A 55,783-nucleotide genomic window follows, 5' to 3' on the forward strand; every position below is an offset into this window, starting at 1 on the left:
CGCGCGGGCCGGTCTACGTCAGCCTGCCGCGCGAGACGCTCTGCCAGCCCTGCCCGACCGACGGCCTGTCCGATCCACCGCGCCTGGCGCCCGCCCGCGCCTTTCCAGACCCCGATGCGGTCGCCGAGGCTGCGCGGATCCTCATGGAGGCGGAGCGCCCGCTGATCATCGCCCAGCGCGGCGCCGGTTCCGCCGAAGGCTTCGCCGCCCTCGCGCGGATCGCCGAGGCGTTCGCGATCCCCGTCTGTCAGTACTGGGCGATCCAACTCGCGATCGCCACCGATCACGAAATGGCGGCGGGCGCCGATCCCGCGTCCTTCCTGGCCGAGGCGGACGCGATCCTCGTCATCGACTCGCTCGCGCCCTGGTCGCCCGAGATCCATGAGCTGAAGCCCGGCTGCCGGGTGATACAGCTCGGTGAGGACCCGCTCTACGCCCGCTTTCCCGTCCGCCATTTCCGCTCCGACGTTACCCTCGCCTGCGACACCGCGACTGGCATCCTGGCTCTCGCCGAGGTGATGGACCCGTATGCCAGAGCCCCGGCGGAGCGCTGCGAGAGCCGGCACAAGGCCGTCGCGCCGCAGATCGCCCGGCTGCGCGATGATACGCTGTCCCGCGCCGCCGCCGGCAACGGCAAGCCGCCGACCAAGGAGTTCGTCAGCCTCTGCCTGTCGAACGCCATCGCCGGCCGCTCGGCCAGGGTCCTGTCGGAACTCGGCTGCCCGCTCGGACCGCTGACGCTGACCGAGCCCGGCAGCTGGTTCCAGGAGCCGCATTCCGGCGGACTCGGCTGGTGCTTTCCCGCGGCGCTCGGCATGGCGCTCGCCGATCCGGAGCGGCTCACGGTCGCGACCATGGGCGACGGCTCCTACATCTTCGCCAATCCCGCCGCCTGCCATCAGATCGCCGAGGCGCTGGAACTGCCTGTCCTCGTCGTCGTCGTGAACAATGCCGAGTGGGGTGCGGTACGGCACTCCGTCCTCGGTATCTATCCGGAGGGCTATGCGGCGAAGACCAACACGATGCCCCTCACCTCGCTGTCGCCGACGCCGGATTTCACCCGGATCGCCGAGGCGAGCCGCGCCTGGACGGCGCTCGTCACCGACGGCGCCGAACTGGAAGAGACGCTGAAGCGCGCGGTCCGGATCGTCGAAAGCGAGCGGCGCCAAGCCCTCGTCGAGGTGCGGGTCCGGCCATAAGGCATTAGCGCCCGCCAAGCCGACCCCGGATGCCGGTCACCCTTTTCGGGGCGATCACAGGCGAACGGAGCGCGCTCCCGATCTGTCTCAGTCGCCGGTGAAGCGATAGGCGACCGCGCTGTTCTCCAGCGGCAGGATCAGGATGTCGTCCTCCAGCGCGAGGAAGCCGGCCGCGGTGGGCAGACGCATCCGGCCGGTGACGGCGCCGCTCGCGGGGTCCAGTTCGAAGAGGTAGTCGCTCTCGCAACTCCCGCCGCTCACGACGTAGATCCGGCCGTCGCGCAGGACGGCATTAGTGTCGGACACGCCGAACGGGCTGACCCAGAGGACGCTCGAATAGTCCTCGCTGACCTTGAGGAGGAGACCGGCGCGCCTGGGCCGGTCGGCGCAGCGCCTCTGTGTGTCGATCGTGAGATAGATGCCGGACGCGTCGCGCAGCGCCGCGAGGACCGCGACTCCGGCGCCGGTTTCGCCGGGATCGAAGCCCTGCTCGGCCGGCGAGAGGACGATCGAGAACTGCCTCTCAACGTCGAGTTCGGCCGAGACCACCGCATTGGCGATTTCGATCGCACCGCCCGTAAAGATCGCCTCGCGGGACACCAGGAAACGGCCGTCCGAGCCAAGGCTCGAGACGTAGAAATACGGCTCGTCATGCGCTGAGAGCGCCACGCCCGCATCCGCCAGCGCCCGGGTCAACCGCTCGGCGAAATCCTCCGGCAGGAAGCGGCAGCGATCGATCCAGTCGGCCCGGCAGCTTTCGCCGCCCGGCGGCGGAGAAAGCTCCGGAACGGCCGCGAGCAAATCGGCAAGATCCTCGCCGCGTGCCAAGGCGCTGATCCGGATGTCCGGCTGCGGGCCCGGGCGCGGCGCCGGACGCGGCGGAGCGAGGACGGCCACATCGGAGAGACCGGCGGATTCGCCGGCCTGCGGCTCCCGCAACGCAGACCGTACAAATTCCGCAAAGCTTGGCCTGTTGGCCTCCCGGGGCGCGGGCCCGCCCACAAGCGGCCCCGTGGCCGAGTCGGCGGCGGCACGCTGCCCGCCAAGGACAGATGCCGCGGCAAGCCAGATCAGAGCGATGCGCAGAAGGCTTCTCATACCCCGTTCCTCGGACCGACCGTCTCTACCGGAGCCATCGCTACGGCGGCGCTGCACCGCCCTTACTGGGAACGCTATCGCGTGCGACGTGTCCGCCGCAAGTCGGCGGGACCGCATTTCTGCCCCAAGGTCAGATGAGGCGGAGCGCAGGACCTGCGCTTCACCGACGGGACGCAAACAGTCTGCACCGCAGGGCGTCGCCGGGCCCTCTTCGCTTGAATTTCGCAGAGATCGGAGAGAATGTCCGGGACGCGGCTGAACACGGAGGACCCGATGGCGACATCGAACCTGACCAAGGCGTTCGGCGCCCTGGCGATTGCGGTGTTCGGCGTCGCCCCGGCCGCGGCCGACGCGAAACTCCTGCAGCCGTCCCGGATCGTCGACTGGACGGGCGCGGCGGGAGCTTTCTCGGGCGCGGCCCTTGAGACGGCGCTTACTACGGAAACGATGAAGGATCCCGCGGCGGAGGCACCGGATTTCCGCCACGATACGATCCGGGTCTGGGCGACGAACCGCGCCTGGTATGTTCTGCCGCTCGACCCCGTGGGCAAGCTGCCGGAGATCGCCTGCCCGTCCGCGAACGGCTGTCCTGACGTCGACGGGGCCAAGCCCTGACGCGTGCAGGCCCTGGCTTCTGCAGGTAAGCCGGGCCGCCCACTTCCACATAAAACGGCAAGAGCCGGGCCCGGATGTCGGGGCCCGGCTCTCATTCTGTCGCGTTCCGGCTTAGCGGAAGAGCGAGAGCAGGGTCTGCGAGGAGGAGTTGGCGATCGAGAGCGCCTGGACGCCGAGCTGCTGCTGGGTCTGGAGCGCCTTCAGCCGGGTCGATTCCTCGGTCATGTCGGCATCGACCAGCGTGCCGACGCCCTTGTCGATCGTATCCATCAGGTTGGAGACGAAGGTCGTCTGCAGGTCGAGACGGTTCTGGATCGCGCCGAGCGTCGAGGCGCCCGCCGTGACCTTGGAGATCGCGGTGTCGACCGCCGCGATGTACTTCTTGATGTCGGCCTGGGTTACCGAGGCACCGGTGATGTCGATGGTCGACACCGCGATGCCGGCATCGGCATCGGTGTTGGACACCGTGATGGTGGTGCCGGTACCGGTCGCGGTCGTCGACAGCGACAGGGCGCCGGCCGTCGAGGCGGTGGCCGTGGCGGCAACGCCGGCGGCGGTCAGCGCTGCGTTCATGACCGAGGCCATGGCGGTGGCACCGGCGATCGTGCCGTCGGTGACGCCGAGCGTCGAATTCACCAGAGCCTGGTCGATGGTCACGACCTTGGCGGTGGTGCCGGTGCCGATGGCGACGTCGAAGCTGATCGTGTCGTTGACGTCGAGCGTCAGCCCGGTGGTGGAGCTGCCCATGCTCACGGTCGCCGCGGTCGCGGTAGCCGCCGTGTTGGTCCCGTCCGTGACGCCGTTGGCGCTGGTGTTGCCGCCCACGCCGCCGTTGAGGATGCCCGTGCCGTTGTTGTTGGCGTCGTAGAGTGTCAGCTTGGAGGTGTCGACGTTGATCGAACCGAGAGACAGAGCGCCGGACGCGTCTCGGGCGAAGTTCGCCACCATCGTCTTGCTGGCGTTGTAGCCGGAAGCGCTGGAGTCGACCGACAGCCAGTTCTGGCCGGAGAAGGAAGCGGAGTCGGCGATGCTCTTCAGCTGTTCCTGCAGCTGGCTGATCTCGTCCTGCACCTTGGTGCGGTCGACACCTTCCTGCGTTGCGGTGGTCAGCTTCGCCTTGATCTCGTTGAGCACGTCCTTGGCCGAGTCGAGACCGGTATAGGCGGTGTCGACCGTCGCGGCGCCGATGCCGAGCGAGTCCTTGACCGCAGACATGGACATGTTGTCGGAGCGCATGGTGGTCGAGATCGACCAGTAGGCGGCGTTGTCCTTGGCGTCGGCGACGCGGTAGCCAGTGGAGATCGCGTTCTGCGTGTCTTCCAGCGAGTTGTTGGTCATGCTGAGGGTCTGCAGCGCAGTCATCGCCGCAGTATTGGTCATCAAGCTGCTCATGATTCGTCCCGTACTAAAAACAAACAGGGATGGGACAGTCCGGATCGGCCGGGATAACGAAGCGGCTTCATGCCTGTGATCGCGTCAGTTGTTGTCGATCACTTCGTTATGCCCTTAATATTGTCGGTCACTTCCTTCCGGGTTCTTAACCGAACAAATTTCCGAATGAGCAATCATGTTCATGGTAAATGAGGTGGTAACTTCAGTCATGCTTACAAAGCCGTAAATGCAGCGAACCGCCCGGTAAAGGCGGCTGGCTCGGGTCACGAGATTGGCCGTCGGCTCAAACGAAAGGAGCCGCTCCCTTCGGAACGGCTCCCCCCGGTTTCGCCTGAAGACGGTCGCCGGCCGGTCGGCCGGATCAGCCCTTGAACAACTGCAGGACCGCCTCGCTCGAGGAATTGGCGATCGAGAGCGCCTGAACGCCGAGCTGCTGCTGCGTCTGGAGCGCCTTCAGCTTAGTCGATTCCTCGGTCATGTCCGCGTCGACCAGCGTGCCGATGCCCCCGGAGATCGTGTCCATCAGATTGGAGACGAAGGTCGTCTGCATGTCGATGCGGTTCTGGATCGCACCAAGCGTCGAAGCGCCCGCCGTGACCTTGGAAATCGCATTGTCGACGGCGTTCAGCAGCCTCTTGATATCGGCCGAGGAGATCGAGGGATCGGTGATGTCGATCTCGGAGATTGCCGTGCCGGCATCGGCATCGGTGTTGGAGACCGTGATGGTGGTGCCGGTACCGGTCGCGGTCGTCGACAGCGACAGGGCGCCGGCCGTCGAGGCGGTGGCGGAGGCAGCGACGCCAGCGGCAGTCAGCGCCGCGTTCATGACCGAGGCCATGGCGGTGGCGCCGGCGATCTTGCCGTCGGTGACACCGAGCGTGGAGTTAACCAGGGCCTGATCGATCGTCAGGACCTTGGCGGTGGTGCCGGTGCCGATGGCAACGTCGAACTTGATCGTATCGTTGACGTCGAGCGTGAGCCCGGTGGTGGCGCTGCCCATGCTCACGGTCGCCGCGGTCGCAGTGGCCGCCGTATTGGTCCCGTCCGTGACGCCGTTGGCGCTGGTGTTGCCGCCCACGCCGCCGTTGAGGATCGCAGAGCTGTTGGCCGTGTTGGCGTCGAACAGCGCGAGCTTCGACGTGTCGACGGTGATCGTGCCAATCGACAGAGCTCCGGACGAGTCCCGCGACAGGTTCGAGACCACGGGCTTGTGGAAATTGTAGGTTCCGCTTGAGGTGTCGATCGACAGCCAGTTCTGGCCGGAGAAGGAGGCGGAGTCGGCGATGCTCTTCAGCTGTGCCTGCAGCTGGCTGATCTCGTCCTGGACCTTGGTGCGGTCGACGCCGTCCTGGGTGGCGGTGGTGAGCTTCGCCTTGATCTCGTTGAGGACGTCCTTGGCCGAATCGAGGGCCGTGTAGGCGGTGTCGACGGTCGCGGCGCCGATGCCGAGCGAGTCCTTGACCGCGGACATGGCCTGGTTGTCGGAACGCATCGTGGTGGCGATCGACCAGTAGGCGGCATTGTCCTTGGCGTTGGCGACACGATAGCCGGTCGAGATCCGGGTCTGGTTCTCTTCCATCATCTTGTTGGTGGCCTGCAGGGTCTGCAGGGCGGTCATGGCAGCGACGTTGGTGATGATACTCGTCATCTTAAAACCCACTCACGATCGTCGCCCTTCATGGACGCTCTTTCCAAGAGCCTTGCCTTCATGCTCGGCAGCACGTGAGAAACAATAGGTTGTTAAGGTTAATCGCCGGTAAAGACCGGCCTGTCGAAGATGCCCGCAAGCATCAGAAGAAAGACCGCACCAGCGAGCCGACCAGCATGTTCCATCCGTCGATCAGGACGAAAAACAGGATCTTGAACGGCAGCGAGATGATGGTGGGCGGCAGCATCATCATGCCCATGGACATGGTCAGCGTGGCGACGATCATGTCGATGACGAGAAAGGGCAGCACGATCAGGAATCCGATCTCGAACCCGCGCCGCAGTTCGGAGATCATGAAGGCCGGGATCAGCACCCGCAGCCCGATGTCGGCCTCGTCCGCAGCCCCCTGCTCCGGCGGCTCGACCCGGTCGCGGCTGTTGGCCGAGGCGAGGTCGCCGAACAGCGTGAGATCCTCCGGGCGAACCTGGGAGAGCATGAAGTCCTTGAACGGATCGGTGATCCGATAGAAGGCCTCCTCCTCGGTGATCTCGTTGCTGAGGAGCGGCGCCAGACCGTCGTTCCAGGCCCGGTCGAAGGTCGGGGCCATGACGAAGAAGGTCATGAACAGCGACAGCGAGATCAAGATGAGATTGGCGGGCGTCGTCTGAAGCCCGAGACCGGTGCGCAGGATCGACAGGGCGATGACGATCCGGGTGAACGAGGTCACCATCACGAGGAGGCCGGGGGCGATCGACAGGATTGTGACGACGCCGAACAGCTGCACCAGCCGCCCGGAAATCGAGGCGTCGCCCGACGGGATGAGGTCGGCGAGCGTCTTGGCGCTGCTGGACGTCTGCGCCAGCGCCGGATGCGCGAACGCAACGACAAGACCCGCGATGGCGAGGCCGGCAAGGAGCGGCCGACGCATCACTCGGCCACCATCGTGCGGATCAGATAGTCGACCACTGTCGGGGAGCGCAGCTTGGCCCGCTCGCGAAGGTCGTCGCGCAGATGCAGGAGGCCGCGCGAGCCCTCAATCTGGGCGAGCTGCACGGTCCGCAGGAAGGTCATCGTGTCCGCTTCGATCTCCGCAGCGAGCACGCCATCGTCGACGCTGCCGTCGTCCTGGATGACGATCGAGGCCTCGATCCGCAGCCACGTGCTGGGCGGCGAATAGATGTTGGTCAGGACAGGCTGCAGCGGGATGAGTCGCAGCGGCAGCTTGCTCTTCTCGGCATCGGCAATGTCGGCTTCGCCGGCCTTGGCCGCTTCCTCGGCGGGCGTGACCTCGGTCGGCTTCACCTCGATGGGCGCCGGCGGCGTCGACCCGCCGAGCATCATTCCCAAGCCGGCACCGCCACCGCCTGCCACCAGGGTGAGGACGACGACCGCGATGACCGTTGGAACGAGGCCGCCCTTCTTCTTGGCTTCGTCGTCCGGCATCGGCAGGCTGATCTCGGACATTCGAGAAACCCTTTCCGCTCATGTGCCGGCGGCGGGGCCCTCATGGCCGCGGCTGGGCCGGCGCCTGAGCGATAGCGGTTCTGGCTATCGCGAGACTTGCGCCGGCGGCCGTCGTGGAGCGCCCAGGGGCGCCCCGCGATCAGTACGGGGCGATGACGTCGTAGACCTGCTGGCCCCAGCCGGGCTGCTGGACGTCGGTGATGCGTCCACGCCCGCCATAGGAGATCCGCGCCTCAGCGATCTTGTCGTAGTCGATCGTATTGTCGGGCAGGATGTCGCGCGGACGGATGATGCCGGCGATGGACAGGACGCGGATCTCGAAATTGACCCGAACCTCCTGCTGGCCGGTGATGAACAGATTGCCGTTGGGCAGCGCCTGGGTGACCACGGCGGCGACCGAGAGATCGATGTCCTCCTTGCGGTTCACAGAGCCCTTGCCGGTCACGTCGGACTTGTCCTTGGCCTCGAGCGTGGCGCCGATGGTCGGAAGCGTCCATTCGCCGAAGGCGCCGGACACGTCGAGACCAGCGCCGATGCCGGCCTCGCGCGATCGTGCGGAGGTGTTCGCGAGCTTGGCCTGGTCGCGGATCTTAATCTTCACCGTGACGATGTCGCCGACGCTGAGCGCGCGGGGATCCTGGTAGAAATCGGCGCGCTTGTCGGTCCACAGCGAATGCGGGGTCTGCGGGCCCTCGGTCGGGAAGGCCGCCGGCTGCACCGCCACCGGCGGATACTGATAAAGCCCAGCGCCGACCGGCGAGAGCGAGGGCTCGTGCAAGGCATCACGGCTCGATGTCGAGCAACCCGCAAGTGCCGCAACGGCGATCAGGCAAAGGGCTCTCACGTTATTTTCCTGCGACTTTCTGTGGCGTCGCGCCGTCGTTCGAGGTCTTGTCGACGATCCTCTTGGCGATCGCGGCCGCGGTCTCCGGCTCCATCTGGCTGAGAATGTCGCTCGCCTGCCGCGCCTTCAGTCGCACGATGACGGCGGCCGCCGGATCGGTCCCGAGCTGCGCCAGTTGCGCGGCCGCCGAATCCGGCTTCATCTTCGAATAGATGTCGACGACGACATTGGAGGCGCTGTCGAGGAAGCGTTTACGCTCGGCCAACCAGTCCTGATAGTCCTTGCGCTTGGCCTCGAGCGCGTCGATCTGGGCGGAGACTTGGACCTCCAGCTCCTTCAGCTTCTTCTGCTGCAGCGCATAGCGGGCGTCCTGCGCCTTGTCGGCGATGTTGAGGCAGTATTTCTCCACCTCCGTCTTCGGCTCCGGCGCGACGGCCACATTGCCGTCCTGATCGAGCACGCGGATGCCCTGCGAGACCGGAGGCGCGGCATGATCCTCCTTGCCCCCGGCAGCTTTGGCGGGGCCTGCGGAGACCGCCATGGCGGCGGCCAGGCAAAGGAGCGCTGCCGCGCGGTCGATCGGGAAGATTCGCTTCTGCATCATTGCACCACCAGTTCTGCCTGCAGGGCTCCGGCCGTCTTGATCGCCTGCAGGATCGCGATGATCCCGGTCGGCTTCAGGCCAATGCGGTTCAGTCCCCTGACCACCGTCTCCAGATTGGCCCCGCCGACGAAGGCGAAGTTGCCGCCGTCCTGCTCGACCTGGACGATCGTATCCGAGGTGACCACGGTCTGCCCGTCGGACAGCGGCGCCGGCTGTGAAACCTGGGGCATCTCGCTGATCCGCACGGTGAGATTGCCGTGGGTGAGCGCGACCGTCGAGATCTGGACGTCCCGGCCGATCACCACGGTCCCGGTCCGCTCGTCGATGACGACCTTGGCCGGCTGGTCGGGCGTGACCCTCAGATCGCCGATCTCGGCGATGAACCTGGTCGAGGAGACCTTCTTCGGGCGCCTGAGATGCACGGTGCGCAGGTCTTCTTCCTGCGCCACGGCGACGCCCCAGCGCTTGACGGCATAGTCGTTGATGATGTCGACCACGCGGATCGCGGTCTTGAAATCGGGATTGAGAAGCTCGACCGCGAGGCGGCCGTCATCGTTGAACTGGCCGGGCACCTCGCGCTCGACCAGCGCGCCGTTCGGCACCCTGCCCGCGGTCGGAACGCCTTGGGTCAGCTTCTCGCTGTCGCCCTGCGTGGCAAAGCCGCTCACCGCCACGGCTCCTTGCGCGACCGCGTAGATCTCGCCGTCCGCGCCATAGAGGGGCGTCATTACGAGGGTGCCGCCCATCAGCGAGGAGGCATCGCCGAGCGAGGAGACCGTGACGTCGATCCGCGAGCCGGTGCCGATGAAGGCCGGCAGTTCCGCGGTGACCGTCACCGCCGCGACATTCTTGCCGCGCGAGGATTGCGAGCGGATATTGACGCCCATGCGGTCGAGCATCGACTGCAGAGACTGTTCGGTGAAGGGCGAGTTGCGCATGGAATCGCCGGTGCCCTGGAGGCCGATCACGAGACCGTAGCCGACGAGCTGGTTGGCGCGCACGCCCCTGACGGTCGTGATGTCCTTGATCCGCACCGTGCCGGCCGCATCCTCCGGATTGCCGCGCACCGGGCGGAAGGGCTCGCGGGGCATGTCCGGGCTATAGGCCGGATTGCCGTTGCCGAGCGCGGCGAGATCGGCCGCCTGGACCGGCGCGAGCGCGACGGTCAGGGCCAGCAAGGTCGCGAGAAAGCGCCTGATCATCCTTCGATCCTGACCGTTCCGTCATGCTCGACGATGCCGGAGACGATGACGCCGCTGTCATTGTTGCGCACGCGCACCGTCTCGCCCTCCTGGGCCGAGCGCAGCGCGGTCCCGATGCTGGTGATGACGAGACCATCGGCGGCATAGCGCATGGTCACCGGCGTTCCGGCCTTGACGACGTCCGGCATCTTCAGGTCGGTCAGGCGGATCGCCTCGCCCGGCAGGAGCGTACGCTTGGCGACATAGCCTTCGAGCATGCTCTGCGACGTGACGAAGAGTTCGATCTTGTCGTCCTTGACGATGAACGCCTTGGACTCCAGCCCGTGTTCGAGAACGCTCTGGCCGGGATAGACGACGGTGACCGGCACCGGCATGTCCATCTCGGCGGACGAGGCGGGCCCGGCCAATGCCGCGACCAGGACGGCCGCCGCCGTGGCAAGCCGCGAAGCGAGAGCAGATCGGTGCCGGAGCGAAGCGAAGCGCATGATCCTAACGCAGCCCCTTCGAGACGACGCCGGCCATGTCGTCGGCGGCGCTGATCACCTTGGAATTCATCTCATAGGCCCGCTGGGCCGCGATCAGTTCGGAGATTTCCTTCACCGGATCGACGTTGGAGTCTTCGAGATAACCCTGCTGGACGGTGGCATAGCCCTCGTCGCCGGGGACGCCGGCGACGGGCGCGCCGGACGCGACGGTCTCGCGGAACAGATTGCCGCCCTGGGCCGACAGACCGGCCTCGTTCGGGAAGGTGACGATCGAAAGCGTCCCGGCCTGCGTCGACACGCCCGCCAGATTGTAGGAGACTTGGCCGTTCTCGCTGACGGCGACGTCGGTCGCGCCCTGCGGAATGGTGACCTGCGGGTCGACCAGATAGCCGTCGAGGGTCACCATCTGGCCCTGCGCATTGGTGTTGAAGGCGCCGTCACGAGTGTACAGCGTCTCGCCGTTCGGGCCCTGCACCTGGAACCAGCCGGCGCCGTTGAGCGCCAGGTCGAGATTGTTGCCGGTCTGGTTGAGCGTGCCCTGCAGGTTGAGATTGCGGATCGCCGCGAGCCGGACACCGAGACCGAGCTCGGCACCTTCGGGAACGACGCCCTCGCCGCCGCGGTTCTGCACGCCCTGCATCCGCTCGACCTGGTAGAGCAGATCGGTGAACTCGGCCCGCGCCCGCTTGAAGCCGGTCGTGTTGATATTGGCGATGTTGTTGGCGATGACCTCGACATTGGTCTGCTGGGCGTTCATGCCCGTCGCCGCGATTGCAAGCGCTCGCATCGGTTGTCTCCTTCAAGGAAATTGGCCGGCAGCAGTCCCGCCGGACCACCGATATCCCGCCCTGTGATCAGCCTGTGGCCGGGCGGCGTCAGATGGCCATGCGAGAGAGTTCGAGATAGGCGGCGACGGCCTTGTCGCGGATGGCGACGGCGGACTGCAGCGTCCGCTCGGCCGACATTACCGCCTCGACCACGGCCTGGGTCGAGGCTTCGCCGTTGACACCCTTGATCGACGTCGCCTCGGCGGTCTTCACGGTGTTCACCGCGTCGGTCGCCATCTGCGACAGCATTGCGCCGAAGTCGTTCGCCGGAGCGACGACGCTGCTGACCGCCGGTGCAGCCGCGCCCGGCGCGGCGACGGGGGCGAGATCGAGCTTGGGTAGGGTTGAGCCGATGGCTGGAATCATCGTCAGCTCCTCAGTAGATCGATGGTCATGTTGATGAGTTCGCGGGCCTGCTTCACGACCTGCACATTGGCCTCGTAGGACCTGTTGGCGTCACGCATGTCGGCCATCTCGACGAGCATGCGCACGTTCGACTTCTTGACGTAGCCGTCGGCATTGGCCGCCGGATTGCCCGGATCGTGTTCGATGACGAAAGGCGACCTGTCGGCGGAGATCTTGCCGACCTCGACGAGATCCGCACCGGTCAGCTTGTCGATCTCGCTCTGGAAGGACACCGTCTTGCGCTGATAGGGGTCGCTGCCGGGAGTCGTTCCGGTGGTTTGGGCGTTGGCGATGTTCTCCGAGACGACCTTCATGCGCGTCGATTGCGCGGTGATGCCGCTGGAGGCGATCTTCAGGGAAGCAAGAATTGGATCGATCATGGCTTCAGCTCTTGATCGTCATCAGCACCATCCGGTGGAAGGCTTTGACGATAGAAGTATCGAGGGAGTAGGCGCGCTGGACTTCATTGGCCTTGAGCATTTCCTGCTCCAGCACGACCGGCTTCTTGGAGTTCTTGATCTCGAACGCGTTGTTGTCGCTGAGAGCCGCACCGCCCTCGCCCGACGTCAGGGACGCCAGATGCAGCGGGCTCGAACTGGCGAGCCGCGACTGGGTGTCCTTCATGGCCTCCTCGAAGGAGACGATGTCCTTGGCGGTGTAGCCGGGCGTGTCGGCATTGGCGACGTTCTCGGCGACGACGGCCTGGCGGTTGCTCAGCCAGGACGAGCGCTGGGAGGCGATCCCGAAGAGGTAGACCTGATCCATAGCTGCGACACATCTCCTTGTGCTCACCAAGCACTAGGGCGACCCGCTTGTCCGAAACTGATTGAGGGACGCTGGCTGGCAGTCGATGCGCAAGCACGGCGCAAGAATTGCCGGTAACGCGTTTGGCCCCGGCGGACCCTGGGACTGTCCCGTGACCGCCTGACGATGGGCCAGCCGCAACTGCGGCGCCGGCCTTCCAGTCGACGCACTGGCCCAAGAAAGATCGACGTCCGCAGAAAACAAAACGCGTTCCGCGGAAAGACGAGCCGGTGCGAAGATATGCCGAGAAGAGATGGGTGGGCCGGGAGCGGGCGGCAGGCGGGCCACGGCGCGTGTCAGGCCGTGACGGCCAGGGTTCGGCCTGGCCCGCGGCCGGGACGTTCAGACCCGCCGGAAGCGGGGCCGATACCGTCGCGGCGGGAGGCGTCAGCGGCTTTCAGGCCGCAGCGGCGTCAGGCCAGATGCGCGTCGGCGACCGCATCGCGCAGCCGCACGGTGGCGGCGTCCCCGGACAGTTCCGGATCGTCGAACGTCATATAGGTGATGTCGACGGCGGCGATCGAGGCGCCGAGTTCCAGGTGGAACCGGACGTCGAGCCCCATGTGCCGGAACTCCAGCCCGAGGATGACGATCGGGACGCTGCCCCAGGTCAGGCGCACGTCCCCGCTATTGGCGAAGCGCAGGACGCCCGGCTTGAAGTAAAGCTCGGCAGAAGACGTTACGATATCGGCAAGATTGCCGAAGCGTTCGAGACGCAGGAAGGCGATGTAGTCCACCACCTCCACGAGCCGAAGTTCGGCCGCGATCTCCTTGATCCCGTCGGCGAGCACCCGCTCGCGCGCCATCGTCGTGCGTTTTTTGATGTCCAGCATGGCTACGCCGTGGCGACTCCGACCTTGGAACCCGTCCGGGTGTGCAGATAATAGATGATTTCGGCGACGGCTTTAAAGAACTGTGGCGGTATCATCTGATCGATTTCGACATGATCGTACATCGACCTTGCAAGTAGCTTGTCCTCGATGACCGGCACCTCGTTGGCCTCGGCGATTTCGCGGATCTTCAGGGCGACGAGGTCGGTGCCCTTGGCGACGACCACGGGCGCCCCGCCCTCTTCGCGCACATAGCGCAGCGCGATGGCGTAGTGAGTCGGATTGGCGATCACCAGCGTCGCCTTCGGCACCTCGGCCATCATCCGCTTGCGCACGCGGTCGCGGGCGATCTGGCGCTGGCGCGCCTTGATCATGGGGTCGCCCTCCATGTTCTTGGCCTCGTCCTTGATCTCCTGCTTCGACATCATCAGGTCGCGCCGCCAGTGGAGGCGGCTCATGGCGAGGTCGGCCGCCACCAGGACGATCGTGGCGATCGACACGCCCGACAGAAGCTTCATCGCCATCTGCAGAATGAGTTCCGGCACGAGGACCGGATCGGCCTGCATGGCCTTCATCATCTCGGGAAAGCCGGAGACCAGGATCGTGCCGACCACGACGCCGATGGTGAGGAACTTGAACATCGCCTTGCCGAACTCCGTTACGCCGCGCAGGCCGAAAATTCGGCTGAAGCCGGAGGAAAGCGAAATGTTCGAATATTTTGGCCGGATCCGCTCGACATTGATCTGCGGCGGATTCTGCAGGACCGAGGCGAGCACGCCCCCGGCGAGCAGCATCGCTGTCGCCGGCAGGACGAAGCGCCCGATCTCGGTGGCGAACATCGTGAGCACATGGGTCGCATCGGCGCTCGTCTCCAGCTGCCACTGGAGCGGATTCTCCATCGTGGCCTTGAGGCTCAGGAGCAGACGCGCGGCACCCTCGTGCAGTTGGAAAACAAGGAACGCCATCGTCGCCAACAAAGAAGCCAGGATCGGAGCCTCGCGGGAGACCGGAAGGTTGCCCTTCTCGATCGTATCCTGAAGCTTCTTCTCCGTCGGCTGCTCTGTTTTGGAGGACTTGTCCTCACCCTCGGCCAATGGCGATTAACCTTCTAAGCCGTTGCAGTATCGTGAAGGCGGCCAAAAGCCGGGATCTAAGGTTTCCTCACCGTTACGATTTTGCGCCTGGGCGGCACGAGCGACGCCGGCGGCCGGGACGGCCGGGGCGCTGCCGGACATGCGGATGAGGAGCCGGGAGCCGCTCGCGGCGCCTCCCGGCATGTCGGCGGGACGGATCACTCGTCGCCTTCGTCGCGCAGGGCGAGCTTGCCGTCGCCGGCCAGCCGCAGCGCCTCGTTGGCGATCCGCCGGCGGGCGCCCTCGATCTCCGACTTCTGCACATTGGCGCTCTGGCCGAGTTCCGACTCCACCATGCGCCTGTTGCGGGCGCCGAGCGAGGAGAGCACGCACTCCTTGATGTCGTCCGGAGCGCCGCGCAGCGCCAGGATGGTGACGTCGATCGGCAGTGTGTCGAACAGCGTGAGCCGCGACTTGACCGGCAGGATCGGCAGGTCCTGGAAGGCAAAGAGCAGACGCTGCAACGCTTCTGCGTCGCTCGGACGGTTGACCCTGATCGCGTCGATGAGAGCTTCCGCCTGCTCCTTGTCCATCCGGTTGATGATCTCGGCGAGGAAGGCGTGGCTCGTCGTCTCGCTGCCGCTGTCGGACGCGCTCAGATAGGTGAGACGCAGATGGCTTTCGAAGAGCTTGCCCACCGATAGCGCGAGCGGCTTCAGCGACAGGATGCGCCGCATGACGTCGTTGCGGAAGGCGGGCGAGAACTCCCTGACGATCGTCGATGCGAGATCGGCCGAGACGCGCGAGAGGATCACCGCGACGAGATGAGGGTGCTCGCCGGAAAGCTTTGCGGCGATCGCCGCGCCTTCCATGTCGGCGAGCGCCTCCCAGATGTCGATCTGCTCGTTCGTGGCCCTCTCGTGTTCGATGGCCGCGTCAGGGAACAGCGCGCGATATTCGTCCGGATTGAGCGCGCTCTGCAGAAGTTCCGACATCTGCCGGGCCGGGCCGTCGAGACCCGGACCCTTCTTGAAGGACTCGTGAAACTCGTCGACCAGCTCGTCGATCTGCTCGGGCGCGATCGGCGGCAGGGCGGAGGCGCTGTCCTTCAGGATCCGGATCTCGTCCGACGACAGATGCTTCAGGATCCGCGCGGCGCCGGTGGAGCCCAGCGCCAGGAGCAGGATTGCCGCGCGCGCCCCGCCGCTGAGCGGCAGGCCGGAGCCGTCGTCATGATAGGCGGCGACGATCGACATCGCGGATCAGGCTGCTCTCGAGCGGCGGGACTGAAGCCGGGCACCCGGCTTCGCGATCTCGGTCAAGGTGACGCCGAAGCGCTGCTCTTCCTTGTCGATGACCACGATCTCGCCACGCGCCACGATGCGTCCGTTGACGACCACGTCCACGGGATCGCCGACCTTGGTGTCGAGCTTGACGACCGCGCCGCGTCCGAGTTTCAGGAGGTTGGCGACCGTCATCGTCGCCGAGCCCAGCACCACCTGCATGGTGACCGGAACATCCATGACGAGGTTGATGTCGACCTCGGCGGGAGCCTCTTCCTCCTCCTCTTCCTGGCCCTCGTCCTCGTCAGCCGAATCCTCGGCGTCCTCGTCTGCGCCGAAGGAGAAGCCAGCAGGCATTCCGATGCCGAGTTCTTCGTCGTCCTCTTTCTCGGTTTCGTCCAGATCCAGGTCCAGCTCGTTCATGTAACTGTCATCCCTACACTGCGGTCGATCATCGACCGGATCGGCGCGCCGCGAACGGTCACGCGCAACTACGAATTAATCGACCAGACTGGCGCGAAACCTGCCCTGCGCCGCGGGACCCTCGAAGCTCGCGGCCGCCTCGTCGCCACGCTTGCCCGAGACATGCCATTCGGCCCGGGCGATGAGCGTCTCGAGTTCCTGCGCGGCAAGCTTTGCCGCGGCGATCTGGGCGTCGAGCGAGCGCGCGGTCTGCACCCCCTCGTACTTCATGGCCACCACCGCTTCGGCGGCCCGATTCAGCGATTTCTCCGAGGCTTCGAGCGCCACGCCCAGGCCGCCCTCCGCCTCGCGCAGGAGCCGCAGCTCCCGATACATCCGGCCGCTTCTCAGTGCGGTGACGAGCAGCGCGGCGATGAGGACGAAATCAATCAGATAGGATGTCATCGAAGAACTCCTGCGCCGGATCGATCCTCTCGTCGATCTTGACGACATATTTGTCGCGCGAGCGGCCGACCTGGGCCCTGAAGAGAGGCCGGTCCTCGCACTGCACCGAGATGAGGCTGGTGAGAGCCACATCGAGCGAGACCGTACTGCCCACCCGGAAGGTACCGACCTGCGACAGCGGGATCTTCTTCTTGCACAGCACCGCCTCGAGGCGCAGATCGCTCCGCGCGAAGCTCGCTTCGATTGCCTTCGACCAAGTCTCGTCGGGATCGAGCTGCTGGGGCTCCGGCGGAACCGCGAGGTAGCGGCGATGCGGCGCGAAGAAGGCGATCGGTAGGGCGATCGAGACCGGCGTCTCGAAGTCCGCCACCACGAGCTTGAAGCGGAACAGCACGAAGCGGCCGGGGTTCTCGCCCATCGCCTCGGCGAGCTCTGCGGCGTCGGTGAATTCCTCCGCACTCAGATGCAACTCGCCAAATGGCTCGAAGATCGGCTCCGCCGCTTCCAGAATGGTCGCCAGGGCGAGCTTCATCAGCCGCTTGTCGAGCACGGTCGGGCTGCGCGAATCGGCGACAGCGGCCGACGGCTCGGCGCCGAAGAAGGCGGCGATCACCGCCTCGATCGCGGTTCTCGGCAGGAGCGCAAAACCCGGATGGGCAAAGCGCCGCGATTCGATCGGGGCGAGGAGGCCGGCCTTGACCGCCGGATCGTCCAGCTCGGGGATGTCCTCGATCTCGCATTCGGAAAATTCCATCTCGACCGCCTGCACGCAGAGCGACGACAGGCGCTCCTGCGTCGCGGCGGCCCAGTCCTCGGCCATGCGCAGCAGTCGCGGAAGGCGGCGGGGGTCGATCTCGGACGCGCTGCGAAGGCGCGCGCCGATATCTGCCGGATCGGAGGCCAGTGCGGTTTCGCTCATGATCCTACGCGCCCGCGCCGCCGCCGATCGTCTCGCTCTCGACCTGGTCGATGGACGGCCGGTCGTGGGATGAGATCGTCTTGCGTCCGTATTCGAGCGCGACCTGCGGCATCGCGCCGTTCATGTAGGCGATCAGCGTCGACTTCACGATGATGTAGACCCGGCATTGCTTGTCCCGGACATATTTGATTTTGCTCGAGATCGGACCGACGACGCCGTAGGAGAAGAACACGCCGGCGAAGGTGCCGACGAGAGCGGCGCCGATCAGGTGGCCCAGCACTTCCGGCGACTGGTCGAGCGCGCCCATGGCCTTGATGACGCCGAGCACGGCGGCGACAATGCCGAGCGCCGGCAGACCGTCGGCCATGTCCTGCATGGCCATCTTCGGCTTCAATGCGTCGTGCTTGATCGTCTCGATCTCTTCCTCCATCAGCGCCTCGATCTCGTGCGGACGCGCATTGCCGATGATGATCAGGCGGCAATAGTCGCAGATGAAGTTCAGCATCGAGATGTTCTTCAGGATGTTCGGATAGGCCTGGAAGATCGTCGACTCCTTGGGATCGTCGATATGGGCCTCGACTTCCGAGCGCGACTTCGAGCGCATCTCGCGCATCAGCGAGTGCAGCAGGCCGAGGACTTCGAGATAGTCCTTCTGCTTCGGGATCTGGTTCTTGAAGGCTTCGCCAGCAGCCTTGCCGGTGTCCTTGATCGTCTTCATCGAATTGCCGACGATGAACGTACCGATCGAGGAGCCCAGAATGATGACGTACTCGAAAGGCTGAACCAGAACCTCAAGGTGGCCGCCCATCGCGACGAAGCCGCCGAGAAGGCAACCCAACGTCACGACCAACCCAATCACAATGCCCATGCTCAACCCCAGTGAGTGTCTGTCGAAGCTGGCGTAGGCAGATGCGCTTGTGCGAGCCTTGTCCGCACACCCTGAATGTGGCGAAGACGACGCGAGGCTTGCGGAACAGGCTGAGACAAGGATTAGCGGGGATTGTCTGGGCGGCGACGGAGCTTCGCGTCCGCACGGATTCGCGATCCCGCTCCAGTCGCTCAATCGCCGCACCAGACTGCCGAAACGCGATCGCACGCTCGGCCGGTGCCATGACCGCCGGAGCCCTGCCCCATGCTGGATGCCACGACCAGTTACTCGCTGATCACCCGGGACCTGGACGCCGCCCTTAAGCGGACCGCACAGGACCCGACGGTCGAGCGGGCGACGGACAAATATCTCGAGAAGATCGGCCAGATCACCTCGGTCGACGAGTTCCTCGCCGATCCCGACGTCTACGGCTATGCGATGAAGGCGTTTGGTCTGGAAGACATGACCTACGCCAAGGCGTTCATGCGCAAGGTGCTGACCGAGGGCGTCTCGGATACCGCCTCCTTCGCCAACCAGCTGACCGATACGCGTTACAAGGAATTTGCGAGCGCCTTCAACTTCGCAGCTCTCGGCCCCGCGGCGACGCAGACCGATGCGGCGCAGACAGGCGTCGTCGACCAGTATGTCCGCCAGACGCTCGAGACGAACACCGGCGAGGACAGCGAGGGCGCCAGGCTCGCCCTCTATTTCGACCGGCAGGCCTCATCGATCACCAGCTATTACAACATCCTGGCCGACGACGCGCTTCTGAAGGTCATGCAGGTCACCTTCGGAATTCCCGCAGAGACCGCCAATATGGATATCGACAAGCAGGCCGACCTCTACGCCAAGTTCGTCGACCTCGCCGACTTCCAGGATCCTGCCAAGGTGCAGGACCTGATGACGCGGTTCACCGCCATGTACGACGCGACCGAGACCACTGCGAGCGCCAGCAACCCTTCGCTGTCGCTGTTCTCGTCGTCATCGAGCAGCATCGACGGTGACCTCCTTCTGACCCTGCAAAGCTACCGGACGGCCTTCTGACCATGGACGCATCGCTCGCCCCAGCCCTTTCGGCGCAGCTCGCCATCGAGAAACGCCTCGATACGCTTGCCAACAACCTCGCCAATTCCCGCACCGTGGGTTTTCGCGCCGAGGAGGTAAAGTTCGAGGAGTATGTCAAGCAGTCGGCCGAGTTCAACGGCGACCCGACCAGCCTCGCCTCCGCGGGCACGACCTATCTGTCGACCGACGCCGGCGAGATCACCCAGACCGGCAACCCGCTCGACCTCGCGGTGGCCGGCGACGCCTATTTCGCCTATCAGGGCGCCAACGGCCCGATCTACACGCGCGACGGCCGGATGCGGATCAACCAGGCCGGCCAGATCGAGACGCTGACCGGCAAGGCGCTGCTCGACGTCGGCGGCGCGCCGCTGCAGATCGACCCGAATGGCGGGCGGATCTACGTCGCCCGTGACGGAATGATCACGCAGAACGGCGTCCAGGTCGGTGCGGTCGGCCTGTTCGCGATTCCGGCCACGGCCAAGCTGACCCGCGCCGACACCTCCGGCATCGTGCCCGACCAGGCCGCCCAGCCGGTCATCGACTTCGCCCAGGCCGGCGTGATGCAGGGCTATGTCGAAGGCGCCAACGTCAATCCCATCCTGGAGATGACCCGGCTGATCACGCTGCAGCGCGCCTTCGAAAGCGCCGCCAATCTCGTCCAGTCCAACGAGCATAGCCTCACAGACGCCATCCAGACCCTCGGAGGCACATCTTGACCGCCCAGACCGCCAGCATCTTCGACATCTCGCCGCTCGAGGCCCCGTGCATCGCGGTGTCCGGACGCATCATCGACGTCGCGCCGCAGGCCTTCCGCGTCGCCGGCCTGTCGCCCTTCGTGCGCCTCGGCGACTGCATCGCCTGCCCCGGCGACAAGGGTGACGAGATCGGCGAGGTGGTCCGCATCGAGGCCGACAGCCTGACCGTCAAGCCATTCGGCATCCGCTCCACCCTTGGCGTCAAGTCGGCGGCCCGGCGGATCGGGCCCTTCACCGTCGCGCCGACCCCGAACTGGAAGGGCCGCGTCGTCAACGCCTTCGGCCAGCCCTATGACGGGATCGGCCCGCTGGCCCGCGGCATCGACGAGCGCGCCGCCGACAGCGCGCCGCCCCCGGCCCTGAAGCGCGGCCGCGTCGGCGAGCCGGTGCAGACCGGCATCCGGGCGATCGACATCTTCACGCCATTGATCAAGGGCCAGCGCATCGGCATCTTCGCCGGCTCCGGCGTCGGCAAGTCGACGCTGATGGGCATGCTGTCGCGGGCGCAGGGCTTCGATACCGTCGTCGTCGCCCTGGTCGGCGAGCGCGGCCGCGAGGTGCGCGAATTCCTCGAAGAGACCATGGAAGGCGGCCTCGACAAGCTGGTTACCGTCGTGGCGACCGGCGACGAGAGCCCGATGATGCGGCGGCTGGCGCCGCGCACGGCGACGGCGATCGCCGAATATTACCGCGACCAGGGCGAGAACGTCCTGCTCATCGTCGACAGCGTCACCCGTCTCGCCCATGCGGCGCGGGACGTGGCGCTCGCCGCGGGCGAGCCGCCGGTCGCACGCGGCTATCCGCCCAGCGTCTTCTCCGAACTGCCGCAGCTTCTGGAGCGCGCGGGCCCCGGCCTCGACGGCTCCGGCACGATCACCGGCGTCTTCTCCGTGCTCGTCGACGGCGACGACCACAACGACCCGATCGCCGACGCCATCCGCGGCACGCTCGACGGCCACATCGTGCTCGATCGGGCGATCGCCGAGCAGGGCCGCTTCCCGGCGGTCGACGTCCTGAAGTCGATCTCGCGCCTGGCCGACCGTGCCTGGAGCAAGCAGGAGCGCGAACTGGTCACCCGGCTGCGCTCGATGATCTCGCGCTTCGAGGACACGCGCGACCTGCGCCTTCTCGGCGGCTACCAGCGCGGCAGCGACCAGACGCTCGACCAGGCGGTGGATCTCGTCCCGCACATTTACGACTATCTGATCCAGCATCCGGGCGATTCCTCGAGCGGGGCGCCGTTCAAGGATCTGTCGAAGAAGCTGAAGGAATGCTTCGCCGCGACGGCGCCGGCCCAGGCGAAGTGACTTAACGTGGCCGTCCCCTCCCCTCGTGGAGCGGACGGCCGACCTTTAGTAAGCCCCGGCCCGCCCTCTCGGCCACCACCGGTCCGATGAACAGGCGGCAGCTCGATATAACCGTAAGATTATGACAACGGTCGGTTCTGACGATCGTCCGGGCTTTCTCGGGGCGATGCTTTGACAATTGCGCCCGGTTTCCTCAGATGGCCGGCGACCGGCTGCATTCGGCTCGCCGGCGAGAGGAAACGACAGGCAACGTCATGACCAAACCTCCCTTCAAGGCCGACCATGTCGGCAGCTTTCTGCGGCCCCAGCGTCTTCAGGAGGCGCGCGCGAAATTCGCCGACGGCAAGCTCGACGCCGCCGAGCTGCGCGCTCTCGAAGACGAGTGCATCCGCGAGCTGGTGAAGAAGGAGGAATCCGTCGGCCTCAAGGGCATCACCGACGGCGAGTTCCGCCGCACCTTCTTCCATGTGGACTTCCTGGAGAAACTCGACGGCGTCGAGGTCACCTATGGCGAGTTCAAGACGCATTTCCGCAAAGACGACGGCACCGAGGTCGGCTTCGCGCCGCCGACCATGCATGTGCGCGACAAGCTGAAGCATTCGATGCCGATCCAGGGCGCCGACTTCGACTTCCTGAAGTCCGTCGTCACCCAGACGCCGAAGGTCTCGATCCCCGCCCCGTCCATGCTGCATTTCCGCGGCGGGCGCCAGGTGATCTCCGAGACCGCCTATCCCGATCTCGAAGACTTCTACCAGGATCTCACCGCCGCCTATCGCGAGGAGATCCAGGACCTCGCCGATCGCGGCTGCCGCTATCTGCAGATGGACGACACCAATCTCGCCTATCTGTGCGACCCAAAGATCCGCGAGGAGACCGCCAAGCGCGGCGACGATCCGGACACGCTGACCCGGCTCTACTGCCGGCTCGTCAACGACGCGATCAAGGACCGGCCGTCCGACATGGTGATCTCGGTCCATCTGTGTCGCGGCAACTTCAAGAGCGCCTGGGTCGCGCAAGGCGGCTACGAGCCGGTCGCCGAGATCCTGTTCAACGAGATGGCGATCGACGGCTTCTTCCTCGAATATGACGACGAGCGTTCGGGCGACTTCGCGCCGCTGCGCCACATGCCGAAGGGAAAGACCGTCGTGCTCGGCCTGATGTCGTCGAAATCCCGCAATGTCGAGCCGGCCGATCTCGTCAAGAAGCGTATCGACGAAGCCTCGCAATATGTCGACCTCGACCAGTGCGCGCTGTCGCACCAGTGCGGCTTCTCCTCGACCGCCCACGGCAACGACCTCACCGAGGACGACCAGTGGCGCAAGCTCGAGCGCTGCGTGGAAGTAGCGAACGCCGTCTGGGGCTGAGCCCTTCACGTCGCAGGGAAGTGCCGGGCCGCGAACGCCCGGCACGTTGCGCCGAACGGCCGGGCTCACCGAGCAGGATCAGGGGGCGAGCCCCTCGCCGATCAGTCGATCGTCTTCAGCAGGCTGACGATCATCGCGTCAGAGGCCCTGAACACCGCCACGCTCGCCTCGAAGCCCTGCACCGCGGAGACCTGTTCGACCGTCTCGCGCAGCGGGTCGACATTGGGCGCGGCGACGAAACCGTCGGCATTGGCATAGGGCGCCGACGGCTCGTATTCCTCGGAATAGGACGGCAGGCGCGGCTCTGCCCGGACCGCGACGCCGCTATGGGTGTCGTGACCCGAAATGGCGGTCTGCACCGCGTCGAGCGCCTGATAGACCTGCGGACCACCGCCCACCGCGACGGTCGGGATCGGCTGCGAAGCGGGCGTCGCCGGCACGATACCCCGGGTCGAGGAATTGGCGATATTGGATGCGCTGACCTCCAGCCGGGTCATCGCCGCATTCATTCCGGAAACCGGGATCGACATTGCGCTCATGTCCAAAGCGTAGCGGCCGGACCTCGACGAAGCGTCAAGACCGGCCGCAGCATTTGAGTCGAATTCCGGTTGTCCAGGGCAGACCGGTGCATGCCCTCTCAGGCAGATCCGTCGATCGCTCCGATCGCCCGGATCGCCCCGCGCAGCGCGGCAAGGCCTCGCATGCGTCCGATCAGCGGATAGCCGGGATGAGTGCCGCGGCCGAGATCGGCGAGGAGTTCGTGGCCGTGGTCGGGCCGCATCGGGATCTGCCAATCCGCCCGCCCCTCGCCCTTGCGCCGCCGCTCCTCGGCGAGCAGCACGCGCAGGAGCGCGATCATGTCGGTGTCGCCATCCAGATGGTCGGCTTCCTCGAAGGAGCCGTCGGCGTCCTTGGCGACGTTCCTCAAATGCGCGAAATGGATCTTGTCGGCAAAGCGGCGGGCGATCGCGACGACATCGTTCGCAGGACCCGCGCCGAGCGAACCGGAGCACAGCGTCAGGCCGTTCGCTACGGACGGCACGGCGTCGAGAATGAAGGCGATGTCCTCTTCGCTTGAAACGACGCGCGGCAGGCCGAAGACCGGCCGCGGTGGATCGTCCGGATGGACGCAGAGCCTGATGCCGGCCTCTTCCGCCGTCGGCACGACCGCTTCGAGGAAGCGCTTGTAGTTCGCCCTGATGTCGTCCTTGGTGATGCCCTTGTAGCGCGCCAGGACCTCGCGAAGCCCCGGCACGTCGTAGCGCTCATAGGCGCCGGGGAGACCCGCCATGATGGCGGTCAGCAGCCTCTCGCGATCTGCCGGCGACGAGGCGTCGATCCAGGCCTTGGCGCGTTCGATGACGTCCGGCGCGAAATCGGCCTCCGCGCCCGGCCGCTCCAGCATAAAGACGTCGAAGGCCGCGAAGTCCTGCATGTTGAAGCGCAGCGAGGTGCCGCCACCGGCGAGCGGATGCGCCAGCTCGGTGCGCGTCCAGTCGAGCAGCGGCATGAAATTGTAGCAGACGGTCGAAATGCCGCAGGCGGCCAGATTCCTCAGCGAGATCCGGTAGGTCTCGTAGAGCGTCTCGAGATCGCCGCGGCCGCCGCTGCCGGCGAGCTTGATCTCCTCGTGCACCGGCAGGCTTTCGACCACCGTCCACTCCAGGCGGCCACCCGACTGCTCGCGCACAAGGGTCTGGCGCGCGGCGATCGCGTCCTTCTCCCAGACGAGGCCATAGGCGATCTCGTGGAGCGAGGTGACGATCTCCGAGGCCCCGGTCTGGACGATCTCGGAAAGGGCGATGCGGTCGGGGGGGCCGAACCAGCGGAAAGATTCTCGCAACGCGAAAGTCCTCACATCAAAAGGTTGGGCAGGAAGAGGACGAGCCCCGGCGTGAAGGCCAGGAAGACGATGACGAGAAGGATCGCCGCGATGAACGGGATCGCCTCGACGACGTAGTCCTCGATCCTGCAGTCGAGAATGCTGCAGACAGCGTACATGGCGACGCCGACCGGAGGCGTCATACCGCCGAGCGTGACCACGGTCATCATCAGGATGCCGAAATGCACGGGGTCGATGCCGAGCGGCTTGATGATGGGGATGAAGATCGGCGTCAACAGGAGGACGAGCACGGTCGCCTCGATGAACAGGCCGCAGACGAAGACGAAGATCAAGATCAGGAAGACGACGAGGATCGGTTCCTGGGTGAGGCCGAGCATGGCCTGCGCGATCGTCTGCGGCGCCTGTTCGAAGACGATGGCATAGCCGACCATGCCGGACAGGAGGATGATCAGTGTGATCACGCCGATGTCCTGAACGCTTTCGGCCAGCGCCTCCTGCAGGCTCGACCAGGTCAGCTCGCGATGGACGAAGGCGCCGATGACGAAGGCGTAGACGACGGCGAAGGCTCCTACCTCGGACGCGGTGAAGATGCCCGAGCGGATGCCGACGAGCAGCGCGACCGGGAAGATCAGCGCCCATTTCGCGCGCCAAAGCGCCCTCGACACCTTCGCCCAGGACGGCCGCTCCTTGGTGACGACCCCGTAGCCCTTCTTCTTGGCGAGGAACCAGACCGTCGCCATCAGCGCGACCATCATCACGAAGCCGGGAATGACGCCGGCGAGAAACAGCCGGCCGATCGAGACGTTTCCGACGAAGCCGTAGAGGATGAGGCCGAGGCTCGGGGGGATGGTCGCGGTGATCAGCGAGCCGACGGCGATGGCGGCGGCGGTGAAGCCCTTGGAATAGCCGCTGGCGATCATTCCGGGGCCGAGGACGCGCGCTTCCATCGCCGCGTCGGCGACGGCCGAGCCGGAAACGCCGCCCATGAAGGTCGACAGGAGGATACAGACCTGCGCGAGGCCGCCGGCCATCCAGGAGACGAGCGAGTTGGAGCAGTCGATCAGCCGCTCGGTAATGCCCGTCTTGTTCATCATGTGGCCGGCGAGGACGAAGAGCGGCACGGCGAGCAGCGGGAAGCTCTGCGAGGCCGAGGCGACCTGCTGAACCCCGATCGAGACCGGAATGAAATGGCTCGTGAGAAAGAAGGAGAAGCCCGCAATGCCGATGGCGAAGGCGATCGGCATGCCGGCGAGCATCAGCGCGAAGAAGATGACGGTGAGGAGCAGCATGACGTCAGAGCTCCTGCGGATCGTCGGTGCGCGCGACGCCGGAATCGGGGGCGAAGACGAGCTTGCCCGAGCGAAGCGCGAGCGCGATCTGGTAGAGGAGAATGAGGCCGAGAAGCCCGCAACCGATTGGAACGGCGATCGTCACCCAGGCATAGGAGATGCCGCTGTCGCCGAAGGTGCGCTGCCAGTTCAAAAGGGTGAGCTGGATCCCGAACCATCCCATGGTCGCGAGAAACGCCACGGCGAGGATCGCGAGGAAGAGGTCGAGGCTGCGGCGCAGCCCTTGCGGCAGCTTCTGGACGAAATAGTCGACGCCGATATGCGCCCTGGCCCGCAGCGCCTTCAGCGCGCCGATGAAGCAGAGCCAGATGAACAGCGCCTGGGCGAGATCGACGGACCAGACGATGGGATGGTCGAAGCTGCGCGAGATCGCAGCGACGAAGACCAGGACGACGATCGCGGCGAGCAAGGCCCGCCCGAGCGCCTCCTCGACGAAGACGAGGACGGACAGCATGAGGATCAGCTCGAAACTACGAAGACCGGAAACGAGGCGGGACGGCGCGGCGCGCCATCCCGTTTGAGCCCGCCGCTTACTTGGCGAGGATGTCGTCGACCTGCTTCTTCAGATCGCCATAGCCGAGCTTTTCGTAGACGCCGGCGGTCGCTTCCTTGAAAGGCGTCACGTCGATCTCGTCGATCGAAAGACCTTCCTTCTCCATCTCCGCATCAACCTTGGCGACGGCGTCCTGCGTCCCCTTGGAGGCGAAGTCGCCGGCGGCGAGCGCCTCTTCCTTAAGGATCGTCTGGTACTCCTGCGGCAGCTGGTCGAACCACTGCGCACTGGTCACGAGGCCGGTGATCAGGCCGATATGGCCGGTCTTGGTGTAGTGCTTGGCGACCTCGTAGAGCCGGGCGCCGTAGACCGCGGTATCCTGCGCCTCGGCGGCGTCGATGGCATTCTGCTGCAGCGCCGGATAGACCTCGCCCCAGCCCATCGGGGTGGGCGTCGCGCCCATCGCCTTGATCGTCTCCATCCAGACCGGCGCGCCCGGCGTGCGCATGCGCACACCGTTGAGGTCGGCCGGCTTCGACACCGGGTTCGCGGTCAAGACGTTGCGCTGGCCCTGCCACCAGTTGAAGGACAGGATCTGGTGGCCCGACGTGTCGTGCAGCTTCTTCGTCCACTCGGCAAAGAGCGGCGAGGTCACGACCTTGCGGTAGCCGGCGAAGTCGCCGGCGAGATAGGGGCCGCCGAGGACGCCGAAATCATTGACGAAGACCGCGAGGCGGCCGGGATCGACGACCACGGCGACCGGCGCCCCGGCGCGGGCCTGTTCGAGGACGTCCTCGTCCTTGCCGAGCTGCGAACTCGGGAAGATGCGGACCTCCACCTTGCCGTCGGTGCGCTCGGCGACCTTGTCGCGGAACTGCTCGAGGCCCTTGTAGATCGGGTCCTCCTGGGTCAGCGCGGTCGAGACGTTGAGCTGATAGTCCTGTGCGGACGCCTGGCCGGCCGCAAGGCCGGTGACGAGGCCGGCGGCCACAAGCGCGCCGGCGATTTTCGAAATGATCGTCATGGAACCTCCCGTTCTCGCGCGGCGGCTCTCCCGTGCCGCGCTTGTCATGGACGACTTGTATGGTAGTATGAAAGCTCCGGAATGCAAGCGGTTTGTGGGCAATGATGAAACTGGACGAGAAGGCGCCGATCGCCCCGCAGATCTATACGGGGCTCCGCCAGGCGATCATCCGGATGCGCTTCATGCCGGGTCAGGCGCTTTCGGAGAAGGAGATCGCGAGCCTCTTCGGCTCCAGCCGCCAGCCGGCGCGCGAGGCGCTGATCAAGCTCGCCGAGGCGGGGCTCGTCCGGATCCTGCCGCAGCGCGGAAGCTACGTCGTCAAGGTCTCGCCGCGTGCCGTCGGCGACGCGCGCTTCGTGCGCGAAGCGGTCGAGGTGGCGGTCGCACGCACCGCCTGCCGGATCGCGTCGGACAAGTCGCTCGCGGGGCTCGGCGACCTCGTCCGCCGGCAGTCGGAGGCGGCGGCGGCCGGCGACAACGATCTGTTCCTGACCCTCGACGAGGCCTTCCACCGCGGCCTTGCCGAGGCGGTCGACTGTGCCGAGGCCTGGCGTGTGGTGGAGAACGGCAAGGCGCAGATGGACCGAGTGCGCTATCTGAGCCTGCCGGAAGCCTCGCCGATGACGCTCCTGATCGAGCAGCACGAGGATATCCTCAATGCGATCCGCGCCCGCGATGCGGAGGCCGCCGCCGCGGCGATGCGCATCCATCTCCGCGAAATCCTCCTCGCCCTGCCGCGGCTGGCGGCACAGCGGCCGGAACTCTTCGACGACGAGGCGCTGCCGGCGCATGCCGAGGATCTCCGCGCCGCGCTGGGCCGCGCCGGACCCACCCTGCCGGGCGGAGACGAGACGGCGCCGATTGCGGCTGCCGGGTCCCGCGTGCCCGACCGCACGCGATAGGCCGAGGCGCAGACGCACGCCGCCTGCGCCGCGGCGAATGCCAACCGGGATTTCGTCGGAAGGAGGCCCCGGCCCGGAGAGACGGCCTGCGAAACAGGCTCCCGGAAGCAGGCGATGGTGACGCGACCTCGACCGGGGCGTGACGCGGTGGCCGCCCGCCTGTAACCTGCTCCTCGAAGACATCGGCGAGACAAGTCCGGCGCTCATCAAGCCGGCCGCCGCCTGGGGAGAGAGACGATGCAGAGCCGCGCGGCCGTCCTTCACGCAATTCCTGCCACCCGGCCCTATGCGCAGTCGCGCCCGCTGGTGCTCGAGACGGTCGAGCTCGACCCGCCCGGCCCCGGCGAGGTCCTGGTGCGCATTGCGGCCGCCGGCCTCTGCCATTCCGATCTCTCGGTGATCAACGGCGACCGGCCTCGGCCGGTGCCGATGGCGCTCGGCCACGAGGCGAGCGGCATCGTCGAAAGACTCGGCGATGGCGTCACCGACCTTCGGCCGGGCGACCATGTCGTGATGGTCTTCGTGCCTTCCTGCGGCCATTGCGCCCCGTGCGCCGAAGGCCGGCCGGCACTCTGCGAACCCGGCGCCAAGGCCAATGCCAGCGGCGAGCTTCTGGCCGGCGGCCGGCGCATCCACCTGAACGGCGCGCCGGTCTCGCACCATATCGGCGTTTCGGCCTTCGGCGAGTTCGCCGTCGTCTCACGCCGCTCGCTGGTGCCGATCGACCGCGAGGTGCCGCTCGACCACGCCGCCCTCTTCGGCTGCGCCGTCCTGACCGGCGTCGGCGCCGTGGTCAACACGGCCGCGATCAGGCCCGGCCAGACGGTGGCGGTGATCGGCCTCGGCGGCGTCGGGCTGTCGGCGGTTCTCGGGGCGCTCGGCGCCGGGGCGGCGGAAATCATCGCCATCGACGTCAATCCCGACAAGCTCGCCATTGCCCGCGAGCTCGGCGCCACGGCCGTCTTCGACGCAGCCGATCCGGACACGAGCGGCGCCGTCCGCGAGCGCACGCGCGGCGGGGTTCACGCCGCGATCGAGACCGCCGGCGTGCCGGCCGCCTTCGACCTCGCCTATCAGGTGACCCGGCGCGGCGGCCAGACGGTGACGGCGAGCCTCGCCAATCCGGCCGCGCGGCTCTCCCTGCAGCAGGTCGGCCTCGTCGCCGAGGAGCGCACCATCCGGGGCAGCTATCTCGGCGGAGGCGTGCCCTCGCGCGACATTCCCGCCTACATCGCGCTCTTTCGCCAGGGCCGCCTGCCGGTCGATCGCCTGCTGACCAGCTCCGGCCCGCTCGACGACATCAACGCCGCCTTCGACAGCCTCGCCGAGGGCAAAACGGTCCGGCACATCATCCGCATGGAGGTCTAGGCCCCGCGGCGGGCGCGCGACACGCGGCAACCGGCTCGCCGAAGATTGACAGAAGACGTGCTGGCCGATCACGCTTCGATCGGTCTATCGTCACGATCGACAGAAGAGGCGCGATCCGTTCGGGGATGGGTACGGTGCTCGCACAATCTCACGACATGCTGCTGGTCGGGGCGTCGCTGGCGGTCTCGCTGATGGCGAGCTTCACAGGCCTGTCCCTGACCCGGGGCATATCGGCCCTGCCTGCGGCCCAGCGAAAGACCAGGGTGGCGATGGCCGCCGTCGCGCTCGGCGGCGGCATCTGGTCGATGCATTTCGTCGCCATGCTCGGCCTGACCCTGCCGATCCTCTTCTACTACGATGCGCTGATCACGCTGATCTCTGCGCTCGTCGCCATCCTGATGGTCGGTGTCGCGCTGCTCGTCCTCCATTTCCTGCCCCGGACCCGGCGCACGGTCACGGCGGCCGGGGCGATCGTCGGCCTCGGCATCGCCGCCATGCACTATATCGGCATGTCCGGCATTCAGCTCTGCACGGCGGTCTATACGCCGGCCGCCCTCGCCCTCGCCTGGGCCGCATCCGTCGGGCTCGGCATCGGCTCGTTCCGGATCATCCACCACAGGCGCAGGCGCCAGAATCTGGCGCTCGGAACGCTCAGCCTCGGCATCTCGGTCTTCGCGGTGCATTTCATCGCGATGGGCGGAACCGGCTTCACCGCGACGATCTCCGCCGCGACGGACGGGCCGCTGCTCGACAATGCGACGCTGGCGATGATCGTCACCGTCGCGGCCTTCGTCATCTGCGGCGCCTTCCTCTTGACCGGCGTCGGCTTTCTTCCGGAGGAGGCAGACCAGGGGCCGATTTTTGCGGCGGCGCCGGCCGATGCCGCATTCAGGCCGGTCCAGGCCGCATCAGAGCCGGCCGTGGGACAGGAAGGCGCTCTTGCCGCGCAGAGACCGGGCGATCCCGGCGAAGCCTCGGCAGGTCAAAGCGCCTCCAGCGACGGCGAACCGGGAGCCCTCGCCCCGTCCCCTCTCCAGCTCGGATCATCCATCGCAGCGCCGGGAGATTCGACAGTGGCCACGGCCGCTGAATCCTTCGCCACAGGCGGGACGGACCCGCCTCCCAATCCGCAGACCGGCGTCGTGGGCCGGGGATTTTCGGCGCCGGATAAGCCGACGGACAAGGAGCCCCAATCGGATCCGATGCCGCCGGCCGCCACCGAGCGCCTCGCCGCGGCACGGGTGCCGTTCGAGCGGGAAGGCCGCACGCTTTTCGTGGATCGCTCGGCCATCGCCGCCGTCAGGGCGGAGGGCCATTACACCACCCTTTATGTCGACGGCCAGGAACTCTTCTGTCCCTGGTCGATCACCGAGGCCGCCGCGCGGCTGCCCGAACCGTATTTCGTGCGCGCTCACCGCAGCTATCTGATCAATGTCGGCCACGTCACCGGCTTCGAACGGCGCAAGGACAACGGCATCTGCCTCCTCGCCAAGGCCGGTGCGCTCGCCGCCGTGCCGGTCAGTCGCGGGCGCCTGCCCGCCGTGCGCCAAGCGCTGGGTGTCTGACGGGCGGGCGGCAAAAAGCCCTGCATCGAACGATCCAGCGCCGAAGGGCTTGATGATTGGTTGGCCGATCGTCGGCGCTTCCATTTGCCATTCCCGCGCCCCGTCCGGGGAATGACCACCCGTCGATGTTCGCGATGATCATTCCTCGCAGATACCTCTGCGCATCGAGCTCGCCGAACCCGGTTTTTACCGAAACACGCGAATGCCGCGGGCACTGAGTCTCCGGCCTGGCAGCCCGGCCACAACCGCTCGCCAGCGGGCAGACAACCGGCAGGCCGAGCCCGCCCGAGCGCCGACACGAGACACCCCCCGGCGGCCCTTCGAGTATGCCCGTGACGTCGCGTTCCGTATGAAATCCTTACAATTTCGCGTTTCGTGCAGGCGGTTCGCAGTTCGTGAAAAGCTATTCTGGATTGGTTCCAGAGTTGGCCGCCCCGGCGCGGACAGGTGCATAGTCCCAGCATGAAACGAGCGCGGGAGACGCTCGCGCATTGGGAGGAGTGACGGCGCCATGATTCCAGCGGCGTTCGAATACCATCGGCCATCCGATCTTCAAGCGGCGATCGCGACGCTTCGCGAATTCGGCGACGAGGCGCGCGTCGTTGCCGGCGGCCACAGTCTGATCCCGATGATGAAACTTCGGATGGCGGCCATCGCCCATCTCGTCGACCTCTCGGGGATCGGCGAGCTGAAGGGCATCCGGATCGACGGCACGCGCGTGACGATCGGCGCCACCACCACCCAGCACGAGCTGATCGCCGACAAAGCGCTCGGCAGGACCGCGCCGATCCTGCGCGAAGCGGCGCTCCAGATCGCCGACCCGCAGGTCCGCTACATGGGCACCGTCGGCGGGAACGTCGCCAATGGCGACCCCGGCAACGACATGCCGGCGCTGATGCAGTGCCTCGACGCCACCTATACGCTGGTCGGGCCGGACGGCAGCCGCGAGGTGAAGGCACGCGACTTCTACGAGTCGGCCTATATGACGGCGCGGGCGGACGACGAGATCCTGACCGCGATCCGTTTCACTGCCGAGGGCGGCGGCTACGCCTATGAGAAGCAGAAGCGCAAGATCGGCGACTATGCGACCGCCGCTGCCGCCGTCAGCCTGCGCAAGGACGGCGGCAGCTGTTCGGCAGCCGCGATCGCGATGACCAACCTCTCGGACGTCCCGGTCTTCGCCGAGGCTGCCGGCAAAGCCCTTCTCGGCACGAGCTGCACGGCCGCCGACATCGGCCGCGCGGTCGAGGCCGCGCTCTCCGTCATCGAACCCACCGCCGACAATCGCGGGCCCGTCGAGTTCAAGCGCCATGTCGCCGGCATCATCGTCCGCCGCGCCATCGAGCGCGCCTGGTCGCGAGCCTGAGGAGACTGTCATGTCCAAGATGCATCTGTCGCTGACGGTGAATGGCGAGACGCACGAGATCCTCGCCGAACCGCGCGAACTCCTGATCCATGTCCTGCGCGAGCGGTTGAACCTCACCGGCCCGCATATCGGCTGCGAGACGTCGCATTGCGGCGCCTGCACGATCGACATGGACGGGCGCTCGGTGAAGTCCTGCACGGTCTTCGCCGCCCAGGCGAACGGCGCCGAGATCACCACGATCGAGGGCCTCGGCTCGCCGGGCGCGCTGCATCCCCTGCAAGAGGCCTTCCGCGAGCATCACGGCCTGCAATGCGGCTTCTGCACGCCGGGCATGATCACCCGCGCCCATCGCCTGCTCCAGGAGAATCCGAACCCGACGGAATCCGAGGTGCGGATGGGCATGGCCGGCAATCTGTGCCGCTGCACCGGCTATCAGAACATCGTCAAGGCGATCCTCGCCGCCGCCGCCGAGATGAACGCCGTCAAGGAGGCCGCAGAATGAACGAGATGACCCCGCCGACCCGCGAGGAGCGCACCGCCAAGCTGAAGGGCCTCGGCTGCTCGCGGAAGCGCGTCGAGGACGTGCGCTTCACGCAAGGCAAGGGCAACTATGTCGACGACATCAAGATGCCCGGCATGCTCTATGGCGACTTCGTGCGCTCGCCCTATGCCCATGCCCGCGTCAAGTCGATCGACACCGAGGCGGCGTTGGCCGTGCCCGGCGTCGTCGCGGTCCTGACCGCCAAGGACCTCGCCCCGCTGAACCTCCACTGGATGCCGACGCTCGCCGGCGACAAGCAGATGGTGCTCGCGGACGGCAAGGTGCTGTTCCAGGGCCAGGAGGTCGCCTTCGTCGTCGCCAACGACCGCTATGCCGCCGCCGACGCGGTCGAGCTCGTCGTGGTCGATTACGAGGAACTTCCCGTCGTCACCGATCCCTATAAGGCGCTGGAGCCGGACGCGCCGGTGCTGCGCGAGGACCTTCAAGGCCAGACCTCGGGCGCGCATGGCGAGCGGCGCCACCACAACCACATCTTCCTCTGGGAGGCAGGCGACAGGGAGGCGACCGACCAGGCGATCGGCGCCGCCGAAGTGGTCGCCGAGGAGACGATCTACTACCACCGCACCCATCCCTGCCCGCTCGAGACCTGCGGCTGCGTCGCCTCGATGGACAAGGTCAACGGCAAGCTCACCGTCTACGGCACCTTCCAGGCGCCGCATGTCGTGCGCACCGTCGCCTCGCTCCTCTCCGGCATCGAGGAGCACAACATCCGCGTCGTCTCGCCCGATATCGGCGGCGGCTTCGGCAACAAGGTCGGCGTCTATCCCGGCTATGTCTGCTCTATCGTTGCCTCGATCGTCACCGGCAGACCGGTGAAGTGGATCGAGGACCGGATGGAGAACCTGATGGCGACGGCCTTCGCCCGCGACTACTGGATGAAGGGCCGTATCTCGGCGACGAAAGAGGGCAAGATCACCGGCCTTGACTGCCATGTGACCGCCGACCACGGCGCCTTCGACGCCTGCGCCGACCCCACCAAGTTTCCGGCCGGCTTCTTCAACATCATGACCGGCTCCTACGACATCCCGACGGCCTATGTCGGCGTCGACGGCGTCTACACCAACAAGGCGCCGGGGGGCGTCGCCTATCGCTGCTCCTTCCGGGTGACGGAGGCGGCGTATTTCATCGAGCGGATGATCGAGGTCCTGGCGATCGAGCTCGGCATGGACGCGGCCGAGCTTCGGCGGATCAACTTCATCCGCAAGGACCAGTTCCCCTACCAGTCCGCGCTCGGCTGGGAATATGATTCCGGCGACTATCACACCGCCTGGGAGAAGGCGCTGAAGGCCGTAGACTATGACGGCCTGAGGCGCGAACAGGCGGAGCGCGTCGAGGCGTTCAGGCGCGGCGAGACGCGCAAGCTCCTCGGCATCGGGCTCACCCATTTCACCGAGATCGTCGGCGCCGGCCCGGTCAAGAACTGCGACATTCTCGGCATGGGCATGTTCGACAGCTGCGAGATCCGCATCCATCCGACGGGGTCAGCAATCGCCCGGCTCGGCACGATCAGCCAGGGCCAGGGCCACGCCACCACCTTCGCCCAGATCCTGGCGTCGGAGATCGGTCTTCCCGCCGATTCGATCACCATCGAGGAAGGCGACACCGACACCGCGCCCTACGGCCTTGGCACCTACGGCTCGCGCTCGACCCCGGTCGCCGGCGCCGCAACTGCGATGGCCGGCCGCAAGATCCGGGCGAAGGCCCAGATGATCGCGGCCTATCTCCTCGAAGTCCATGACGGCGACCTCGAATGGGACGTCGACCGCTTCGTGGTGAAGGGCGCGCCGGAGCGCTTCAAGACCATGAAGGAGATTGCCTTCGCCTCCTACAACCAAGCGATCCCCGGCCTCGAGCCGGGCCTCGAGGCGGTCAGCTATTACGACCCACCGAACATGACCTATCCCTTCGGCGCCTATATCTGCGTGATGGAGCTCGACGTCGACACTGGCGTCCACGAGGTCCGGCAGTTCTACGCGCTCGACGACTGCGGCACCCGCATCAACCCGATGATCATCGAGGGCCAGGTCCACGGCGGGCTGACCGAGGCCTTGGCGATCGCGATGGGCCAGGAGATCGCCTATGACGAGATCGGCAACGTCAAGACCGGCACCTTGATGGACTTCTTCCTGCCGACAGCCTGGGAGACGCCGCACTACACGACCGACTTCACCGAGACGCCGAGCCCGCATCACCCGATCGGCGCCAAGGGCGTCGGCGAAAGCCCGAATGTGGGCGGCGTGCCGGCCTTCTCCAACGCCGTCCACGACGCCTTCCGCGCCTTCGGGCTGCGGCAGGCCCACATGCCGCACGACCACTGGCGGGTGTGGAAGATCGCCCATGATCTCGGCCTGCACGGCTAAGGGATTGCGGGGCGGCCCCGCGCCGCCCCACCACGGATACCGGGCCATGACAGACTGGCAATCTCTCAAGGACGCGCTCGCCGCCGAGGGCTACATCGCCTCCGACGAGCTGGCCATGGCGCTCTTCATCGCGTTGACGCTCGGGCGCCCTCTGCTTCTCGAAGGCGCGGCCGGCGTCGGCAAGACCGAGGTCGCGCGCACGCTCGCGGCGGTGAGGAACACGCGGCTCATCCGCCTGCAATGCTATGAAGGGCTCGACGCCGGCCACGCCATCTACGAGTGGAACTACCAGCGCCAGCTGCTCGCCATCCGCGCCGCGGCCGAGGGCGGCGAGACCGGCCGCGCCGTCGAAGCCCGCATCTTCTCCGGCGAGTTCCTGCTCGAACGCCCCCTCCTCCAGGCGATCCGGCAGGAAACGCCCCCGGTCCTGCTGATCGACGAGATCGACCGCGCCGACGAGGAATTCGAGGCCTATCTCCTCGAGATCCTCTCCGATTTCCAGATCACAATTCCCGAACTCGGCACGATCGCGGCCGTCAGCCGGCCGCATGTGATCCTCACCGCCAACGGAACCCGAGACCTTTCCGACGCGCTGAGAAGGCGCTGCATCTACGCCCATGTCGACTTTCCGAGCCGGGAGACGGAGCTTGCCATCCTCGCCGCGCGCTGCCCGAACCTCGAGAAGCGGCTCGCCGGGCAGATCGTCGGCTTCGTCCAGGCGCTGCGCAAGGAGGAGCTGGAAAAGACCCCGGGCATTGCCGAGACGCTGGACTTCGCCGCCGCGCTCGCCGGCCTCGGCGTCAACGATCTCAGTGCCGATCCAGCCGTCCTCCAGGCGACGCTCTCGACGCTCCTGAAGACACGCGGCGACCGGGCCACAGTGCCGACGGAAGTCGCTCAGCGGCTGGCGGGCGGCGCGGCATGAGCCGGATCACCCGTTTTGCCGCTCGCGATCCCGGCCCTGCCGCGCGCCTATCCGGCTTCATGGCGCATCTGAGGGAGAACGGCCTGAAACCCGGTGTCCACGAGACCGCCACCGCCCTCGACGCCCTCGCCCATGTGCGAGCGACCAGTCCCGAAGAAGCCCGCCTCGCGCTGAAGGCCGTCTGCTGCGGGACGGCCGAGGACGCCGCCCGCTTCGACGGCCTCTTCGACGCCTATTGGCGAAATCTCGGACGGGTGCGCGAGAAGGTCCTGCGGGAGGATGGCGCGGCAAGAAAGTTCCGGACGCGGACGAGCGGCGAGACCGCAGGAGAGACCGCTTCCGGCCCAGGCCGGGCCGACAGTCCGGATGACGGGCAATCCGACGGTGAGACCGCGGCGGAAGGGACCGGAAGGCTCGTCGCCAGTGAGGCGCGAAACCTCATGAAGACGGACCTGCGAGAGGTCGTCGATCCGCGCGACGTCGCAGCCGCCGAAGCGATCGCGCGCCGGCTTGCGGTGGCGATCGCCGACCGCCGGTCGCGCCGCCGCCGCGCCGCCAGGACCGGCGAACGGATCGACTTTCGCCGGGTGATCCGCAAGAGCCTTGCCACCGGCGGCGAGCCGATCCGGCTCTTCCACCGCAGAAGGCCGGACCGGCCGGTGCGACTGACCGTCCTTTGCGACGTTTCCGGCTCGATGATGCTTTATGCCCGGATCTTTCTCGCCTTCGTCTCCGGCCTCGCGCGGGCTGACGAGACCGTCGACGCCTATCTCTTCCACACCAGGCTCGTACGGATCACCGAGGCGCTGCGCGACGACGACCCGCTGCGGGCGCTCAACCGGCTGACGCTGCTCGCCGAGGGCTTCGGCGGCGGCTCGAAGATCGCCTCGAACCTCGACCGCTTCGCCCGGACCTATGCCCGTCGCCTCGTCTCCGGCCGCAGCGTCGTGATCATCCTGTCCGACGGCTACGACACCGACCCACCCGAGGCGATGGCGGCGGCGCTGAAGCGCCTGAAGATGCGGGGATGCCGGATCGTCTGGCTGAACCCGCTCCTCGGCTGGAAGAGCTACGAGCCGGTCGCGCGCGGCATGGCGGCAGCGCTGCCGAGCCTCGATCTCTTCGCACCGGCCAACACGCTGGCCGCGCTCGCCGCGCTCGAGCCGGAATTCGCAAGACTGTGAGGGAAACGGTGATGCCGCGTTCCGATTTCGACCAGGCATTCGATCGCCTCGCCAGCGAGCGCAGGCCTTTCGCCGTGGCGACCGTGGTGCGCACGGTCGCGGCGACCGCCGCCAAGCCGGGGGCCAAGGCCATCCTCCTGCCGGACGGGACGATCCTCGAAGGCTGGATCGGCGGCGGCTGCGCCCGCTCGGCCGTGGCCAAGGCGGCGGCGGAAGCGCTCGCCGACGGCCAGCCGCGCTTCGTCAGCCTGATGCCGGAGGAACTGCTCGCCGCCGAGGGCGTCGCGGCCGGCGAGGAGCGCGAAGGCGTGCGCTTTGCCCGCAACCGCTGCCCGTCCAAGGGCTCGATGGACGTCTTCGTCGAGCCGGTCCTGCCGCGGCCGGAGCTCGCGATCTGCGGCGAGAGCCCTGTGGCGCTGGCGCTCATCGACCTCGCCGCGCGGCTGGACATGGCGAGGACGCTCTACGCTCCCGGGCTCGCCGCAGCGAAGGCATCGGCCGCCGATCGGGTCGTCGACGGCTTCACCTTCGACGTCGGCGGGACGAGCGACCGCTACGTCGTGGTCGCGACACAGGGCAAGGGCGACGAGGCCGCGCTGCGCGCCGCCCTTTCGGCGGGCGCCTCCTATGTCGCCTTCGTCGGCAGCCGCAAGAAGTTCGCCACCCTTCGCGAGCGGCTCGCCGCGGCCGGCGTCTCCGCCGAGGATCTCGCCCGGATCCGCTCGCCGGCGGGCCTCGACATCGCCGCGATCACGCCGGACGAGATCGCGCTGTCGATCCTCGCCGAGATCGTCGCGCACAGGCGTGCGGGCGCGCGGTCCGCCCCCTCCGCCGTCCCCGCCGGAGAGACGGAGCCCGGTGCCGCGGGCTGAGGATACCCACCGGACGGAAGCTGCGTCCGTCGCAGCTGGAAATCCGGCTACAGCCCGTCGGCCGGCGGCTCGCGCGGCGCTGACGCCGGCTCCGCTGCCGGCCTACTCCCCGGTCGGCCGCTCCGCATACCAGGCGGCGACCGCCGCGATCTGCTCGTCGGTCATCTGCTCGGCGATCGGCCGCATCAGGTGCGAATACCCCGTGCCGCCGCGCGTTCCCTCCTTCCAGAGATGGAGATGGGTCTCGGTGTACCAGGCCGGCTGTCCGGCGAGATAGGGATAGTGCTCGTTCTTCGTTCGCCCGCCCCGGCCATGGCAGCTCTCGCAGGCGGGGATCTTGCGAGCGGGGATGCCGCTTTCGGCGACGAGCCGGCCGAGGGCGAGAAGCGCTTCCCTCTGCGAGGGTGCGCCCCCTGCCGCGGCGCTCACTGGTACGAGATTGCCGCCGCGCGCCTCGACCGGCAGGATCTGGGCAGGAATTCCATCCGCCGTCTGCTGGCCGGATGCGGGGGCCGCCGACGTGGGAGGGGTTTGCGGACCGGCCGGCTGCTCGGAATACCACTGTGCAAGACGGTCGAGGACCGCGTCGGAATAGCGCCGCGCCGGCGGCTGCATGAAGCCGGAATGGCGGAGCCCTCGCGAAAACGCCTTCAGGGTCGCCGCCAGATAGGGCGCCGGCTGGCCGGCAATGACGGGAAAGGCGTTTGCGGCCGGACCTTCTCCACGGCCGAGCCCGTCGCGACCATGGCAGCGCGCGCAATCCGTCAGAGCCTCTTCGAAGATGCCGTCCATGGCCGCGAGCGTCTCGCCTCCCGCCTGCAGTTCCTGGCGCTCACTGCCCACACCGAGCGCGAGTTCGCCATAGCGCTCGCGCGACAGGCCCGGCAGGGCCCTGAGGAACGCGACCTGCGCCCAGACCTCGTCGTCGCGCATCTGCGCCGGCCAGGCCGGCATGCCGGTGTATTTGATGCCGTGCTTGACGATCCAGAAGAGCTCCCGGTCCTCGTATTCCCGGACCGTCTCCTCCAGGCGCGGCGGATGCGGCGTCATCGACAGGACGACGGGCGATCGCGGCACGCCCGGCGCGCCATGGCAGGGCGCGCAGCCGGTGGCGAAATGCCCGGCGGCGCGCTGGACGAGCATCGGGTCCGACAGGTCCATGTCTTCGGGAACGCGGACGAAGAGCGATTGGTGGTCGGCCGCGTTCTGCATCGTCCAGTGCAGGAACCAGCCCCAGGGCGCGAAATGACCCGAGGACGCCCGGATCGGGACCAGGCCGGAGAAGCCGACGGCGAAGGCGAGCGCGAGGATGCCAGCGGCGCCCGCCGCGATCCGCTTCCAGGTGAGGACGAAGGCGATGCGCGTCTTCATCGGGCGCCTCCGCGAAGGAACGGCCGCCCGGGACCTCGCGTCAGTACTGTGCGGCGGGCCCTCATCGGCAGTCCACATTGATGAGCGCCGGCAGGGCGACGAAGAACACCGAGACGAAGGACAAGGCCGCCAGGAGCACGGTGGAGAACTCCAGAAACCGCTCGCGGCCCGCCCCCGTATCCGCGCCATGGTCGAAGCCACCTCCGCCATGGCCGCGCCACTCGCGCACCGCGCGCCACAGGATGAGGCCGATCGCCAGGAGCGCGGCCAGAGTGAGCGCCGCCACGGTGGCCCGTGCCCCGGCGATCGGCTGAAAGATCGCCACGTTCGGCGCGCATTGATAGGCGGCCACGACGTAGCAGAGCAGGAAATGACCGGCCCAGATCGTCGGAGCGGCGATCAGCGTCCAGAGATTGTCGCGCGTCTGTCTCTTCAGCGTCATCGCTCTCTCCCTAACCCGCCGCCAGAGGAAACAGGACGAGCGTCGCGATCGCGATCAGAGCCGTCGCCGCCATGAAGTGCCAGTAGAGCGCGACATTCTCCATATCGATGTCGTAGACCGGGGTCAGCCGCCCGGCGAACGAGCGCGCGAGGCAATAGGCGAGCATCAGCGCGCCGGCGGCGCCGTGGACGCTGGTCCAAATCGCGATGACCCAGACCGTCGCGGGATAGACATGGGCGACGGGATCCAGTCCGGCCGAATAAGGCGCCCACAACAGCGCTGCCGAGGCGACGAGCGCAAGCAGCGTGCCGGCGGCAATGAGCAGGCGGGCCGCACCGATCCTGCCGGCCTTGTTGACGCGGCGGGCGAGCCGCGCCGCGAGCCAGGCGGCGGCAAACAGCAGGAGCGAGACGAGCGGCCAGAACAGGCCGGGCACTTCCATGCCGGCGGGCGGAAACTGCGGGTGGATGGTGAAGAAGAAGAAATAGCCGAAGATCAGCGAGAGGAATGCCGTGCCGTCGCCGGCCATGGTGATGAACATCGCCCACCAGCCGACAGATTGCGGGCCGGACGCATAGAGCGGCAGGGAGAGGCCGCGGCCGATGTCCTTCTCGGCCTTCTCCGGAACGATCGCCGTTCCACGCCAGAGCCAGACGAGCAGGGAACCGGTCGCGACGACGGCGGTGCCGAGGGTGAGGTACCACCAGTGGAAGGTGGCGAAGATGAAGACGGCGCCGAGGAAGATTGCCGCCCACATGGTCATGAAGGTCGGGCCCGGGACGCGCAGGCATTGCACGGGCTCGGCGTCGAGCACCGAGGTGACCAGCGTCTCGCGCTTCAGCTCCTCCGCATCGGGCAGGTAGAACCGGCCATTGTCGACGTCTTCCATGAAGTTCGGCTGGTCCCAGAGCGGGTAGCGGCTCGTCACGATCGGCACGGAGCGCACGCCCCAGCCCTTGTCCTCGACCTCGGCCAGCCATTCGAGCGTGCCGGCGTTCCAGGTGTTGCGCTCGGCATGGGGCTCCTTCCCGCGCGGGCGCACCACCTCGTAGACGACGCACAGGAAGCCGGCCGCGAAGACGAAGGCGCCGACGGTGGAGACGAGGTTCCAGAGATCGAGGCCGATGCCGGCCGGATAGGTCCAGATCCGCCGGGGCATGCCGATGAGGCCGGAGATGTGCATGGGGAAGAAGGCGGTGTTGAAACCGACGAACATCAGCCAGAAGGCGATCTTGCCCATTCGGTCCCCGAGCCGTCGTCCGGCGAGCATCGGCCAGTAATAGTAGACGCCCGCGACGACCGGAAAGAGCATGCCGCCGATCAGGACGTAGTGGAGATGGGCGACGATGAAATAGGTGTCGTGGGCCTGCCAGTCGAAGGGCGCGAGCGCGACCATGACGCCGGTCAGCCCGCCGATCACGAAGATCGCCAGCGCTCCGGAAACGAACAGCATCGGCACGGACCGTATCACCCGGCCGGTGAGGAGCGTCGCCAGGAAGACGAAGATCTGCACGCCGGTCGGGATCGCGACGGCCTCGGAGGCGGCAGAAAAGAAGCCGAGCGAGATCGACGGCAGGCCAGTCGCGTACATGTGGTGGACCCACAGGCCGAAGGACAGGAACCCGGTGCCGACGGCGGCGAGCACGATCCAGGAATAGCCGAGGATCGGGCGCTGGGCGAAGGTCGGGATGATCATCGCGAGCAGGGCGATTGCCGGCAGGAAGACGATGTAGACCTCCGGGTGGCCGAAGATCCAGAACAGGTGCTGCCACAGCATCGGGTCGCCGCCGCGCTCGGGATCGAAGAACGGCCAGTTGAACAGGCGTTCCAGCTCGAAGAGGATGTCGCCCGCGATCAGCGGCGGGAAGGCGAAGAGGATCATGCCGGCGACGACGAGGACGTACCAGGCATAGAGCGGCATCAGGTTCAGCCGCATGCCGGGCGGGCGGCATTTCAGCGTGCCGACGATCAGTTCCACCGCGGCGGCGATCGAGGCGACCTCAATGAACGACAACCCCAGGAGCCAGATGTCGGCGCCATAGCCGGGCGAGAAGCGCTCCTGCGTCGTCAGCGGCGGATACATGAACCAGCCGCCGGTCGGCGCGGCCGAGAAGAAGATCGAGCCGCAAACGAAGACGCCGCCGATCAGGAAGCACCAGTAGCCGAAGGCCGACAGCCGCGGAAACGGCAGATCGCGCGCCCCGAGCATCTGCGGCAGAAGGATGATCGCCACCGCCTCGAAGATCGGCACGGCGAACAGGAACATCATCACCGTGCCGTGCAGCGTGTAGACCTGGCTGTAGAAATTGGCGGTGAGGAAGTCGTTCTCGGGAACGGCGAGCTGCACCCGGATCATCAGGCCGAGAACGCCGGCAAAGAGCATGAAGGCGAAGGACGTCGCGGTGTACCAGAGGCCGACCTCGGTGTTGTTGACCGCCGACCAGTAGCGCCAGCCCTTGGGCGCGTCCCATGTCCAGATCAGCCGCTTTTCCTGGGCCTTGCGGACCTCCGGATCCTCCTGGTCGACATGGCTGGCGCCGACGGTCGCGGGCGCCGGCGGGTCCGGGAAGTGCGGCGTCGCGGGGTCGCGCTTGTCGGCGGCGTCGATGCCGATCGCGGGCGTCGCATCGCTCATTGCAGTGCCCCCAGCCAGTTCGCCATGGCCGCGATTTCGTCTTCCGGCAGCATGCCGAATGACGGCATGAGAACGCCGGGCTTCACGTGGGCGGGGGTACGGATGAAGGCCGCGATGTTCGCCTCGTTGGTCGGAAGCAGACCTGCGGCGATGGTACGGCGCGAGGCGACATGGGTGAGATCCGGGCCGACGGCGCCGTCCGCCGGCGTGCCACGGACGGTGTGGCAGGCGCCGCAGCCATTCTTCAGGAAGAGTTCGGCGCCGCGTCCCGACGTGACGGCGGCGTCTTCCGCCTGGCGCCGGACATGGGCGTCGAACTCCTCCGGCGGAACGGCGACCACGCGAAGACCCATCTGCGCATGCGCGTCGCCGCAGTATTCGGCGCACACCCCGTTGAAGACGCCGGGCCGTGTCGGGTCGAGCACGATGCGGTTCACTCGTCCAGGGATCGCGTCGGTCTTGCCGGCAAGCGCCGGAATCCAGAAGGAGTGGATGACATCGGGGCTGCCGAGCAGGATCTCGGTGCGCCGGCCGACCGGCAGCCAAATCTCGTTGGCGCTCTCCACACCGCCTGCCGGCAGGCTCTTCACGACGCCGGGCTCCCCCTCGACATTGTAGGCGACGCGCCACCAGAAGCGCTCTCCCGAAACGGCGATGGCGGGCCCCTCCGCCGGCCCGCGGAATTGCGGCATCAGGGTGAGGCCCCAGGACAGGAGCGCGAGCAGCACGACCGTCGGGAACAGCGCGCCGAACACGATCAGTCGCTGGCCGCTCCGCTCGTCATGCGCTTGCGGGTGCGTCCTGGTCACATAGATCGCGAAGCCGATCACCGTGATCCAGATGAACACGGCGCCGGCGAACATCACCCAGAAGAGCGTGACGAGGGTGGCGGATTCGGTGCCGGCCGCCTCGAAGGTCGATTGCGGACCACCGCAACCGGCCAGAGCGATCGGCAGGAACAGGCCGGACACGCAGCGGGAAAATCGGGGGAGACTGAACGGCTGGGCTGACCCAAGGGCAGTGCGGGATCGTTTTCGAAGGGGCCGAGGTGCCGGCATCGTCATCCTTCCGAATTGGCGCTGTCGGCCTGTGCGGCGAAAATCGACGCCGGCTGAGCTGTTCATCCAGATAGGCGCGTCTCCACGCGCGGCGAGATGCCGGCAGACCGCCGAGCGGCTTCGATCGCGAAGATTCGTCAAGCGGAAACTGGCCGGAGGCGGAGAGAGCATGACTGACCGGTACCGACTGCCGCCAGGCCGCGCGGGGCTTCCGCACTGCGTTCGGCGAAGCGCGCCCGGTCAAGTCTTCGGACACAACCATCCGGATGAAGTGCCTGATGAGGCGACATTTTTCGTGCTTCGTGCCCTGCGCCCGGCTATCCAGATGGTTTTTCGGCGGATAGGATTGGTTGTCAGGCGCAAGAACTCCCTTCGGGGATGGAGCCGTCGACGGTCGTGTGTGCATTCCGGCGGGTAACCGACTAGAGGCCATCCGATCGTCATCTTATCGAACCGCATTGTGAATGTGGGTTAGACGGCAAGCGGCTGCTTCGGATGGGCGCATGCTTTCATGAATGCGTGCCAGTGAAGGAGCCGCAGAATTGGCCGAACCGCAGACGACGCGGGCGAAGGTGGGCATTCCCGGCCTCGATGACATTCTCAGCGGCGGCCTGACGACGGGCCATGTCTTTTTGGTCGAGGGCAGTCCGGGAACCGGCAAGACGACGATCGCGCTCAGCTTTCTTCTGGAGGGAGCCAAGCAGGGCGAGACCGGACTCTACATCACCCTCTCGGAGACCGAGCCGGAATTGCGCTCGGGAGCCGCTTCGCACGGATGGGACATCGATCCGGCCATCACGGTGTTCGAACTGGTGCCGCCGGAGAGCCTTCTCGACCCCGATCAGCAGCAGAGCCTGCTCTACTCGTCCGACCTCGAACTCGGAGAGACCACGCGGATGATCTTCGAAGCGGTCGAACGGGTGAAGCCGAAGCGGATCGTGCTCGACAGCCTTTCGGAGATCCGCCTTCTGGCGCAGGGCTCGCTGCGCTATCGGCGCCAGATCCTGGCCATGAAGCACTATTTCTCGCGCAATGGCGGAACCGTCCTGCTCCTGGACGACCTCACGGCGGAGACCACCGACAAGACCGTCCACAGCGTCGTCCACGGCGTCGTCCATCTCGAGGAACTGGCCCCGGAATACGGTGCGGAACGCCGGCGCGTCCGCATCACCAAATATCGCGGCACGGCCTATCGCGGCGGCTATCACGACATGAAGATCGCGACCGGCGGCGTCGAGGTGTACCCGCGGCTGGTCGCGCTCGAGCACCGCAGGAGGTTCGAGCGCCGCAAGACCTCGAGCGGGATCCCCGAATTCGACGCGCTGCTCGGCGGGGGTGTCGAACAGGGATCGAGCACGCTGGTTCTCGGGCCTGCCGGCGCCGGCAAGTCCCTCGTCGGCGTCCAGTTCGCGATGTCCGCGACCGCCCGGGGCGAGAAAGCCGCGATCTTTCTGTTCGACGAGGAGATGGGCCTCCTGTTCGATCGCGTCATGGCGATGGGGATCGATCTCCAGGCCGAGATCGACAGGGGGATGCTGCATATCGAGCAACTCGACGCGGCGGAGCTTTCGCCGGGCGAATTCGCCCATCGCGTCCGCCACAGGGTGACCGAGGCCGACGCCAAGCTCGTCTTGATCGACAGCCTCAACGGCTATCAGGCCTCGATGCCGGAGGAGAACTCGCTCATCCTGCATATGCACGAGCTTCTGCAATTCCTGAACAGGCAGGGCGCGACCACGATCCTGACGGTCGCCCAGCACGGTCTGGTGGGAGACATGAGGTCGCCGGTCGACATCACCTATCTGGCCGATACCGTGATCCTTCTGCGGTATTTCGAGGCGATGGGACGGATGCGTCGCGCATTGTCGGTCATCAAGAAGCGGGCCGGCTGGCATGAGGACACCATCCGCGAATACCGGATCGGCGAGAAGGGCCTGACCGTCGGCGAGCCTCTGGACAAGTTCCAGGGTGTCCTGCGCGGCGTGCCGACCTTCGTCGGCGCTGATACCGACGACCTCCTGACAAAGCCGATCGACTGACCGATGCCCGATACGGTTGCTGATCCGCATGCCCTGATCATGACGCCAACCGGGCGGGACTTCGATATAGCTGCCGCCCTCCTGAGGGACATCGACATCGCGGCGCGCGGGGTGCGCGACATTGCCGATCTCGTCGGGCATCTCGGCGATAACGTCCTCTTCGCGCTGATCACTGAAGAGACGCTGCGAACCTGCGACCTGCGTCCGCTCGCCGACTGGGTCCGGGTGCAGGAAAGCTGGTCGGACCTCACCTTCATCCTTCTGACCCAGCGTGGCGGCGGACCGGAGCGCAATCCGGCCGCCGCGCGCCTGTCCGAAACGCTCGGCAACGTCACCTTCATCGAGCGGCCATTTCACCCGACGACCTTCCTCAGCGTCGCGAAGACGGCCTTGAAGGGCCGCCGCCGCCAGTATGAGAGCCGTTCCATTCTCGGCGAACTGCGCGAGAGCGGCGAGCGGCTGCGCACGGCGCTGGTGGCCGGCCGCCTCGGATCCTGGGAGTTCGACGTGGAGCGGCGGGAGTTTACGTGCTCCGACGCCTGCAAGGCCGTGTTCGGCCGCGAGCCGGATGCGCCCTTCACCTATCGCGATCTCCTCGCCAGCGTTCACCCGGACGACCTCAAGCACGTCAAGGACAGCGCTCGGAACACGATCGCGACCGGGGACGACTATGCGATCGAGCACCGGACCATCTGGCCGGACGGCTCGCTTCATTGGGCCGAGCTTCGCGCGCGCCTGGTCCGTTCGCATGGGCGGGTGCGGATGGTGGGTGTGTCGCTCGACATCACCACGCGCAAAGTCGCCGAGGAGCAATTGCGGGTCCAGAACGAGACCCTCGAAGCGCGGGTCGCCGCCAGGACGCGGGAGCTGGAGGAAGCCTACCGCGCCACGCTCGACCAGATCGCGCAGCGGGAACTGGCGGAGAGCAAGCTTCGGCAGTCGCAGAAGATGGAGATGATCGGCCAACTGACCGGCGGCATTGCCCACGACTTCAACAACCTCCTGATGGCGGTCATCGGCAATCTCGACCTCCTGCGCAAACATCTTCCGGACGATCCGAAGACGGTGCGTCTCATCGAGGGAGCCCAGCTCGGCGCGAAGCGGGGAGCCTCGCTGACCCAGCGCCTGCTGGCGTTTGCCAGGCGCCAGGATCTGGTTCTCGTCGTGACGGATCTCGGCGATCTGGTCAGGGGAATGACGGAGCTGATCGAGCGCACGATCGGGTCGGCGATCGAGTTGCGCTTCGACCTTCCGGAAGAGCCCGTCCGTTCGGAGCTGGATCCCAACCAGGTCGAGCTCGCTCTCCTCAACCTCGTCGTCAATGCGCGGGACGCCATGCCCGAGGGCGGCACGCTCATGATCCGCGTCGATCCCGAACTGGCGCCGGCGACGGGCAACGCGGCAGAGGGGTTCGTCCGCCTGTGCGTGATCGACTCCGGTCAGGGAATGGACGCGGCGACGCTCGAAAAGGCGACCGAGCCGTTCTTCTCGACGAAGGGCGTCGGCAAGGGAACCGGCCTCGGCCTGTCGATGATCCACGGTCTGGTCAAGCAATTGGGTGGCGAGTTCAAGCTGACGAGCGCCGTCGGGCAGGGCACGACCGCGGAACTGCTGTTTCCCGCGACGATGAAGGACGCGCCGTCCGTCGCCGCCCCTGCCATGCCGGCCGCGCCGAACACCGACCGTCGCCGCCTGCGCATCCTCCTCGTCGACGACGACCCGCTGATCGCAATGAGCAGCGTCGACATGCTGGAGGATCTCGGACACGAGGTGTTCGAGGCCAATTCCGGCGAGGCGGCCTTGCGGCATCTCGGCGAAAGCGGGCGGATCGACCTGATGATCACCGACTTTTCGATGCCCCGGATGAACGGCGCCCAGCTCGCGCGGGCCGCCAAGGAGCTCGATCCCGATCTCCCGATCATCCTGGCAACCGGATACGCCGAACTGCCGCCGGGCATGGAAATCAACGTTCCCAGGCTGGGCAAGCCCTACGACCAGGACCAGCTTGCCGCCCAGATCGAGGCGCTGATGCCGACCATGCCGGCCGGCACTCTCTGACGCTCGCTTGCATCGAGCGGACGAGCCATCGCAGCCCTCCGACACTGCGCACGCTCCGGGCGGACGGCGAACCCCAGCGACGCACCGCAGGTCGTGAGAATCCGCAATCGAAAGATGGCCGACCGACGCAGATGACGCCCGGCCGGCGCGGGCAGGCAGAGGTCAGGAGGCGCGGCGAATGCGGCGCTTGTCGAAGGCCACGCAGCGAAACCGGGGACCGGCGCTCTGGCTCGCCGGAATCATTCTCGCGCCGAGGATCCGGCAGATCAGGGCGTGCGCCCGCGCCGGCGGCTGCGCCGCATCGTCGAAGGGCCGGATGTGATGCAGGGAAACGAGCCGTCCGCCGGGCCGCAAGGCGCTGACGGCGCGCTCCAGAAGAATTTCGAGGTCGCGACGCGACAGATAATAGGCGAGCTCCGACAGGACCACGAGGTCGTAGCGGCTGCGCGGCATCTCGTCCGGCAACAGCGCCGCGCCGAGGGTGACATTCCGCCTGTCGCCGACCCTGGCATGCGCCGCGGCGACGGCGGTCGGAGAGGCGTCGAGTGCGGTCAGCCGCAGGCATCGCGGCGCGAGCTCCCATGTGGTCTCGCCATTCGCGCAGGCAAGCTCCAGCGCGTTGCCGCGAAGCTTCAGGCCGCACGCCCGCAGGACCATGCGCCGCTTGTGCCGTTCGAAGGGCGAGGAGCGATAGTTCCAGGGATCGTCGTCGGCGCGGAACTTCGCCTCGAATCCGGCCGGATCGATCGGCTTCGTCATCGGATGCGCCAATAGGCTTCCCGCGGCCCCGTGAGGCGGCGGATCGTTTCGGGCGACAGGCAGAATCCGGTCGGGTCGTCGTCGATCAGCTTTCCCGTCTGCGAAAGGTGCGCGTCCACGGCGCTCAGCTTCCGGGCGGCGGCTTCGGGCGTAAGATCGAAGACGACCAGCTCGGCTTCGCCGGGTTCGGGCCGGTCCGCCGGGGCCCCAAGCTCATCCAGCCAGATCGCATATTCGAGCGTTCGGGCCGGCGCGGCCACCGATTCAAGGGCCTCCGTGACCAGATGCCAGGAGCCGCGATGGTCGCAGTGAGGATCGCGCCGCCAGGGAAGCAAGGCGAGATCCGGCCCAAACTCCCGGACGAGTGCCACGGTCCGGTCCAATGCCTCGGCATGGGCCGGCTCGCCGCGGGGCGGCATTGCCGCGTCCGGCAGGCGCAGGAAGGTCCTCGGTTGGTCGCCCGCGCCGAGGCGGGCCAGCGCCTCGGCCGCTTCCCTCTCGCGCTGCATCGCCAGGCGCTTGCGGGACCATGTCCGGGAAGCCGGATGCGAGGCGCCACCGTCGGTGACGAAGAGGATGTGGAAGCAACGTCCCGCCGCGGCCAATTCCGCGATCAGTCCGCCGCAGCCGAGCGCTTCGTCGTCGGGGTGGGGAGCGACGACGAGAATGCGCTGGCCGGCAAGGCTCGAGGGATGCCGACCCGGTTCGCTCACGCCTCGCGCTCCCGAAAGCCAGGCAGCCAGGTCCCGTCCGCCACGGCTTGCCCGACAGCCGCCAGGGCGCCATCGGGATTGGGCTGGCGGAGATAGGTTCGCAGGTCCCGGATCAGCCGCTCCAGGGGATGCGGGGCGATCATGCCGGCGGCTCCGACGCCGCGCTCGGCCTCCTCCAGAACCGCCAGCGCCGCGGCCTCTCCCGCGGACCGCGTGGCGTTGGCGATCGCGATCAGTTCCGGTCCCAGCGCCGGATCGCGCGAGGCTGCCGTCCAGGCGTCGGCCGCCTGTTCCACCCAGAGACGGCCGGTATGGAGCGCGATGGCGGCCCGGCCGATCCGGTGACGCTGATAGGGATCCTCCGTGCGGGCCGTTCGCCCGAGATGCGCCAGCATCGCGTCGAGCACCGCCTCGACGCCGCCCAGCTGCACCGCGACGAAACGGATGGCGCCGCCCGAGAACCAGGGCTGGCGGATGTAGTCGTCGGGCCCGCCGACCAGCCAGTCACGCTCGAAGCTGAGGCCGGTGAAGTCGGCGAGATGGCTGCCGGAGGCCCGCATTCCGAGCGGTTTCCACCAGGAGCGGTCGACATGCAGCCCTTCGACCGGGACGAGGAGCATCTGCCGGCCCGCTTCGGTCGCGGCCGTGACAAGCGCGTGGCTGAGCCCGTCGACGCCGGTGGCGAACGTCTTGCCGCCGACCAGCCTGTCTTCCTCCAGGCGAAGCGGACGGCCGGGCAGATCCGTATTCCAGATCCCGAGGGTTCCGCCCGCACGAAGGATCTCACCCAGTGCCTGGATCTGCGGGTCCGATCCGAATTGCCGGACGAGCCAGACCGCATTCACATGGCCCTCGACGATCCGGCCGACGCTGAGATTGCCGCGCCCGACGGCCCAGAGGAGACGCAGGAGCCCGTGCGGATCGTCGAGCGGCGGGGCGCCGAGAACACCGAGTTCGCCGAGAGCGGCCATCGCCCCGCGTGGAAATTCCCCGCTCGCGTCCGTTTCGGCGGCATCCAGCGCCGCGGCGCCAGATACTTGCGCCCGGAAATGGCTCGCGGGATCGACATAGGAATCAAGCGGCATCGCGGACCCCGTCGAGGCTTTCGACCATGTCTTCGAGAAGGGCAATCGCCTCTCCCACAGGGCATTGGCAGGAAGGGTCGGGATTGTCCGGAGCATGGCTCTCGATCAGGGCCTGCGGGGTCGCATGGGCGGCGAGCTCGCGCATCTTCCTGATGCCTACCCCCAGCAGCGCCGATGCCTCGCGCACCGATGCCGCATCGGCGAGCGACAAATGCCGCAGGGCGCGGCGAAGCCGGAGGCGGCGAACGATCTCGGCGGGGCTCTCGACGAAGTGCGGCGCTCCGCAGGCCTCGGCGGCGAGCCATTCCCGTAGGCAATCCGCCATTCCGCCGGACGCCCGCCCCGAAAGGCGGGCCGAGACACTGACGCTGACACCGGGCGCATGGCGAAGGCGAAAGCCGCCGGCGCGAAGGCGCGACACCAGCCCCAGGTCCTCTCGGACCGGAACGACGGGAAGCCCGCCGACCGCCATGTAGGCCTTCGCACGCACGGCGAGACTTCCGCCGGAGTGATCGCGGTGGCGCGGCCATGGGTCGAAGGGAAGCGGGTCGATCAGGCTGGCGAGGCGATCGGACAGTTCCGCGTAACACGCCTGATCCGCGGCCCGCCTCAGGAATCCCGGGCCAAGGACGGCTTCTTCCGCGCGATCGCCGACGAGCCGTCCGCCGACCGCGTCGGCCCCCTCCGCAACCGCGCCGAGGCAGGCGTCCACCCAGTCGTCGGCCGGGACCGCATCTGCGTCTGTCGTCAGGAGAACGCCATGATCCCCTGGCCCGGCGAGCGCGCAGGCAGCATCCATGGCAAAGCGGCGGGCCGTGCCGACATGAGCGAGGCCGTTCGGCAGATCCGTGGCGATCGGGATCAGTGCTATCGTGGGCGTCTGCGCGGCGGCCTGCTGGGCAACAGCAAGCGATCGGTCGGTGCAATTGTTGAACACCATGACGACCGGCAGCGCCGAACTTGAGCGGCGATGCCATGTCTGTCGCGTGAGGGCCGACAGAAGGCTGGGCAGCCGCTGCTGCTCGTCGCGCACCGGAACGGCGACAATCGGCTTCCAGCTACTGATCGAAGGATGACTCAGAGACAATATCCCCACGCGATGTTTGGCCGACTAAAAAGTATTGAACCCGGCGTTCGTTCCGCCCCGAAACCGGTCGCGCCTATGCATCGACCGGTCGGCCTTCCGCCGCGTTCTCCAAGGGTCGCGCCGATCGCCGCGCGAGAGCCGGCTGGCATCCGAATGGTGCCGTTTTTTCCAACCCGGCCTGATCGGACGACGAGCCGACGATCAGAGGCTGGGGTCCATTGCGCTACGCAGACTTCCCCTCCATATACCATCCACGTGGATGGTGATGAGAAGGAATGATCATGGCCGAGACATCGGGTGCCGGCGGCGCGAAGACGCCCGAGAGCGAGAAGATCACGATCAATCTCGGCCCGGTCGATCTCGGACAGATCGACCTCCTGGTCGCCGAGGGGTTCTACGCCAACCGAACCGATCTGATCCGCACCGCCATTCGCAATCAGATCGCCCGCCATGAAGACCAGATGCGCGCGACCCTCGCGCGCCGCCGGATCGACCTCGGCATCCGGCGCTATGGGCGCGCGGATCTCGAACGGGCGGTCGCGGCCGGCGAAGTCCTGTCCATCGAGGTTCTCGGTCTCGTCGTCATCGAGGCGGACGTGACGCCGGAGCTGGCGCTTCGGGCGATCGGCTCCATCCAGGTGCTCGGCGCCCTGCAGGCGCCGCCCGCCGTCAAGGCCGCGCTGAAGCCGCGCATGACCTGAACCACCCGCCCGACGTCTCGTCGGGCAAACGATCGCAGATGCCGGGCGCCACGAAGCACCGGAGCGTTCCCACCTTTTCAGCCGAGCGGATCGAGCCCGGCCAGCCATGAACCAGGAGTTCGGCGCATGACCTATTTGCCCAAGATCGACATGGGGGAAGTGACCCGCCTCACCCGCGAGGGCCGGCTCGGCGAGGCGATGGCGCTTCTGCGTGGCGGAAAGTCGCCTTCACCGGCGCCGACGGACAAGACCCCGGCGGGCAATGACGGGAAGCGCCCGGGCGACGGCGCCGGACCGCTCCTCGATCTTACCCGCCAGTCCGGCGCGAATGGCGGCTGGTCGTCCATCCCAAAGGGGTTCGCCGATGGACTTGCGGGCGTCGATCCCGACCGGTTCGCGGGCCGCAATTCGGCGCCTGCGATACCGGCCGGCGCCCGTTTCAGCGACCATTCCTTCGCCGGGCCGGCAGGCGTACGGGACTATAAGCTCTATGTCCCGAGCACCTATGATGCGGCCGGCTCACCGATGCCGCTCATCGTCATGCTGCATGGCTGCACCCAGTCTCCCGACGATTTCGCGAACGGCACGAGAATGAACGAGATCGCCGAGGAGATCGGCTTTCTCGTCGCCTATCCCGGCCAGTCCAAGGCGGCGAACATGCAGAAATGCTGGAACTGGTTCGAGGCGAAGGATCAGATGCGCGATGCCGGCGAGCCGGCGCTGATCGCCGGTATCACAAGACAGGTGATGTCGGCCCATGCGGTCGATCCACGGAAGGTCTTCGTCGCGGGCCTGTCGGCCGGCGGAGCCGCGGCAGCGATCATGGGGCAGCGCTATTTCGATCTTTATGCCGCCGTCGGCGTCCATTCCGGGCTGGCCTGCGGCGCGGCGCGCGACATGGGCTCGGCCTTCGCCGCGATGCGCGGCGGCGGCCCGGTCGAGGCAGGCGGAACGGTCGTTCCGACCATCGTCTTTCACGGCGACCGCGACACGACGGTCGCGCCGGTCAACGGCGACCGGGTGCTGGAACAGGCGAAGGCCAATGCCGCCTCGACCCGCATCGTCACCGGTGGCGTCTCGGCGAAGGGCGTGCGCTACACCCGCACCGTCGAGCGCGAGGCCGATGGCCACGAAAGGCTGGAATGCTGGACGATCCATGGTGCCGGCCATGCCTGGTCCGGCGGCAGCGCGGCCGGCTCCTACACCCTGCCGGACGGTCCCGACGCCAGCCGCGAAATGATCCGCTTCTTCATGGACGTGGCCGTGTGATAGCCTTTCGGCCGGATCGGGAACCTTCCGGCCGGCCCCTCGTAGCTGTGATGCCGGATCAGTTCCGACGTCCATGTCGCCACCGTCGCGATTACCACCGAGGGCCCAGATCATGTCCGATTCCATGCGGGAATTCGCTTCGAGCTCGAATGGCGACCGGTGGTTCCTGTGCCGCGACGAAGCCACGTCGGAAGACTATGTCCTCCATCAGGGCAACCCGCCATCGGGCGGCGCGGCGACGCGCATCGCCATCGGCGATTTTCTCAAGGCAAGGCCCGCGGGCCCGGAGCATCAGGCGCTGAACCAGTTGATCGGGTCGCTGGCGGTCACCGTCATGGCCGACGACCGCGCGCCTTATTGATGAAGCCAGGGCCGACATCAGCCGGCTTGGCGCTGTCCGGCGCTTGCCGCGGAACCTGCGAACCCGCCTGCGGATTGCCAGACCGCGCAACGAGGCGTGTCGCTGCGGGATGGTGCGGATGACGGAAACGACAGGCCGGCATCAGCCGAACCCACGCGGCCGATCCCACAGCGGGGCCGAACTCTGGGCGGACGGCATCATCCACGTCCTTGGCAGCGCCTTGGCGCTGGCCGGCGCGATCGCGCTGGTCGCGGCGCTGGCCGGTGAGACCTCCACCGCCGGCCTCACGGCGGTCGTCGTCTATCTCGTTGCTCTCGTCGGCTCGCTCGGCATTTCCGGAGCCTACAACGTCTGGCCGGAAAAGGGACGCATCAAGCGGCTTCTGCGCCGCTTCGATCATTCCGCGGTCTATCTGCTGATCGCCGGCACCTACACGCCGTTCCTGCTCAAATCGCAAAACCTCGAACTTCTGTTCGCGGTGTGGATCGGCACGGGTCTCGGCGTGCTCGTCAAGCTCCTCGCGCCCGGCCGCTTCGACGGCCTTTCCATTCTGCTTTATCTCGGCCTCGGCTGGAGCGGAGTCGTGGTATTCGGCACCCTCGTCTCGACACTGTCGCCGGCGACCCTCGGCCTGCTGCTCGCCGGCGGCGCGATCTATTCGCTGGGCGTGGCGTTCTATCTCTGGGAGAGCCTGCCGTTCCAGACCGCCATCTGGCATGCGCATGTGCTGCTCGCCTCAGGCCTGCATTTCGCCGCAGTCTGGCTATCCTCGGCCGCCTGAGGCCGGGCCCAACAAATTTCCATCGCTCGAAGCCGCGCCAGACGGTTTCGCACGAGACCCGGACGAGACGCGGCTGTCGCAAGCGGTTTCGTACAGCAGGACGTGAAAGGTCCCCCCTTGCCCCGCCTCACCATTCGGCATCGCACGGACTACCGCTACCGGGAACCGGTCGGACTCGGTCCCCATCGCCTGATGCTGCGTCCGCGCGAAAGCCGGGACCTGCGGCTCGAAGGGATCGAACTCGCCGTGTCGCCCACGGCGCAGATCTCCTGGGCGCAGGATGTTTTCGGCAACATGGTCGCGACGGCGAGCTTCGGCGCCATGTCGGACAGCCTGACGATCGACAGCCTCGTGACGCTGGACCTCAGCGCCGAGGCATGGCCGGTCTTTCCGGTCAGCGCATCGGCGACCTCCTACCCGTTCCGCTATTCGGACGACGAGAGGGCCGATCTCGGGGCCCTCGCGCAGCCCCAATATTTCGATCCGGACGGACGGCTCGCCGGATGGGCGAACGGCTTCGTCGTCGGCAACCCCACCGACACGCTCTCGCTCCTGAAGGACCTCAGCGTAGGCGTTTCCGGACAGGTGTCCTATCAAAGCCGCGACGAGGAAGGCACGCAGGGGCCGCTGACGACGCTCGATCGCGGCTGGGGATCGTGCCGGGATTTCGCCGTGCTGTTCGCCGAGGCGGCG

General features: G+C 67.0%; 55 protein-coding genes and 1 pseudogene (1 of these 56 cut by a window edge). 22 read left to right on the top strand and 34 right to left on the bottom strand.

What is annotated here, in order from left to right; translation table 11 throughout:
• On the top strand, window positions 1-1,199 hold a 1,199-nt coding region (locus LH400_RS10830), incomplete at its 5' end, for a thiamine pyrophosphate-dependent enzyme (protein WP_229152698.1).
• 87 nt (window positions 1,200-1,286) lie between these two features.
• Here the strand turns inward: LH400_RS10830 and LH400_RS10835 are convergent.
• Complete coding sequence (locus LH400_RS10835) at window positions 1,287-2,027, bottom strand: hypothetical protein (protein WP_229152699.1); 741 nt, start codon at window positions 2,025-2,027, stop codon at window positions 1,287-1,289.
• 543 nt (window positions 2,028-2,570) lie between these two features.
• Here LH400_RS10835 and LH400_RS10840 point away from each other — a divergent pair.
• Window positions 2,571-2,912 carry a hypothetical protein gene (locus tag LH400_RS10840; protein WP_229152700.1) on the top strand — a complete coding sequence of 114 codons (342 nt, stop codon included), beginning with the start codon at window positions 2,571-2,573 and terminating at the stop codon, window positions 2,910-2,912.
• 111 nt (window positions 2,913-3,023) lie between these two features.
• Here the strand turns inward: LH400_RS10840 and LH400_RS10845 are convergent, their stop codons facing one another.
• The 19 genes from LH400_RS10845 to motA all read right to left on the bottom strand — a co-directional run bounded on the left by LH400_RS10845 (window position 3,024) and on the right by motA (window position 18,427).
• Window positions 3,024-4,304 carry a flagellin N-terminal helical domain-containing protein gene (locus tag LH400_RS10845; RefSeq protein ID WP_229152701.1) on the bottom strand — a complete coding sequence of 427 codons (1,281 nt, stop codon included), beginning with the start codon at window positions 4,302-4,304 and terminating at the stop codon, window positions 3,024-3,026.
• Window positions 4,305-4,665: 361 nt separating this feature from the next.
• Entirely contained in the window at window positions 4,666-5,952 is a 1,287-nt protein-coding gene (locus tag LH400_RS10850) for a flagellin N-terminal helical domain-containing protein (protein ID WP_229152702.1), read from the bottom strand.
• 142 nt (window positions 5,953-6,094) lie between these two features.
• On the bottom strand, window positions 6,095-6,880 hold the full coding sequence (fliP, locus tag LH400_RS10855) for a flagellar type III secretion system pore protein FliP (RefSeq protein ID WP_229152703.1): 786 nt from the start codon (window positions 6,878-6,880) through the stop codon (window positions 6,095-6,097).
• On the bottom strand, window positions 6,880-7,416 hold the full coding sequence (locus tag LH400_RS10860) for a flagellar basal body-associated FliL family protein (RefSeq protein ID WP_229152704.1): 537 nt from the start codon (window positions 7,414-7,416) through the stop codon (window positions 6,880-6,882). The genes fliP and LH400_RS10860 overlap by 1 nt, the downstream gene beginning before the upstream one ends.
• Before the next feature lie 139 nt (window positions 7,417-7,555).
• Window positions 7,556-8,260, bottom strand: coding sequence for a flagellar basal body L-ring protein FlgH (flgH, locus tag LH400_RS10865; protein ID WP_229152705.1), 705 nt, complete (start codon window positions 8,258-8,260; stop codon window positions 7,556-7,558).
• A 1-nt stretch (window position 8,261) separates the two neighbouring features.
• Complete coding sequence (locus tag LH400_RS10870) at window positions 8,262-8,864, bottom strand: MotE family protein (RefSeq protein ID WP_229152706.1); 603 nt, start codon at window positions 8,862-8,864, stop codon at window positions 8,262-8,264.
• Window positions 8,861-10,066, bottom strand: coding sequence for a flagellar basal body P-ring protein FlgI (gene flgI, locus LH400_RS10875; protein WP_370638375.1), 1,206 nt, complete (start codon window positions 10,064-10,066; stop codon window positions 8,861-8,863). The genes LH400_RS10870 and flgI overlap by 4 nt, the downstream gene beginning before the upstream one ends.
• Window positions 10,063-10,551, bottom strand: a complete 489-nt coding sequence (gene flgA / locus LH400_RS10880) for a flagellar basal body P-ring formation chaperone FlgA (RefSeq protein ID WP_229152707.1) — start codon at window positions 10,549-10,551, stop codon at window positions 10,063-10,065. The genes flgI and flgA overlap by 4 nt, the downstream gene beginning before the upstream one ends.
• Window positions 10,552-10,555: 4 nt before the next feature.
• Window positions 10,556-11,338, bottom strand: coding sequence for a flagellar basal-body rod protein FlgG (flgG, locus tag LH400_RS10885; RefSeq protein ID WP_229152708.1), 783 nt, complete (start codon window positions 11,336-11,338; stop codon window positions 10,556-10,558).
• Window positions 11,339-11,426: 88 nt separating this feature from the next.
• Window positions 11,427-11,744, bottom strand: a complete 318-nt coding sequence (fliE, locus tag LH400_RS10890) for a flagellar hook-basal body complex protein FliE (RefSeq protein WP_229152709.1) — start codon at window positions 11,742-11,744, stop codon at window positions 11,427-11,429.
• 2 nt (window positions 11,745-11,746) lie between these two features.
• On the bottom strand, window positions 11,747-12,163 hold the full coding sequence (flgC, locus tag LH400_RS10895) for a flagellar basal body rod protein FlgC (RefSeq protein ID WP_229152710.1): 417 nt from the start codon (window positions 12,161-12,163) through the stop codon (window positions 11,747-11,749).
• 4 nt (window positions 12,164-12,167) lie between these two features.
• On the bottom strand, window positions 12,168-12,548 hold the full coding sequence (locus LH400_RS10900; RefSeq protein ID WP_229152711.1) for a flagellar basal body protein: 381 nt from the start codon (window positions 12,546-12,548) through the stop codon (window positions 12,168-12,170).
• Window positions 12,549-13,000: 452 nt separating this feature from the next.
• Window positions 13,001-13,420, bottom strand: coding sequence for a BspJ family T4SS effector nucleomodulin (locus LH400_RS10905; RefSeq protein WP_229152712.1), 420 nt, complete (start codon window positions 13,418-13,420; stop codon window positions 13,001-13,003).
• 2 nt (window positions 13,421-13,422) lie between these two features.
• The gene (gene flhB, locus LH400_RS10910; RefSeq protein ID WP_229152713.1) at window positions 13,423-14,511 is read right to left on the bottom strand and encodes a flagellar biosynthesis protein FlhB; all 1,089 of its coding nucleotides are present in this window, start codon (window positions 14,509-14,511) and stop codon (window positions 13,423-13,425) included.
• Between the two features lie 197 nt (window positions 14,512-14,708).
• Window positions 14,709-15,746, bottom strand: coding sequence for a FliG C-terminal domain-containing protein (locus LH400_RS10915; protein ID WP_229152714.1), 1,038 nt, complete (start codon window positions 15,744-15,746; stop codon window positions 14,709-14,711).
• Window positions 15,747-15,752: 6 nt separating this feature from the next.
• The gene (fliN, locus tag LH400_RS10920; RefSeq protein ID WP_229152715.1) at window positions 15,753-16,196 is read right to left on the bottom strand and encodes a flagellar motor switch protein FliN; all 444 of its coding nucleotides are present in this window, start codon (window positions 16,194-16,196) and stop codon (window positions 15,753-15,755) included.
• A 75-nt stretch (window positions 16,197-16,271) separates the two neighbouring features.
• The gene (locus LH400_RS10925) at window positions 16,272-16,640 is read right to left on the bottom strand and encodes a hypothetical protein (protein ID WP_229152716.1); all 369 of its coding nucleotides are present in this window, start codon (window positions 16,638-16,640) and stop codon (window positions 16,272-16,274) included.
• A complete protein-coding gene (locus tag LH400_RS10930) occupies window positions 16,621-17,559 on the bottom strand; it encodes a FliM/FliN family flagellar motor switch protein (protein WP_229152717.1) in 939 nt (312 codons plus the stop codon). Before LH400_RS10930 ends, LH400_RS10925 begins: the two co-directional genes overlap by 20 nt.
• A gap of 4 nt (window positions 17,560-17,563) precedes the next feature.
• On the bottom strand, window positions 17,564-18,427 hold the full coding sequence (gene motA, locus LH400_RS10935) for a flagellar motor stator protein MotA (RefSeq protein WP_229152718.1): 864 nt from the start codon (window positions 18,425-18,427) through the stop codon (window positions 17,564-17,566).
• A 264-nt stretch (window positions 18,428-18,691) separates the two neighbouring features.
• Here motA and LH400_RS10940 point away from each other — a divergent pair, with 264 nt between their 5' ends.
• The 4 genes from LH400_RS10940 (at window position 18,692) to LH400_RS10955 (ending at window position 22,918) form a co-directional block, all read left to right on the top strand.
• Window positions 18,692-19,471 carry a DUF1217 domain-containing protein gene (locus LH400_RS10940; protein ID WP_229152719.1) on the top strand — a complete coding sequence of 260 codons (780 nt, stop codon included), beginning with the start codon at window positions 18,692-18,694 and terminating at the stop codon, window positions 19,469-19,471.
• A 2-nt stretch (window positions 19,472-19,473) separates the two neighbouring features.
• Window positions 19,474-20,208 (top strand): flagellar basal-body rod protein FlgF, encoded by a 735-nt coding sequence (flgF, locus tag LH400_RS10945; RefSeq protein WP_229152720.1) that lies wholly within the window; start codon window positions 19,474-19,476, stop codon window positions 20,206-20,208.
• Window positions 20,205-21,554 carry a flagellar protein export ATPase FliI gene (gene fliI / locus LH400_RS10950; RefSeq protein WP_229152721.1) on the top strand — a complete coding sequence of 450 codons (1,350 nt, stop codon included), beginning with the start codon at window positions 20,205-20,207 and terminating at the stop codon, window positions 21,552-21,554. The genes flgF and fliI overlap by 4 nt, the downstream gene beginning before the upstream one ends.
• Window positions 21,555-21,808: 254 nt before the next feature.
• Window positions 21,809-22,918 (top strand): 5-methyltetrahydropteroyltriglutamate--homocysteine S-methyltransferase, encoded by a 1,110-nt coding sequence (locus LH400_RS10955; RefSeq protein WP_229152722.1) that lies wholly within the window; start codon window positions 21,809-21,811, stop codon window positions 22,916-22,918.
• Window positions 22,919-23,019: 101 nt separating this feature from the next.
• Here LH400_RS10955 and LH400_RS10960 read toward each other — a convergent pair whose 3' ends face one another.
• The 5 genes from LH400_RS10960 to LH400_RS10980 all read right to left on the bottom strand — a co-directional run bounded on the left by LH400_RS10960 (window position 23,020) and on the right by LH400_RS10980 (window position 27,627).
• Complete coding sequence (locus LH400_RS10960) at window positions 23,020-23,457, bottom strand: flagellar basal body rod protein FlgC (protein ID WP_370638376.1); 438 nt, start codon at window positions 23,455-23,457, stop codon at window positions 23,020-23,022.
• 98 nt (window positions 23,458-23,555) lie between these two features.
• Window positions 23,556-24,761, bottom strand: a complete 1,206-nt coding sequence (gene uxuA / locus LH400_RS10965; protein WP_229152724.1) for a mannonate dehydratase — start codon at window positions 24,759-24,761, stop codon at window positions 23,556-23,558.
• An 11-nt stretch (window positions 24,762-24,772) separates the two neighbouring features.
• The gene (locus LH400_RS10970) at window positions 24,773-26,050 is read right to left on the bottom strand and encodes a TRAP transporter large permease (protein ID WP_229152725.1); all 1,278 of its coding nucleotides are present in this window, start codon (window positions 26,048-26,050) and stop codon (window positions 24,773-24,775) included.
• Window positions 26,051-26,054: 4 nt separating this feature from the next.
• Window positions 26,055-26,564, bottom strand: coding sequence for a TRAP transporter small permease (locus LH400_RS10975; protein WP_229152726.1), 510 nt, complete (start codon window positions 26,562-26,564; stop codon window positions 26,055-26,057).
• Between the two features lie 76 nt (window positions 26,565-26,640).
• Entirely contained in the window at window positions 26,641-27,627 is a 987-nt protein-coding gene (locus tag LH400_RS10980; protein ID WP_229152727.1) for a C4-dicarboxylate TRAP transporter substrate-binding protein, read from the bottom strand.
• 101 nt (window positions 27,628-27,728) lie between these two features.
• Between LH400_RS10980 and LH400_RS10985 the strand changes: the two genes are divergently transcribed.
• The 9 genes from LH400_RS10985 to LH400_RS11025 all read left to right on the top strand — a co-directional run bounded on the left by LH400_RS10985 (window position 27,729) and on the right by LH400_RS11025 (window position 38,731).
• Complete coding sequence (locus tag LH400_RS10985; RefSeq protein ID WP_229152728.1) at window positions 27,729-28,529, top strand: GntR family transcriptional regulator; 801 nt, start codon at window positions 27,729-27,731, stop codon at window positions 28,527-28,529.
• A 237-nt stretch (window positions 28,530-28,766) separates the two neighbouring features.
• Window positions 28,767-29,897 (top strand): zinc-dependent alcohol dehydrogenase family protein, encoded by a 1,131-nt coding sequence (locus LH400_RS10990; RefSeq protein ID WP_229152729.1) that lies wholly within the window; start codon window positions 28,767-28,769, stop codon window positions 29,895-29,897.
• Between the two features lie 134 nt (window positions 29,898-30,031).
• A complete protein-coding gene (locus LH400_RS10995; protein ID WP_229152730.1) occupies window positions 30,032-31,462 on the top strand; it encodes an MHYT domain-containing protein in 1,431 nt (476 codons plus the stop codon).
• A gap of 511 nt (window positions 31,463-31,973) precedes the next feature.
• On the top strand, window positions 31,974-32,828 hold the full coding sequence (locus LH400_RS11000) for an FAD binding domain-containing protein (protein ID WP_229152731.1): 855 nt from the start codon (window positions 31,974-31,976) through the stop codon (window positions 32,826-32,828).
• 10 nt (window positions 32,829-32,838) lie between these two features.
• The gene (locus LH400_RS11005) at window positions 32,839-33,330 is read left to right on the top strand and encodes a (2Fe-2S)-binding protein (protein ID WP_229152732.1); all 492 of its coding nucleotides are present in this window, start codon (window positions 32,839-32,841) and stop codon (window positions 33,328-33,330) included.
• A complete protein-coding gene (locus LH400_RS11010; RefSeq protein ID WP_229152733.1) occupies window positions 33,327-35,750 on the top strand; it encodes an aerobic carbon-monoxide dehydrogenase large subunit in 2,424 nt (807 codons plus the stop codon). The genes LH400_RS11005 and LH400_RS11010 overlap by 4 nt, the downstream gene beginning before the upstream one ends.
• A 46-nt stretch (window positions 35,751-35,796) precedes the next feature.
• Window positions 35,797-36,675: an AAA family ATPase gene (locus tag LH400_RS11015; protein ID WP_229152734.1), complete on the top strand. Its 879-nt coding sequence runs from the start codon at window positions 35,797-35,799 to the stop codon at window positions 36,673-36,675.
• Complete coding sequence (locus LH400_RS11020) at window positions 36,672-37,859, top strand: vWA domain-containing protein (protein ID WP_229152735.1); 1,188 nt, start codon at window positions 36,672-36,674, stop codon at window positions 37,857-37,859. The genes LH400_RS11015 and LH400_RS11020 overlap by 4 nt, the downstream gene beginning before the upstream one ends.
• A gap of 11 nt (window positions 37,860-37,870) precedes the next feature.
• A complete protein-coding gene (locus LH400_RS11025; RefSeq protein WP_229152736.1) occupies window positions 37,871-38,731 on the top strand; it encodes an XdhC family protein in 861 nt (286 codons plus the stop codon).
• Window positions 38,732-38,833: 102 nt separating this feature from the next.
• On the opposite strand, the gene LH400_RS11030 is transcribed toward LH400_RS11025, so the two are convergent.
• From LH400_RS11030 to coxB, 4 genes are all read right to left on the bottom strand, one after another.
• Complete coding sequence (locus LH400_RS11030) at window positions 38,834-40,102, bottom strand: c-type cytochrome (protein WP_229152737.1); 1,269 nt, start codon at window positions 40,100-40,102, stop codon at window positions 38,834-38,836.
• A 61-nt stretch (window positions 40,103-40,163) separates the two neighbouring features.
• Window positions 40,164-40,544, bottom strand: coding sequence for a hypothetical protein (locus LH400_RS11035; protein ID WP_229152738.1), 381 nt, complete (start codon window positions 40,542-40,544; stop codon window positions 40,164-40,166).
• A gap of 10 nt (window positions 40,545-40,554) precedes the next feature.
• Window positions 40,555-43,179 carry a cytochrome c oxidase subunit I gene (gene ctaD / locus LH400_RS11040; RefSeq protein WP_229152739.1) on the bottom strand — a complete coding sequence of 875 codons (2,625 nt, stop codon included), beginning with the start codon at window positions 43,177-43,179 and terminating at the stop codon, window positions 40,555-40,557.
• The gene (gene coxB, locus LH400_RS11045; RefSeq protein ID WP_229152740.1) at window positions 43,176-44,150 is read right to left on the bottom strand and encodes a cytochrome c oxidase subunit II; all 975 of its coding nucleotides are present in this window, start codon (window positions 44,148-44,150) and stop codon (window positions 43,176-43,178) included. Before coxB ends, ctaD begins: the two co-directional genes overlap by 4 nt.
• Window positions 44,151-44,779: 629 nt before the next feature.
• On the opposite strand from coxB, the gene LH400_RS11050 reads away from it, so the two are divergent.
• Both LH400_RS11050 and LH400_RS11055 read left to right on the top strand, forming a co-directional pair.
• Complete coding sequence (locus tag LH400_RS11050) at window positions 44,780-46,276, top strand: ATPase domain-containing protein (protein ID WP_229152741.1); 1,497 nt, start codon at window positions 44,780-44,782, stop codon at window positions 46,274-46,276.
• A 3-nt stretch (window positions 46,277-46,279) separates the two neighbouring features.
• Window positions 46,280-48,334, top strand: coding sequence for a hybrid sensor histidine kinase/response regulator (locus tag LH400_RS11055; protein WP_229152742.1), 2,055 nt, complete (start codon window positions 46,280-46,282; stop codon window positions 48,332-48,334).
• A 162-nt stretch (window positions 48,335-48,496) separates the two neighbouring features.
• On the opposite strand, the gene LH400_RS11060 is transcribed toward LH400_RS11055, so the two are convergent.
• The 5 genes and pseudogenes from LH400_RS11060 to LH400_RS26350 all read right to left on the bottom strand — a co-directional run.
• A complete protein-coding gene (locus tag LH400_RS11060) occupies window positions 48,497-49,093 on the bottom strand; it encodes an SAM-dependent methyltransferase (RefSeq protein ID WP_229152743.1) in 597 nt (198 codons plus the stop codon).
• Entirely contained in the window at window positions 49,090-49,806 is a 717-nt protein-coding gene (locus tag LH400_RS11065) for a PIG-L deacetylase family protein (RefSeq protein WP_229152744.1), read from the bottom strand. Before LH400_RS11065 ends, LH400_RS11060 begins: the two co-directional genes overlap by 4 nt.
• Window positions 49,803-50,891, bottom strand: coding sequence for an acyl-CoA dehydrogenase family protein (locus tag LH400_RS11070; protein ID WP_229152745.1), 1,089 nt, complete (start codon window positions 50,889-50,891; stop codon window positions 49,803-49,805). Before LH400_RS11070 ends, LH400_RS11065 begins: the two co-directional genes overlap by 4 nt.
• Window positions 50,881-51,216: a hypothetical protein gene (locus LH400_RS11075; protein WP_229152746.1), complete on the bottom strand. Its 336-nt coding sequence runs from the start codon at window positions 51,214-51,216 to the stop codon at window positions 50,881-50,883. Before LH400_RS11075 ends, LH400_RS11070 begins: the two co-directional genes overlap by 11 nt.
• A gap of 372 nt (window positions 51,217-51,588) precedes the next feature.
• Window positions 51,589-51,987 (bottom strand): annotated as a pseudogene (locus tag LH400_RS26350) (glycosyltransferase family 2 protein); the annotation flags it as partial.
• Between the two features lie 272 nt (window positions 51,988-52,259).
• Between LH400_RS26350 and LH400_RS11085 the strand changes: the two are divergent.
• The 5 genes from LH400_RS11085 to LH400_RS11105 all read left to right on the top strand — a co-directional run.
• Window positions 52,260-52,679: a CopG family transcriptional regulator gene (locus tag LH400_RS11085; protein ID WP_229152748.1), complete on the top strand. Its 420-nt coding sequence runs from the start codon at window positions 52,260-52,262 to the stop codon at window positions 52,677-52,679.
• Window positions 52,680-52,805: 126 nt separating this feature from the next.
• On the top strand, window positions 52,806-53,948 hold the full coding sequence (locus tag LH400_RS11090; RefSeq protein ID WP_229152749.1) for an extracellular catalytic domain type 1 short-chain-length polyhydroxyalkanoate depolymerase: 1,143 nt from the start codon (window positions 52,806-52,808) through the stop codon (window positions 53,946-53,948).
• A 112-nt stretch (window positions 53,949-54,060) separates the two neighbouring features.
• Window positions 54,061-54,309, top strand: a complete 249-nt coding sequence (locus tag LH400_RS11095; protein WP_229152750.1) for a hypothetical protein — start codon at window positions 54,061-54,063, stop codon at window positions 54,307-54,309.
• A gap of 118 nt (window positions 54,310-54,427) precedes the next feature.
• Entirely contained in the window at window positions 54,428-55,090 is a 663-nt protein-coding gene (gene trhA / locus LH400_RS11100) for a PAQR family membrane homeostasis protein TrhA (RefSeq protein ID WP_229152751.1), read from the top strand.
• Window positions 55,091-55,207: 117 nt separating this feature from the next.
• Window positions 55,208-55,783, top strand: the 5' portion of a protein-coding gene (locus tag LH400_RS11105) for a transglutaminase family protein (protein ID WP_229152752.1). 300 nt of this gene lie beyond the right edge of the window; only the first 576 of its 876 coding nucleotides appear in the window; it begins with the start codon at window positions 55,208-55,210; the stop codon falls past the right edge of the window.

Source organism: Jiella soli, from assembly GCF_020615385.1.
GTDB lineage: Bacteria > Pseudomonadota > Alphaproteobacteria > Rhizobiales > Rhizobiaceae > VKMB-3413.

Excerpts from the sequence above, each read along its gene's own strand:
- LH400_RS10905 (WP_229152712.1), bottom strand. The coding sequence starts at position 13,420 with ATGCTGGACATCAAAAAACGCACGACGATGGCGCGCGAGCGGGTGCTC.
- LH400_RS11035 (WP_229152738.1), bottom strand. The coding sequence starts at position 40,544 with ATGACGCTGAAGAGACAGACGCGCGACAATCTCTGGACGCTGATCGCC.
- LH400_RS10985 (WP_229152728.1), top strand. The coding sequence starts at position 27,729 with ATGATGAAACTGGACGAGAAGGCGCCGATCGCCCCGCAGATCTATACG.
- flgA (WP_229152707.1), bottom strand. The coding sequence starts at position 10,551 with ATGCGCTTCGCTTCGCTCCGGCACCGATCTGCTCTCGCTTCGCGGCTT.
- LH400_RS10850 (WP_229152702.1), bottom strand. The coding sequence starts at position 5,952 with ATGACGAGTATCATCACCAACGTCGCTGCCATGACCGCCCTGCAGACC.
- LH400_RS11020 (WP_229152735.1), top strand. The coding sequence starts at position 36,672 with ATGAGCCGGATCACCCGTTTTGCCGCTCGCGATCCCGGCCCTGCCGCG.
- LH400_RS10980 (WP_229152727.1), bottom strand. The coding sequence starts at position 27,627 with ATGACGATCATTTCGAAAATCGCCGGCGCGCTTGTGGCCGCCGGCCTC.
- fliN (WP_229152715.1), bottom strand. The coding sequence starts at position 16,196 with ATGAACGAGCTGGACCTGGATCTGGACGAAACCGAGAAAGAGGACGAC.
- flgC (WP_229152710.1), bottom strand. The coding sequence starts at position 12,163 with ATGATCGATCCAATTCTTGCTTCCCTGAAGATCGCCTCCAGCGGCATC.
- LH400_RS11015 (WP_229152734.1), top strand. The coding sequence starts at position 35,797 with ATGACAGACTGGCAATCTCTCAAGGACGCGCTCGCCGCCGAGGGCTAC.
- LH400_RS11070 (WP_229152745.1), bottom strand. The coding sequence starts at position 50,891 with ATGCCGCTTGATTCCTATGTCGATCCCGCGAGCCATTTCCGGGCGCAA.
- LH400_RS10940 (WP_229152719.1), top strand. The coding sequence starts at position 18,692 with ATGCTGGATGCCACGACCAGTTACTCGCTGATCACCCGGGACCTGGAC.
- LH400_RS11000 (WP_229152731.1), top strand. The coding sequence starts at position 31,974 with ATGATTCCAGCGGCGTTCGAATACCATCGGCCATCCGATCTTCAAGCG.
- LH400_RS10975 (WP_229152726.1), bottom strand. The coding sequence starts at position 26,564 with ATGCTGTCCGTCCTCGTCTTCGTCGAGGAGGCGCTCGGGCGGGCCTTG.
- fliE (WP_229152709.1), bottom strand. The coding sequence starts at position 11,744 with ATGATTCCAGCCATCGGCTCAACCCTACCCAAGCTCGATCTCGCCCCC.
- LH400_RS10840 (WP_229152700.1), top strand. The coding sequence starts at position 2,571 with ATGGCGACATCGAACCTGACCAAGGCGTTCGGCGCCCTGGCGATTGCG.
- LH400_RS10870 (WP_229152706.1), bottom strand. The coding sequence starts at position 8,864 with ATGATGCAGAAGCGAATCTTCCCGATCGACCGCGCGGCAGCGCTCCTT.
- flgF (WP_229152720.1), top strand. The coding sequence starts at position 19,474 with ATGGACGCATCGCTCGCCCCAGCCCTTTCGGCGCAGCTCGCCATCGAG.
- LH400_RS10955 (WP_229152722.1), top strand. The coding sequence starts at position 21,809 with ATGACCAAACCTCCCTTCAAGGCCGACCATGTCGGCAGCTTTCTGCGG.
- LH400_RS11030 (WP_229152737.1), bottom strand. The coding sequence starts at position 40,102 with ATGAAGACGCGCATCGCCTTCGTCCTCACCTGGAAGCGGATCGCGGCG.
- trhA (WP_229152751.1), top strand. The coding sequence starts at position 54,428 with ATGACGGAAACGACAGGCCGGCATCAGCCGAACCCACGCGGCCGATCC.
- LH400_RS11085 (WP_229152748.1), top strand. The coding sequence starts at position 52,260 with ATGGCCGAGACATCGGGTGCCGGCGGCGCGAAGACGCCCGAGAGCGAG.
- motA (WP_229152718.1), bottom strand. The coding sequence starts at position 18,427 with ATGGGCATTGTGATTGGGTTGGTCGTGACGTTGGGTTGCCTTCTCGGC.
- flgI (WP_370638375.1), bottom strand. The coding sequence starts at position 10,066 with ATGATCAGGCGCTTTCTCGCGACCTTGCTGGCCCTGACCGTCGCGCTC.
- LH400_RS10845 (WP_229152701.1), bottom strand. The coding sequence starts at position 4,304 with ATGAGCAGCTTGATGACCAATACTGCGGCGATGACTGCGCTGCAGACC.
- fliP (WP_229152703.1), bottom strand. The coding sequence starts at position 6,880 with ATGCGTCGGCCGCTCCTTGCCGGCCTCGCCATCGCGGGTCTTGTCGTT.
- LH400_RS10915 (WP_229152714.1), bottom strand. The coding sequence starts at position 15,746 with ATGTCGATCGTCGCCGCCTATCATGACGACGGCTCCGGCCTGCCGCTC.
- LH400_RS11075 (WP_229152746.1), bottom strand. The coding sequence starts at position 51,216 with ATGGCGGATTGCCTACGGGAATGGCTCGCCGCCGAGGCCTGCGGAGCG.
- LH400_RS10860 (WP_229152704.1), bottom strand. The coding sequence starts at position 7,416 with ATGTCCGAGATCAGCCTGCCGATGCCGGACGACGAAGCCAAGAAGAAG.
- LH400_RS10970 (WP_229152725.1), bottom strand. The coding sequence starts at position 26,050 with ATGCTGCTCCTCACCGTCATCTTCTTCGCGCTGATGCTCGCCGGCATG.
- LH400_RS10960 (WP_370638376.1), bottom strand. The coding sequence starts at position 23,457 with ATGAGCGCAATGTCGATCCCGGTTTCCGGAATGAATGCGGCGATGACC.
- ctaD (WP_229152739.1), bottom strand. The coding sequence starts at position 43,179 with ATGAGCGATGCGACGCCCGCGATCGGCATCGACGCCGCCGACAAGCGC.
- LH400_RS11090 (WP_229152749.1), top strand. The coding sequence starts at position 52,806 with ATGACCTATTTGCCCAAGATCGACATGGGGGAAGTGACCCGCCTCACC.
- flgG (WP_229152708.1), bottom strand. The coding sequence starts at position 11,338 with ATGCGAGCGCTTGCAATCGCGGCGACGGGCATGAACGCCCAGCAGACC.
- LH400_RS10930 (WP_229152717.1), bottom strand. The coding sequence starts at position 17,559 with ATGAGCGAAACCGCACTGGCCTCCGATCCGGCAGATATCGGCGCGCGC.
- LH400_RS11025 (WP_229152736.1), top strand. The coding sequence starts at position 37,871 with ATGCCGCGTTCCGATTTCGACCAGGCATTCGATCGCCTCGCCAGCGAG.
- LH400_RS10990 (WP_229152729.1), top strand. The coding sequence starts at position 28,767 with ATGCAGAGCCGCGCGGCCGTCCTTCACGCAATTCCTGCCACCCGGCCC.
- LH400_RS10900 (WP_229152711.1), bottom strand. The coding sequence starts at position 12,548 with ATGGATCAGGTCTACCTCTTCGGGATCGCCTCCCAGCGCTCGTCCTGG.
- LH400_RS11060 (WP_229152743.1), bottom strand. The coding sequence starts at position 49,093 with ATGACGAAGCCGATCGATCCGGCCGGATTCGAGGCGAAGTTCCGCGCC.
- LH400_RS10925 (WP_229152716.1), bottom strand. The coding sequence starts at position 16,640 with ATGACATCCTATCTGATTGATTTCGTCCTCATCGCCGCGCTGCTCGTC.
- LH400_RS11095 (WP_229152750.1), top strand. The coding sequence starts at position 54,061 with ATGTCCGATTCCATGCGGGAATTCGCTTCGAGCTCGAATGGCGACCGG.
- LH400_RS11055 (WP_229152742.1), top strand. The coding sequence starts at position 46,280 with ATGCCCGATACGGTTGCTGATCCGCATGCCCTGATCATGACGCCAACC.
- LH400_RS11010 (WP_229152733.1), top strand. The coding sequence starts at position 33,327 with ATGAACGAGATGACCCCGCCGACCCGCGAGGAGCGCACCGCCAAGCTG.
- LH400_RS11005 (WP_229152732.1), top strand. The coding sequence starts at position 32,839 with ATGTCCAAGATGCATCTGTCGCTGACGGTGAATGGCGAGACGCACGAG.